Source organism: Deinococcus alpinitundrae (assembly GCF_009982895.1).
In the GTDB taxonomy this organism is placed as follows: Bacteria; Deinococcota; Deinococci; order Deinococcales; family Deinococcaceae; genus Deinococcus; species Deinococcus alpinitundrae.
Map to the genome: position 1 here is coordinate 1 of NZ_WXZL01000009.1, position 55,062 is coordinate 55,062.

Annotated in this window: 60 protein-coding genes and 1 tRNA gene (1 of these 61 only partly in view); 19 read left to right on the forward strand and 42 right to left on the reverse strand. The window is 65.5% G+C overall.

Features of this window, described 5'->3' with window-relative positions; all coding sequences use genetic code 11:
- The first annotated feature begins 219 nt into the window (after window positions 1–219).
- A complete protein-coding gene (locus tag GUI70_RS09920; protein ID WP_161882163.1) occupies window positions 220–777 on the forward strand; it encodes a hypothetical protein in 558 nt (185 codons plus the stop codon).
- A gap of 210 nt (window positions 778–987) precedes the next feature.
- Here the strand turns inward: GUI70_RS09920 and GUI70_RS09925 are convergent, their stop codons facing one another.
- From GUI70_RS09925 to GUI70_RS09935, 3 genes are all read right to left on the reverse strand, one after another.
- Entirely contained in the window at window positions 988–1,452 is a 465-nt protein-coding gene (locus GUI70_RS09925) for a hypothetical protein (RefSeq protein ID WP_161882164.1), read from the reverse strand.
- Window positions 1,453–1,811: 359 nt separating this feature from the next.
- Window positions 1,812–2,519, reverse strand: a complete 708-nt coding sequence (locus GUI70_RS09930; RefSeq protein WP_161882165.1) for a hypothetical protein — start codon at window positions 2,517–2,519, stop codon at window positions 1,812–1,814.
- A gap of 58 nt (window positions 2,520–2,577) precedes the next feature.
- The gene (locus GUI70_RS09935; protein WP_161882166.1) at window positions 2,578–2,790 is read right to left on the reverse strand and encodes a hypothetical protein; all 213 of its coding nucleotides are present in this window, start codon (window positions 2,788–2,790) and stop codon (window positions 2,578–2,580) included.
- Window positions 2,791–2,992: 202 nt separating this feature from the next.
- Here GUI70_RS09935 and GUI70_RS09940 point away from each other — a divergent pair, with 202 nt between their 5' ends.
- The 4 genes from GUI70_RS09940 to GUI70_RS09955 all read left to right on the forward strand — a co-directional run bounded on the left by GUI70_RS09940 (window position 2,993) and on the right by GUI70_RS09955 (window position 6,522).
- On the forward strand, window positions 2,993–3,208 hold the full coding sequence (locus tag GUI70_RS09940) for a hypothetical protein (RefSeq protein ID WP_161882167.1): 216 nt from the start codon (window positions 2,993–2,995) through the stop codon (window positions 3,206–3,208).
- A gap of 103 nt (window positions 3,209–3,311) precedes the next feature.
- Window positions 3,312–4,838, forward strand: a complete 1,527-nt coding sequence (locus tag GUI70_RS09945) for a sensor domain-containing diguanylate cyclase (protein ID WP_161882168.1) — start codon at window positions 3,312–3,314, stop codon at window positions 4,836–4,838.
- A 323-nt stretch (window positions 4,839–5,161) separates the two neighbouring features.
- On the forward strand, window positions 5,162–5,890 hold the full coding sequence (locus GUI70_RS09950) for a hypothetical protein (protein ID WP_161882169.1): 729 nt from the start codon (window positions 5,162–5,164) through the stop codon (window positions 5,888–5,890).
- The gene (locus GUI70_RS09955; protein WP_161882170.1) at window positions 5,887–6,522 is read left to right on the forward strand and encodes a hypothetical protein; all 636 of its coding nucleotides are present in this window, start codon (window positions 5,887–5,889) and stop codon (window positions 6,520–6,522) included. Before GUI70_RS09950 ends, GUI70_RS09955 begins: the two co-directional genes overlap by 4 nt.
- 99 nt (window positions 6,523–6,621) lie before the next feature.
- On the opposite strand, the gene GUI70_RS09960 is transcribed toward GUI70_RS09955, so the two are convergent.
- The 7 genes from GUI70_RS09960 to GUI70_RS09990 form a co-directional block, all read right to left on the reverse strand.
- A complete protein-coding gene (locus tag GUI70_RS09960; RefSeq protein ID WP_161882171.1) occupies window positions 6,622–7,044 on the reverse strand; it encodes a hypothetical protein in 423 nt (140 codons plus the stop codon).
- Window positions 7,041–7,859, reverse strand: a complete 819-nt coding sequence (locus GUI70_RS09965) for a hypothetical protein (protein ID WP_161882172.1) — start codon at window positions 7,857–7,859, stop codon at window positions 7,041–7,043. Before GUI70_RS09965 ends, GUI70_RS09960 begins: the two co-directional genes overlap by 4 nt.
- The gene (locus GUI70_RS09970) at window positions 7,859–8,704 is read right to left on the reverse strand and encodes a hypothetical protein (RefSeq protein ID WP_161882173.1); all 846 of its coding nucleotides are present in this window, start codon (window positions 8,702–8,704) and stop codon (window positions 7,859–7,861) included. Before GUI70_RS09970 ends, GUI70_RS09965 begins: the two co-directional genes overlap by 1 nt.
- Window positions 8,704–9,261, reverse strand: coding sequence for a hypothetical protein (locus tag GUI70_RS09975; protein ID WP_161882174.1), 558 nt, complete (start codon window positions 9,259–9,261; stop codon window positions 8,704–8,706). Before GUI70_RS09975 ends, GUI70_RS09970 begins: the two co-directional genes overlap by 1 nt.
- A 16-nt stretch (window positions 9,262–9,277) precedes the next feature.
- Window positions 9,278–9,415: a hypothetical protein gene (locus tag GUI70_RS09980; protein WP_161882175.1), complete on the reverse strand. Its 138-nt coding sequence runs from the start codon at window positions 9,413–9,415 to the stop codon at window positions 9,278–9,280.
- A 2-nt stretch (window positions 9,416–9,417) separates the two neighbouring features.
- A complete protein-coding gene (locus GUI70_RS09985; RefSeq protein WP_161882176.1) occupies window positions 9,418–9,777 on the reverse strand; it encodes a hypothetical protein in 360 nt (119 codons plus the stop codon).
- 488 nt (window positions 9,778–10,265) lie between these two features.
- Window positions 10,266–10,502 (reverse strand): helix-turn-helix transcriptional regulator, encoded by a 237-nt coding sequence (locus GUI70_RS09990; protein WP_161882177.1) that lies wholly within the window; start codon window positions 10,500–10,502, stop codon window positions 10,266–10,268.
- 525 nt (window positions 10,503–11,027) lie between these two features.
- Here GUI70_RS09990 and GUI70_RS09995 point away from each other — a divergent pair.
- Complete coding sequence (locus tag GUI70_RS09995) at window positions 11,028–12,509, forward strand: recombinase family protein (protein WP_161882178.1); 1,482 nt, start codon at window positions 11,028–11,030, stop codon at window positions 12,507–12,509.
- Here the strand turns inward: GUI70_RS09995 and GUI70_RS10000 are convergent.
- Together GUI70_RS10000 and GUI70_RS10005 are read right to left on the reverse strand one after the other, a co-directional pair.
- Window positions 12,506–14,113, reverse strand: a complete 1,608-nt coding sequence (locus GUI70_RS10000; protein WP_237724824.1) for a ComEC/Rec2 family competence protein — start codon at window positions 14,111–14,113, stop codon at window positions 12,506–12,508. The two genes, GUI70_RS09995 and GUI70_RS10000, sit on opposite strands and share 4 nt — an antisense overlap.
- Window positions 14,113–14,505: a ComEA family DNA-binding protein gene (locus GUI70_RS10005; RefSeq protein ID WP_237724825.1), complete on the reverse strand. Its 393-nt coding sequence runs from the start codon at window positions 14,503–14,505 to the stop codon at window positions 14,113–14,115. Before GUI70_RS10005 ends, GUI70_RS10000 begins: the two co-directional genes overlap by 1 nt.
- A gap of 184 nt (window positions 14,506–14,689) precedes the next feature.
- Here GUI70_RS10005 and GUI70_RS10010 point away from each other — a divergent pair, with 184 nt between their 5' ends.
- Together GUI70_RS10010 and GUI70_RS10015 are read left to right on the forward strand one after the other, a co-directional pair.
- On the forward strand, window positions 14,690–16,360 hold the full coding sequence (locus GUI70_RS10010) for a long-chain fatty acid--CoA ligase (RefSeq protein WP_161882179.1): 1,671 nt from the start codon (window positions 14,690–14,692) through the stop codon (window positions 16,358–16,360).
- Window positions 16,361–16,393: 33 nt separating this feature from the next.
- Window positions 16,394–16,834, forward strand: coding sequence for a GlcG/HbpS family heme-binding protein (locus tag GUI70_RS10015; protein WP_161882180.1), 441 nt, complete (start codon window positions 16,394–16,396; stop codon window positions 16,832–16,834).
- A gap of 13 nt (window positions 16,835–16,847) precedes the next feature.
- On the opposite strand, the gene GUI70_RS10020 is transcribed toward GUI70_RS10015, so the two are convergent.
- The 11 genes from GUI70_RS10020 to GUI70_RS10070 form a co-directional block, all read right to left on the reverse strand.
- On the reverse strand, window positions 16,848–19,067 hold the full coding sequence (locus tag GUI70_RS10020; protein WP_161882181.1) for an MMPL family transporter: 2,220 nt from the start codon (window positions 19,065–19,067) through the stop codon (window positions 16,848–16,850).
- Between the two features lie 103 nt (window positions 19,068–19,170).
- Window positions 19,171–19,995, reverse strand: coding sequence for an FAD binding domain-containing protein (locus GUI70_RS10025; RefSeq protein ID WP_161882182.1), 825 nt, complete (start codon window positions 19,993–19,995; stop codon window positions 19,171–19,173).
- A gap of 48 nt (window positions 19,996–20,043) precedes the next feature.
- Window positions 20,044–22,458: a xanthine dehydrogenase family protein molybdopterin-binding subunit gene (locus GUI70_RS10030; RefSeq protein ID WP_161882183.1), complete on the reverse strand. Its 2,415-nt coding sequence runs from the start codon at window positions 22,456–22,458 to the stop codon at window positions 20,044–20,046.
- A 57-nt stretch (window positions 22,459–22,515) separates the two neighbouring features.
- Window positions 22,516–23,022 carry a (2Fe-2S)-binding protein gene (locus tag GUI70_RS10035; protein ID WP_161882184.1) on the reverse strand — a complete coding sequence of 169 codons (507 nt, stop codon included), beginning with the start codon at window positions 23,020–23,022 and terminating at the stop codon, window positions 22,516–22,518.
- Window positions 23,023–23,063: 41 nt separating this feature from the next.
- Entirely contained in the window at window positions 23,064–23,516 is a 453-nt protein-coding gene (locus tag GUI70_RS10040; protein WP_161882185.1) for an SRPBCC family protein, read from the reverse strand.
- A 272-nt stretch (window positions 23,517–23,788) separates the two neighbouring features.
- A complete protein-coding gene (locus tag GUI70_RS10045) occupies window positions 23,789–24,247 on the reverse strand; it encodes an SRPBCC family protein (RefSeq protein ID WP_161882186.1) in 459 nt (152 codons plus the stop codon).
- A gap of 61 nt (window positions 24,248–24,308) precedes the next feature.
- Window positions 24,309–24,578: a hypothetical protein gene (locus GUI70_RS10050; RefSeq protein ID WP_161882187.1), complete on the reverse strand. Its 270-nt coding sequence runs from the start codon at window positions 24,576–24,578 to the stop codon at window positions 24,309–24,311.
- A 56-nt stretch (window positions 24,579–24,634) separates the two neighbouring features.
- Complete coding sequence (locus GUI70_RS10055; protein WP_161882188.1) at window positions 24,635–24,901, reverse strand: hypothetical protein; 267 nt, start codon at window positions 24,899–24,901, stop codon at window positions 24,635–24,637.
- A gap of 8 nt (window positions 24,902–24,909) precedes the next feature.
- The gene (mqnP, locus tag GUI70_RS10060) at window positions 24,910–25,806 is read right to left on the reverse strand and encodes a menaquinone biosynthesis prenyltransferase MqnP (protein ID WP_161882189.1); all 897 of its coding nucleotides are present in this window, start codon (window positions 25,804–25,806) and stop codon (window positions 24,910–24,912) included.
- Window positions 25,807–25,957: 151 nt separating this feature from the next.
- Window positions 25,958–26,668, reverse strand: a complete 711-nt coding sequence (locus GUI70_RS10065) for a c-type cytochrome (protein WP_161882190.1) — start codon at window positions 26,666–26,668, stop codon at window positions 25,958–25,960.
- 82 nt (window positions 26,669–26,750) lie between these two features.
- Window positions 26,751–27,206: a SufE family protein gene (locus GUI70_RS10070; RefSeq protein WP_161882318.1), complete on the reverse strand. Its 456-nt coding sequence runs from the start codon at window positions 27,204–27,206 to the stop codon at window positions 26,751–26,753.
- A gap of 131 nt (window positions 27,207–27,337) precedes the next feature.
- On the opposite strand from GUI70_RS10070, the gene GUI70_RS10075 reads away from it, so the two are divergent.
- Window positions 27,338–28,198, forward strand: a complete 861-nt coding sequence (locus GUI70_RS10075; protein WP_161882191.1) for a sulfurtransferase — start codon at window positions 27,338–27,340, stop codon at window positions 28,196–28,198.
- A gap of 90 nt (window positions 28,199–28,288) precedes the next feature.
- Window positions 28,289–28,519, forward strand: coding sequence for a hypothetical protein (locus GUI70_RS10080; RefSeq protein WP_161882192.1), 231 nt, complete (start codon window positions 28,289–28,291; stop codon window positions 28,517–28,519).
- 63 nt (window positions 28,520–28,582) lie between these two features.
- Here GUI70_RS10080 and GUI70_RS10085 read toward each other — a convergent pair.
- The 3 genes from GUI70_RS10085 to GUI70_RS10095 all read right to left on the reverse strand — a co-directional run bounded on the left by GUI70_RS10085 (window position 28,583) and on the right by GUI70_RS10095 (window position 29,698).
- Window positions 28,583–28,659 (reverse strand) — tRNA-Met (locus tag GUI70_RS10085).
- A 102-nt stretch (window positions 28,660–28,761) separates the two neighbouring features.
- Window positions 28,762–29,196: a hypothetical protein gene (locus GUI70_RS10090; RefSeq protein ID WP_161882193.1), complete on the reverse strand. Its 435-nt coding sequence runs from the start codon at window positions 29,194–29,196 to the stop codon at window positions 28,762–28,764.
- Window positions 29,197–29,233: 37 nt separating this feature from the next.
- The gene (locus GUI70_RS10095; RefSeq protein WP_161882194.1) at window positions 29,234–29,698 is read right to left on the reverse strand and encodes a CAP domain-containing protein; all 465 of its coding nucleotides are present in this window, start codon (window positions 29,696–29,698) and stop codon (window positions 29,234–29,236) included.
- Window positions 29,699–29,778: 80 nt separating this feature from the next.
- Between GUI70_RS10095 and GUI70_RS10100 the strand changes: the two genes are divergently transcribed.
- Both GUI70_RS10100 and GUI70_RS10105 read left to right on the forward strand, forming a co-directional pair.
- Entirely contained in the window at window positions 29,779–30,975 is a 1,197-nt protein-coding gene (locus GUI70_RS10100; RefSeq protein ID WP_161882195.1) for an MFS transporter, read from the forward strand.
- Between the two features lie 163 nt (window positions 30,976–31,138).
- On the forward strand, window positions 31,139–32,539 hold the full coding sequence (locus GUI70_RS10105) for an RtcB family protein (RefSeq protein WP_161882196.1): 1,401 nt from the start codon (window positions 31,139–31,141) through the stop codon (window positions 32,537–32,539).
- 83 nt (window positions 32,540–32,622) lie between these two features.
- Here GUI70_RS10105 and GUI70_RS10110 read toward each other — a convergent pair whose 3' ends face one another.
- The 3 genes from GUI70_RS10110 to mutY all read right to left on the reverse strand — a co-directional run bounded on the left by GUI70_RS10110 (window position 32,623) and on the right by mutY (window position 36,293).
- Window positions 32,623–34,200 carry an HRDC domain-containing protein gene (locus GUI70_RS10110; RefSeq protein WP_161882197.1) on the reverse strand — a complete coding sequence of 526 codons (1,578 nt, stop codon included), beginning with the start codon at window positions 34,198–34,200 and terminating at the stop codon, window positions 32,623–32,625.
- A gap of 109 nt (window positions 34,201–34,309) precedes the next feature.
- Complete coding sequence (locus GUI70_RS10115; protein WP_161882319.1) at window positions 34,310–35,125, reverse strand: isoprenyl transferase; 816 nt, start codon at window positions 35,123–35,125, stop codon at window positions 34,310–34,312.
- Window positions 35,126–35,240: 115 nt separating this feature from the next.
- Entirely contained in the window at window positions 35,241–36,293 is a 1,053-nt protein-coding gene (gene mutY / locus GUI70_RS10120) for an A/G-specific adenine glycosylase (protein ID WP_161882198.1), read from the reverse strand.
- A 62-nt stretch (window positions 36,294–36,355) separates the two neighbouring features.
- Between mutY and GUI70_RS10125 the strand changes: the two genes are divergently transcribed.
- Window positions 36,356–37,021 carry a DUF2270 domain-containing protein gene (locus GUI70_RS10125; protein ID WP_161882199.1) on the forward strand — a complete coding sequence of 222 codons (666 nt, stop codon included), beginning with the start codon at window positions 36,356–36,358 and terminating at the stop codon, window positions 37,019–37,021.
- Between the two features lie 35 nt (window positions 37,022–37,056).
- On the forward strand, window positions 37,057–37,542 hold the full coding sequence (locus GUI70_RS10130) for a flavin reductase family protein (protein WP_161882200.1): 486 nt from the start codon (window positions 37,057–37,059) through the stop codon (window positions 37,540–37,542).
- Between the two features lie 53 nt (window positions 37,543–37,595).
- Here GUI70_RS10130 and GUI70_RS10135 read toward each other — a convergent pair whose 3' ends face one another.
- A complete protein-coding gene (locus GUI70_RS10135; protein ID WP_161882201.1) occupies window positions 37,596–38,084 on the reverse strand; it encodes a DM13 domain-containing protein in 489 nt (162 codons plus the stop codon).
- A gap of 289 nt (window positions 38,085–38,373) precedes the next feature.
- Here GUI70_RS10135 and GUI70_RS10140 point away from each other — a divergent pair, with 289 nt between their 5' ends.
- Window positions 38,374–39,135, forward strand: coding sequence for an RNA polymerase sigma factor (locus tag GUI70_RS10140; RefSeq protein WP_161882202.1), 762 nt, complete (start codon window positions 38,374–38,376; stop codon window positions 39,133–39,135).
- The gene (locus GUI70_RS10145; protein WP_161882203.1) at window positions 39,132–40,418 is read left to right on the forward strand and encodes a zf-HC2 domain-containing protein; all 1,287 of its coding nucleotides are present in this window, start codon (window positions 39,132–39,134) and stop codon (window positions 40,416–40,418) included. Before GUI70_RS10140 ends, GUI70_RS10145 begins: the two co-directional genes overlap by 4 nt.
- 33 nt (window positions 40,419–40,451) lie before the next feature.
- On the opposite strand, the gene GUI70_RS10150 is transcribed toward GUI70_RS10145, so the two are convergent.
- The gene (locus GUI70_RS10150) at window positions 40,452–40,628 is read right to left on the reverse strand and encodes a hypothetical protein (protein ID WP_237724826.1); all 177 of its coding nucleotides are present in this window, start codon (window positions 40,626–40,628) and stop codon (window positions 40,452–40,454) included.
- 216 nt (window positions 40,629–40,844) lie between these two features.
- Between GUI70_RS10150 and GUI70_RS10155 the strand changes: the two genes are divergently transcribed.
- A complete protein-coding gene (locus GUI70_RS10155) occupies window positions 40,845–42,158 on the forward strand; it encodes a hemolysin family protein (protein WP_161882205.1) in 1,314 nt (437 codons plus the stop codon).
- A complete protein-coding gene (locus GUI70_RS10160; RefSeq protein WP_306468290.1) occupies window positions 42,155–43,477 on the forward strand; it encodes a hemolysin family protein in 1,323 nt (440 codons plus the stop codon). The genes GUI70_RS10155 and GUI70_RS10160 overlap by 4 nt, the downstream gene beginning before the upstream one ends.
- A 16-nt stretch (window positions 43,478–43,493) precedes the next feature.
- Here GUI70_RS10160 and GUI70_RS10165 read toward each other — a convergent pair whose 3' ends face one another.
- The 8 genes from GUI70_RS10165 to GUI70_RS10200 form a co-directional block, all read right to left on the reverse strand.
- Window positions 43,494–44,210: an ankyrin repeat domain-containing protein gene (locus GUI70_RS10165; RefSeq protein ID WP_237724827.1), complete on the reverse strand. Its 717-nt coding sequence runs from the start codon at window positions 44,208–44,210 to the stop codon at window positions 43,494–43,496.
- Between the two features lies 1 nt (window position 44,211).
- The gene (locus tag GUI70_RS10170) at window positions 44,212–44,730 is read right to left on the reverse strand and encodes a GlcG/HbpS family heme-binding protein (protein WP_161882206.1); all 519 of its coding nucleotides are present in this window, start codon (window positions 44,728–44,730) and stop codon (window positions 44,212–44,214) included.
- A 67-nt stretch (window positions 44,731–44,797) separates the two neighbouring features.
- Window positions 44,798–45,469: a response regulator transcription factor gene (locus tag GUI70_RS10175; protein ID WP_237724828.1), complete on the reverse strand. Its 672-nt coding sequence runs from the start codon at window positions 45,467–45,469 to the stop codon at window positions 44,798–44,800.
- Window positions 45,462–46,313, reverse strand: a complete 852-nt coding sequence (locus GUI70_RS10180) for a sensor histidine kinase (protein ID WP_161882207.1) — start codon at window positions 46,311–46,313, stop codon at window positions 45,462–45,464. Before GUI70_RS10180 ends, GUI70_RS10175 begins: the two co-directional genes overlap by 8 nt.
- A 29-nt stretch (window positions 46,314–46,342) precedes the next feature.
- Window positions 46,343–46,804, reverse strand: coding sequence for a PAS domain-containing protein (locus tag GUI70_RS10185; RefSeq protein WP_161882208.1), 462 nt, complete (start codon window positions 46,802–46,804; stop codon window positions 46,343–46,345).
- A gap of 90 nt (window positions 46,805–46,894) precedes the next feature.
- On the reverse strand, window positions 46,895–47,314 hold the full coding sequence (locus tag GUI70_RS10190) for a hypothetical protein (RefSeq protein ID WP_161882209.1): 420 nt from the start codon (window positions 47,312–47,314) through the stop codon (window positions 46,895–46,897).
- A gap of 71 nt (window positions 47,315–47,385) precedes the next feature.
- On the reverse strand, window positions 47,386–48,609 hold the full coding sequence (locus GUI70_RS10195) for an MFS transporter (protein ID WP_161882210.1): 1,224 nt from the start codon (window positions 48,607–48,609) through the stop codon (window positions 47,386–47,388).
- 41 nt (window positions 48,610–48,650) lie between these two features.
- The gene (locus GUI70_RS10200) at window positions 48,651–49,805 is read right to left on the reverse strand and encodes a hypothetical protein (protein WP_161882211.1); all 1,155 of its coding nucleotides are present in this window, start codon (window positions 49,803–49,805) and stop codon (window positions 48,651–48,653) included.
- Window positions 49,806–49,964: 159 nt separating this feature from the next.
- Between GUI70_RS10200 and GUI70_RS10205 the strand changes: the two genes are divergently transcribed.
- Complete coding sequence (locus tag GUI70_RS10205) at window positions 49,965–50,705, forward strand: metallophosphoesterase family protein (RefSeq protein WP_161882212.1); 741 nt, start codon at window positions 49,965–49,967, stop codon at window positions 50,703–50,705.
- 62 nt (window positions 50,706–50,767) lie between these two features.
- Here the strand turns inward: GUI70_RS10205 and GUI70_RS10210 are convergent, their stop codons facing one another.
- The 3 genes in view from GUI70_RS10210 to GUI70_RS10220 are tightly spaced (at most 49 nt apart) and all read right to left on the reverse strand, a layout consistent with a single transcriptional unit that may run on beyond the window.
- Window positions 50,768–51,997 (reverse strand): type IV pilus twitching motility protein PilT, encoded by a 1,230-nt coding sequence (locus tag GUI70_RS10210; RefSeq protein ID WP_161882213.1) that lies wholly within the window; start codon window positions 51,995–51,997, stop codon window positions 50,768–50,770.
- Window positions 51,998–52,046: 49 nt separating this feature from the next.
- Complete coding sequence (locus GUI70_RS10215) at window positions 52,047–54,710, reverse strand: ATPase, T2SS/T4P/T4SS family (RefSeq protein WP_161882214.1); 2,664 nt, start codon at window positions 54,708–54,710, stop codon at window positions 52,047–52,049.
- On the reverse strand, window positions 54,707–55,062 hold the 3' portion of the coding sequence (locus GUI70_RS10220) for a YqeG family HAD IIIA-type phosphatase (RefSeq protein WP_161882323.1). Its footprint extends 178 nt past the window's final position; only the last 356 of its 534 coding nucleotides appear in the window; its start codon lies beyond the right edge, outside the window; its stop codon occupies window positions 54,707–54,709. Before GUI70_RS10220 ends, GUI70_RS10215 begins: the two co-directional genes overlap by 4 nt.

The window sequence follows — 55,062 nt, forward strand, 5'->3', positions numbered from 1 at the left end:
ATGGCCGCAAAGCCATGAGTCTGGTGCGCTACGGTGCCGAGCGCCTCAGAAACGCGCTGAGATGGGATCCAGACGACTTGGCCGTGCTGTTTACAGTGCTGATAAGTTCTTTCTCAGCTCCAGGAGCGGCTTAAACGGAAGTTGTCGGGTACTGAGTTTGCTGCCAAACTCCCGAATACTCAGGCGCGCGCAGACTTACTGAACAGTGCCGGAGCCCTTGTGACACGGCCTATCACATTCGATGAGGCAGTAGAGATTGGCTGCTACCCAGCTCGAGAGGATATGTTTTTGCTGCTTCAAGGAGATATCATCCATACTGAAGCAGCTTTTTCGTTGGGGGAAAGAATCACAGGTGGAGCAAAATTTGTAGTAGTTAGCTCCACCTGTGATACCGTCCGAGGCCGCAAAAGGTCAAAAGCACTGCTCTATGAGGTTCACCCCATTTATAAGCCAACAAACAAAGAAGAGGTAGATCTAACAAAGTCTAGGTTGAACACCCTTTTGAGATTCAAAGAAGTCCAATATATGTACTTGCCACCCTTACCTGGAGACCCAGAGAATGTAATCGCAAACGTTATCAGCTTTGATGATCCTGCCATTGCACGAATCGATGATATTGTCCTAGCTCACAGAATTGCTTCACTCAGTTTGCCAGGGTGGCGAATATTAGCCTCGTTATTGAGATCAAATTTAACCCGAGAAGGAAGTTTTGAAGCCCAAATGCGATTTGCATTCGCCTCTCAATCGAACTTAACTTCTCCAAATATGAAAGCCTAATAAAACATTTAATCCCGGCAGACGGGATTTTCTCATTTTAAAAAGCCCCCTGCACGACCGCCGAAGCGGATGCAGGGTGCCTTTGACTTGCGGATTTGTGGGGTTTTACTTCGGCCAGATCTGCTTACTGTCCACCTTGACGCCCGCCGTTACCGGTGCCGGATGCCCTGGGGACAGATGACGGCGGGTGTTTGCTGAAGCCCCTGCCGTTCAGAGTTTGCTTTGTTGCAGTTTGAAGAAACTGCTAATTTTGAGTGAGGAAAACCTACAGTTCCACGTAGACAGCTGTCCAGTCGATTCAAATGCCCTGCATTCAATAAGGGCTCTTGTCTGATCGTCTGTAAGATTCAGCGAGATGTCAAAGAGAATTGGCGACGTTTGTGGATGAATAAACCTTTTACCAGAGAGGGCAGAAGCCACGCCTGCTACCGTTACTGGTACAGCATCGAAGTTACCGGTCCCTGCGACGGTGTACGCGTGTTCACTGTAATAGTTTGGAACGAGGTCGAGGGCCAGGTTCTTCGTCTGACCATCATTCAGAGTGATGGTCCCTGTCCAGTGACCCCGAAGGATTTGAGGGTCCGTGTTGAAATTGATGGGTGTCGTTTTGGTGGACTGGCAGGAGGAGAGGAGGGGAAGCAGGCACAGGAGCGGCAAAATCGTTCGGTGGTTCATCTTGAGAAGTGTAACAGCGGTCTTGGGCCTGGAATAAAAACAGTTTCCAGTCATTCACCGCAAAAAGCCCCCGCTCCCGGCATCGGCCAGGGCGGAGTATTCTCGTTTGTCTTATCCTTGGCCGATCGAGAGAAGGCGTGGTGACACCCTTCAACCGCTCGAACGCCCTTCTTCCAGCGAAGTTGTCGCCAGGGCCAGGAACACGTCGATCATCTGTGGATCAACCTGTTTCCCAGCCTGCTGCGCCATCCCCTCAGTTGAAGGGGAGCGAAGTGCCTTGCTGCTTGGTCCGGTGCTCAGGCGTCAGTCCACGGGCTGATTTTTGAAGGCACCGGACAACTATCACACAGGAAGGCCTCTCAAGTGCCGGACGCCCAGAACGGGGTTGGCCCGTGCAATGGCCACGAGAAGTGCTGCCCAGCACCGCCGCGAACGATCAGGACCGCGTGACCCGCAGGCACGATACCCAGCGGCACGCCGCTGACCGTCTGATAAGCGCTCAGGGCATTCGGGAGGATCAACGCGGAAGCGAACAGGGTGTCGAGCTTCAAGCGGTACGGGGCCATCCGGATGCTGAGCAACTGTTCGGGCGTGAAGGTGTAGACCGCGCAACTGCGCCACAGCCGCATCAGGGCCGTAAGGTCATGGGAGAGGGGCACCGGCACATGGGGGCCGTAGAGCAGCAGATTGGTCGGGATGGCGCTGGACGTGGCGCGGTGTTCCAGGAAGTGCCGCACAGGTTGGGCGAGTTGATCGGCGCTCAGGTCACGACTGGCCGTCAGCGCCAGGGTCGGCGGCGTGAAGGGTGGCTGTGGGTCTTCGGGCGTGCAGACGGACGTGACGGGCAACGTGCGCAGCTGCATCTGGGCGGCAAGATGCTGTTGCACGCGCAGCGTTTCGGCACGTGGCCCGATCAGCGCGAGGTGGTGCGTCAGATCCCGCAAGGTGATGTGCGGACTGTTCTCCCCCAGGACGTGCAGGGCCACGGGCCGCTTGTTGCTGGGCAGCGCGAACAGGCGTTTCAGCACTGCCGTGCTCGGGTGGTGCTGAACCCGTGATTCAACCACCGGATGCCTTTCCAGAGAGCGCGGCGCAGATGACCTTGAACCGGAGTGAGCATCGTCTTCAGGCCGTCATCGAGGTCCGCGTCGTCAGGTGTGCGGCGTCAAGGGGCGTCAGGAGCAGCAGTCGCCCGGCCGCGAAATCACCGTCGGCTTGCGCGGCCACGCGGCGCAGGCTGCCGATGTCGTTGTGCGGGGTGGAGGTCAGGGCGGGACAACTGAGTGACAGGGACATCGCCGCGTGCTTCTGGGGGGTCCGCGCGAGGAGAGCGTTCATCCCTTCAGCATGGACGCAGCGACGGTGTGATTCTGTTCAGCGCATTCATCCTTGCTTAAAAATGGTGACTTTTGGCGCTTCTTGCGACAAGTCATGAACGGGATTGAATCAGAAGACGATATGAGCAGGTGAGCAATAGAAGAAGTCCTGCTCCTGGCACTTGCCCAGGGCAGGGGCTTTTCGCTTGCCTCATCCTCTCCCCATGCCCCGCACGCAGCTCATCGATGCGAAGACCGGCGAGCTTCTGGAAGACCTCGGGTGGTACGAGACGGTTAGCCAGGCCCGCAGTGCCTGCAGCGAGCACGCTGGTCGACTGCTGTTCTGGGCGCGCAGTCCGGATGATCTATGGGTCGCGGAAGAGGAAGACGAGGTGTACCGAGTCGAGATGGACTTGCCCGAAGGCAGCCCAACCGCTTAAGTTCATTGCCGTCCCTGTGGTTGAGTCCGTTGAGGATAGCCTGGCAATGACCTTCAGCCAGTTGTTAGACTCCCGAAGGATTTGAACGTGTACGCTACAGTTCATGACCGGCGCGCCACTTCCACCCGATGAGTACGCTCGCCTGCTAGACCTGGCCCGGTACGAGATTCTCGACACGCCCCAGGAAGAGGCGTATGACCGTATCACCCGGCTGGCTGCTCGCCTGCTGAACGCCCCGGTGGCCTTTATCAACTTCGTGGACCAGCACCGCCAGTGGAGTAAGGCCGCCAGCGGTCCGGGCGATACCACCGCGCCGCGCTGCGACTCCGTGTGCGCCTGGACCATTCTGGGCTCAGAGCCGATGGTGATCGAGAACGCCCACACCGATCCGCGCTTCGCCCACAACCCGATGGTCACGGGCGCGCCGTACATTCACATGTACGCGGGCGCGCCCCTGACCACTCCGGCAGGCCACCGCATCGGCACGCTCTGCGTCACCGATCACCAGCCGCACCCGCTGACAGCGGACGACCTCGCTGTGTTGCAGGATCTGGCCGCGCTGGTGGTGGGCGAACTGGAGCTGCGGACGCGCACCCTGGAATTGAGCCGTGAGCTCGATGCCCAGACCCGCCGCAACGCCGATTTGAAGCGCGGCCTGGATCATGCCCAGGTGCTGGAGGGCATCGCTGAGCTGATCGACCTGGACCTGACGCCCGAAGAGATGGCCCTCAACGCTTCGGCCCTGCTGGGTGAAGCGCTGAGTGCTGACCACATCGCGCTGCTGATCTTTGAAGACCAGGCCTTGCGGGTGGAGGCCGCGCATCTCAACCCCCAGTTGCCACGGGAGATCCGTGATCTCCCGACTCAGTTGCCTCACTGGCCCGACTCCGTCACCTGGAGGCTCAGAGCGCTGGATCAGCCCCTCTACGTCGACGATTATCCAGCTTATCCAGGTGCCCTGAAGACTGTGGTAGATGGCGGGATCCAGCAAGTCGCGTGGCTCCCGCTGGGGAGGCGATCTGGGGTCACGTCCCTGCTGATGGCTTCTCGACACTCGAGTAACCCCGTCCAGCGCTGGCGGGGCAGTGACCGTGTGCTGCTGGAAGCAGCAGGGCGCAGCGTACGCGGCGCCCTGAACCGCAAGCTCGAAGTCAAGTTGAGCCATCAGGAAGCCCGGCAGGACAAGCTGACGGGGTTGCTCAACCGCCGGGCGCAGGAAGAAGACCTGCTCCGGCGGGAACAGGAGGGCATGCCCTTCCTGCTGGCTGGGCTGGACCTCGACGGCCTCAAGGCGCTCAACGATCAGGAGGGGCATGCCCAGGGCGACAAGCTCCTGCAGGTGTTCGCCAAAACCCTCAAGGTGAGCTTGGGCGACGCGGGCGAGGTGTACCGGCTGGGCGGCGACGAGTTCGTCGTGATGGGCCACGTCGACGAGGACCTTGTCCTGGAGGCGGTGGACACGGCGGTGCTGGCTGCACGTCAGGTCGGCGCGCTGCGCGGGGCCAGCGTCGGTGTGGCGTATAGCAGTGAGGGTGTGGGAGAGGCGTTGCTGGCCCTGGCCGACGAGCGGATGTACGCGGTCAAGCGGCGGCGGCATTCAAGACAGGCCTTGACCTCGACGTCGTCCTAAATGCTCATTGACAACGAAAAAGCCCCCGCTCCCGGCATCGGCCAGGGCGGGGGCGTTCAGCTTGCATTCAGGCAGGCAACATTTGCTCTGCAGCTCGCTCCAGATTTAGAGCGAGCAGCCGCGAGAGTACCTCGTCTTCGGGCAGCGGCCACGCCCAGCCGTAAGCAGCGGCGACGGCCTGGTCCAGCCGTTCATGGGCACTCGCCAGCGCCGAAGCTGGATGAGCGGCGTCAGGCTGCTGGGATAGGCTCGCGACGGCTCAGAGGCGGAAGAACAGATCAACCCTCACTATCTCGGCAAAATGTTGCTAATCTAAGAGCTATATGAATTCACCATTAAATAAACGACAGAAGAATACGCTGAAGCTGTCGGCGCTCGGCGCGGGGCTCATCGCCTCGCTTACGGCCTGCCCCAGACCAGTACCGCCGCCGTCCTACAGCAACGTCAACTTGACCTTCACGTTTCCGGCCATCAGCCGCGCCGACGCCCAGAACTTGATGCTGGCCGCCTACTATTACGACGGCTCCGAGACCCTCAAGCTGCTGCAACAAAACCCACTCAGCTACGGGGGTTACAGCGGCTCTAGCGAAACCATCACCTCGGCCCAACTCCCGCTCTACAACCTCGACTCAGCCCTGCAAAATTCCAAGTGCAGCAGTCCCTTCGTAGGCGGCGAGACCAAAGACCGCACGCAGGTCAGCGTGACGCCCAACACCGTCAATACCTGCAACGTCTATTTCTCGATTTACACTGACGGCGGCCAGCACTTCCCCACCTCCACCACCGAAAAGTACATGACCAACGACCTCGTGAGTTTTGCCAGCAGCAACTTTACCTACAGCTTCGTCAGTCCTGACGGCAACAGCACCGAGTCTGGCAGCCGCAAACAGGGCTGGACGCTGATTCGTCACCAAGTCTTGCAGCCAAGCAGCACCCCCGGCAAGTACCTGGTCAGCATGAACAGCGTGCCAGCAGCCGAACAGGCCCTGCCGATCCGGATGCACGAACCCACCAACGGCCTGATCAGCCAGTCCATTAGGGGCAAGAAATGAAGACGCTCCACGCCCTATCGTCCGTTGCGCTCCTCGCTTCACTACTGAGTGCCTGCTCGGCGGGCACCGCCTCGCCCAGTGGCACCCGCCCCGAACTCCCGACCGGCGCAGAAGTGCGCCATCCCGCCGCATCCAGTGGCAGCCCGGTCTACCTGAGCCTTCTCAGTGATTCGGGCGAGAGCTTCTATCAGACCAGTGTGGCAGCGGGACAGACAGTCACCACTGTCGATCCCAGCAAGTGGCAGGGCAAAGAGGCAGGCAAAACTGGGGAGGTCAGCGCCCTAGTGCCGACCGATGCGACGAACCTCAAGTTCAGCAACACCTCAGCCCAGGTCCTGCTGCTGCACTGGGCCATCTGGCAAGACAAAAACAGCAACGGCAAACTGGAAGACGGCGAAGACTTGGCGCTGATCACCCATGACCGGGTGGTGTACGCCGCTGAACCGGTCAGCGTCAGCTTTACAACTGCCTCGCCCAAGATGAATCAGACTTGGACGTTTACCAAAGGCTGGAGCCGCGCCGAGCATTTCGTGTACCTGCCGCAGGATACCGACACCTACGAGCGCAGTCTGGAAACCAAGTTGCCTCAGCGCTACGAACTGCACCAGCCCACCCCGATCACCAGCATGTAAAGGCTCAAACGCTGGCCCCACCTCCGGGTGGGGACTTTTTATTGTTCTCCTCAAGAAGCTGCGACTACGACACGGCGTTGACTTGCGGACTTGTGGCGTTTACTTCCGCCAGAGCTGCTCCGGCCCACCGAATGTCACGGGCGGCACCACGATCAGCGACAGGAAGTCAGCGCCGAGACTCGGGGCCACTTCCACCACCACGCCGGGCAAGAGCGGCGCTCTGACAGTGGGCAGGGTGCCGGAAATCAGGAACCCCGCCTCATCGTTCAGGACCACGCTGTAGCTGCCGTCCGCCAGGCGCAACCGCACCACCGCCAGAGCCATGCCGGGCTTGATGGTGATGAGTGCCGTTGCGCCGTCAAGCACCACCGACACGAGGTCAGAGTCGGCAATCTGTGGCCCGCTGGGAGGGGCAGGCACCGAGGCAGGCACCACAACCGGGGGGCTGGTGTGCGTGATCTGGGGAGCGCAGGCGGAGAGCAGCAAGCTCAAAACGATTGCGGCAAGACAATTGTTTTTCATGATTTCTCCTTGCGGCGCTTGAGGCTGAGCACCCGGCCTTTCGAGAGGTCGATAACGACGCTCACGCCAGCGGGCCAGGTCGCGGTCAGTTGATCGTTGGTCACGGTGCAGGTGGCGCGGCCCGAGGTCAGGCTCCGCACTTCTGCACAGGCAGCAGCGAAGGCCGTCAGGAGCGGCTTGGAGAGCGCCCCGCCCTGATCGAGCATGGTGTAGCCCAGAATGTCGTCACAGCCCGCCGCTGCTGCCACCCAGGTCTGGGCGCGGATCCACTCGGCTGATGGTGCGCCGCCGTAGGCGTCATGAAGCTGAGTGTTGGCGATGAGGCGCACCCCAGCAGCGTCCGCATTTCGGCGGGCCGTCTGCCAGATGCTCAGCGAGGTCGCCAGCGACTCGTCGGGGTAGGTGTAACTCTGCACGCCCATGCCATCAGGCAGCCCGTAGTAGCGCGCGCAGTCGTCCGCGAAGCCAGGGCCGATGGACGCGTAGCGGGGCATCACCGTCGAAGCCGTGCACGCTGCCTGAACCTGCTCGACCGTCTTGCGGTTGGCATCGTCCATCACGGCGTGGGCCAGGAAGGCCGGCTTGACGCTGAGCGACTTGGCCTCGGTAGGTGACAGATCCTCGATGATGAGCATCATGCCCCGCGAAGCGGCCAGATCGAGCAGCCGCCCGGTGGCCTTGAGATCGCCCAGGTGAGAGACGGCCATCAGGTTCAGGCCCAGGTTGGCGGCGGTGAGGAGATCCGCCCGCTGGTTGGCGATTTTCTGCGGCAGTGCAGCGTCGAGTGCCCAACTGACATGATAGAGACCGTCCATTAGCTTCCCCCTGCGCCGACCCAACGCAGGAAATCGAGTTGGGCCGCCGTCGTTGTGGCTCCGTTGCGGGCCTTGGCGATGATCGTCATGAAACTCGTGCTGGCTGGGAGATTGGTGCTGAGGGCGGCGGTGCTGAGCAGCGCCCCGGCGCTCTCGTCGTAGAGCCGTGCAGCTACGCTGGAGCCGTTGGCAGCGGCCACAAATCGTACCCGCAGCACGTTGGTCGTGGTTTTCGGAATGCCCGTATCCACCTTGTTGGCAGTCGTGCCGTCCCTGGTGAGCCACTGCAAGTTGACATCGGTGGCGTCGGCAGCGAGACAGATGGAGCTTCCGAGGGTGCTGGGGTCGGCACTGATGTCGAGCGTGGCCAATCCGATCTGCACCTGATGACCCGTGAGGACCGTCAGGGCGCAGCGGATCATCACATCGAAGCCACCGAGTCCTGACGCGTTTCCCCGCCAGTATTGAAGTGATGCGCCGCGTGGACCCGCTGGTGATCCGGCAGTGAGGGCCGAAACAGCCTGCTGACGAAGCAGGGACGTGCGGTAGTTGGTGGCCGCAATCGTGCCACTCGTCACCGTTCCAGCAGTGGTCGTGCCGGGGCCGAGACTGTTCTGGGTTGCGCCTGCCGCCGTGACGATGTTGAGCGAGGCGCTATTCGGCGGGTACGGGTAGCCGTCCGGGTCGAGTGGGGTCGGTGGGTTAAGTGGTGAGGCGACCACGGTGCCGCTGTGGTTGGTCACGTAGATGTCGAACCCCGTCCCGACCCGCACGTAATACACCGTGTCCGCCGTGAGTGGTGTCGGCAGTGCGGACACCACTTTGCTCTGCAGGACCGGGGCCATTACCAGTCCGTGGCGGCCCGGTCCCCACCGCCGACCACCGTGCCGTTGTAGCTGAGCTTGCCGCTGCTGTCGCCCAGCTTATCCAGCGTCACCTTGTTGGCGTGGGTGTGGGACGCCCCCACAGCTGCGTCAAGGGCGGCCGCCGTGCTGTTGGGCTTGCCCTGGAGATTCGACCACTGGAGCACCACGTCCATGCTCTCGTACTCGGCGATCTTGGTCTGGGTGTTCGCCGCCTTGTCGTAGAAGTACAGGGCCGCGCCGCTAGAAACACTGCTGTCGCTGGTGGCGTCGGTCACCAGGTAGAGGGTGTTGGCCGTCGCCGCGCTCGCCGCCGTGTTGCGGGCCGCGATGGTGGCAACGTGCTGGAGCGTCGAGGCGGCAGTGAGCTTGGCATCGATCAGCGCGTTGATCATGGCGCTGTTGCCAATCGCCTTGGCCACGCCGCTCGCATTGGTGAGGTAGGACTCGCTGTAGCTGCCGTTCAGAACGAAATAAAAGCTGTTTGCCTGGAGCGTGCCGGGCAGGCTGATGACCTGGAAGAACTGCAATGCGCTCATTTGGACTCCTGTTGGCTTACCACTGGCTCAGGGTCCAGTCGGTTGGTGCGGACGGGGGGGTGGCGGTCACGGCGATGCTCACGGGCGGCCTCGCCGAGGCGCTCACCCCAACCTGCACGGGCGGGCGTGGCTGCACCTGGACGGTGACTTGCACGCTCACAGCACGCCCCGTGTGTTGCTCAGGGTCAGGTTGATGCTGAGGGGCTGGGCGAAGCTGCTCACGCCGTCGTCCACCACCACCGTGGTGTTGAGCAAGATCGGCCCCGTTCCCTTGCCGCCCTGCTGGAAGGGAGACACGTCCAGCCGCCGTAGCCAGTTGTAGGTGAGGTGCAGCGTGACGGCAGTGGACGTGACCGTGATGCCGCTGTCCGCAGTCGTGAGCACGCCCGCCGCCGCTTTGGCCACACTCTCCCGGAACTCGGCACGGGCCTTGCAAGCCTCAGTGTTCAGGGTGGCACCGCTGACGTTGAGGACAATGTCGCGGGGCTCAGCCTGGTTGATCTCAATTGGGGTCACAGGGCCTCCCTCAGCGGCGGATCGTGGCGAGGCGCTTCACGGCAGCCTCAAGTAGATGGGCCGCACGCCGCCACTGGCGCGGTAGAAGGTGACGCTGCCGGCCTTGACGTTACCCTCGGTCGCCACCCGGTAGAGCTTGCCTGCCGTCACGTCCGGCAGGGTGCAGCCGGTGTACCCGCTGGCGCGCTTCCGGCGGATATGAATACACTTACGGTAATCTCGGCAACAACAACTCTAAGTTTGGTGATTCAAAATCTCCTCAACCTCAAGTTATTACTGTCAAGTAATTAGTTAAACCTTACTCTTGAAAAGATTTCCAGTAATTCAATTGACGTAAACGACATTTTTCTACTGGATTTAGTTCAACAAAAGAGACTCTTTTTCATAACAAATGATGTCGATTTCAGAAGGTCCGATTGCAATATCTTGACGGCAAATCAGAATCTCTTGACATTTAATGAATCGAATACAGTTTAAGATTTACTAAACTACGAGTGCAACTCGTCGAGTAATCTTTCCCCTTCAGGCGTCAGGGTATACAGCTGAACGTTCCCGTCCTGCGTCCCTTCATGCCGCTTCAGAAGGCCATGGTTGGCCAGCAGTTTGAGGGCCGTCGTGATCGTGGCCTTGTCACACAACGGTAGCCCCCGGCGATTGGCCAGCTCTTCGAGCTCAAACCAATGACGCGGCAGTGCTGAGGCCACGGCCAGGATCTGGTGTGTCACCGAGCCAGGCAGAACACGAGACGTTCCTCTCGCTGGCATCCCTCACTCCCCTCCTGTCTCCAGAGCCTCGTCTGAGCGCAACTTCTCCCTGAAGCTCTTCCCAGCTGGTGTGATGACATACGCCCGCACTCCCCCCGTCCTCCCAGCTCGTGCGACAAGCACTCGGGCGAGAAGAGCATCCACCGCATTAAGCGAAGTCCTCTCGTCACTGGAGAGCGGCCGTTGCCTTGACGCCAGAAATTCCAGGCGTCTGCGGGTGCAGGGCACATCAGACGCAACCGCAAGCAGTCTCAGGGCCAAGTCCCACACGCCAAGGAAACGCCAGGGGATTTCTTGACTGTCATCCTCCATGCATCACCAACCCCCGGCATACCAGCAACCGCTCATTGCTCTCTCCCATCTCGTAGCCGTCCGGGTGCTCGATGTCACTCCGGGCTGCACCCACCCGCACCACCCGGCACAGCGCTCCAAACAGCTCAATCTCATAACAAGACAATGTTGACAGGTGACTGTAAGAATATCTCCATGACCTCCCCTCTCCCACTGTCGATCCCTCACCCGCAGACCTCGCTGGTCGGGGGCGTGCGCGTCAGCACTGATGCTCAAGCGGACCGCTACGGCCCAGCCAGGCAGCGTGACGACATCACCCGCGAAGCCGAGCGCATCGGCCTCACCGTCTGTCACTGGGTCGAGGAGGCCATCAGCGGTACCGACCACGACCGCGCTGCCGAGAACGAGTACTACGCCCTGGCCCGCCGTCACCCCGGCCTGAACTTCATGTTCAGCCACCCCAACCGGGTCGGGCGGCATGTCGAGGTCACTGTCGGGATCGCGCGCACCATCCACGACCTGGGCGGCACCGTCCACATTGCCGGTCTCGGCAGTCTTCGAGACCGCAGGAACTGGCGCTACTTCCTGAGGGACGCTGCTGAGGCAGAAAATGACCATGCTGATACCGTCGAGCGTCTCAGCAAGGGCAAGTACGACAAGGCCGTGACCAACCGCTGGCCGCAGGGCAACGCGCCTTACGGCTACCGCATCCTGCGCGACGAGCGCGGCAAGAGCACCACGCTGGAAGTCAATCCAGAGCAGGCCGCCGTCGTCAGGCGGATCTATCAGGACGCACTGAGCGGCATCGGCACCGCGCCGCTCGCGTACGCCCTGACCCGCGAGGGTATTCCGAGCAGCAAGGGCAAGAGCAACTGGCAAGCGGGGATTATCCGCTACGTCTTGAAGAACGAAGCGTATACCGGACGCCGGGTGTTCACGGGACCGGATGGCCGCCTGGCAGTCGTGACCTTCCCAGCCCTGATCAGCGCTGAGGAGTGGGCACACATCCAGAAGGTCGTGCAGGGCCGCCGGAACCACCGCGTCTCCCGCACAACGCGCCCCGCTCTGTTTGCCGGTCACCTGCGCTGCGGCGTGTGCAAGCGCAGCATGCGGGTCTCCACCAACACCAACGCCCAGCGCCGCGAGTACACCTACTACCTCTGCGCCACCGCCACCACGAGCAGCCTCGTGCTTGAAGTGAACCGCCTTGAGCGCTGCACCCATCGAACCATGCACAAGACAGCGGTGATCGACGAACAGGCCTGGACCCTCTTCGTCACCGCCATGCAAGACCCCGCCTTCCTCGCCTCCGCCGTGACACGCGAGCCGGTCACCACCCCGGACCACACCCAGCGCATCGCTGAGATCCGCGTGCAACAGACCCAGATCGTGACCCGCGCTGTCACCCACAACCTGCCGGACGAAGTGGTGGCTGCCGCCCTGGCTCCGCTGACCCATGAAATCGAGCAGCTCCAGCGAGACAGTCAGCCCAGACCACCCCAGGCCCTACCGGACATGAGCGAGCTGGCCAACGCCATGCGCGACTATCTCCCCACCCTGGAAGCCTTCGAGGACCGCCGCGCCGCCCTCGCCACCTGGTCTGCCCGCATCCACGTCACGCCGGAAGGGGTGCAACGCCTGGAAGTTGACGTGCTGCACGGCAAGAAGGGCGTTTAAGGCAACGGGATGAGCATCAGCATGGTCAGCTGCGGGGTGCGAATCAGCGAGCTGTCGCCCTGGCCGACATCGAGGTAGACGATCTCGTTGGGCGGCCTCAGCACCGACGGCAGGGCGGTGGCCGACGCGCCCAGCAGCGCGGTGAGCGGCAGCACCCACAGCGGCAGCCGCCGGTAGAGTGTCAGGACCAGCGCGGCGGCAAAGACCCCATAGACGGCAAACCCCGCCGGACTGATGACGCCCCAGGTCAGCAGCGGACCCTGGCCGAACAGTTCGACCAGCCGCAGCAAGGCACTTGCCAACGGCCCGAGCAGCCAGTTGACGGCCCCGGCCAGCGGTCCCAGCACGCCGGCCAGGTAGCCCAGCGGCACCAGCACCGACATAAGGGCAGCGGCGGCCAGATTGGCGGGCAAGCTCAGCAGCGGCAATTGCCCGAAGGTACTCAGCACGACCGGCAGGGTCGCCAGTTCGGCGCAGGGCGTGACCACCAGCGCCAGCCGTAGCCACAGCGGCCATTTTTCCGGCAGCAGGGCCGCCACCTTAGAGGAGAGGGTCAGGCCCAGCACCGCCAGGAAGCTGAGCTGAAAGCCCCCGTCGAAGAGCCAGCCCGGCTGATACAGCAAGCTGGCGATGGCCGCCAGACCCAGCACCCCGTACACGTCGAGCTTGCCGCGTCCCAGCCACAGTGAGAGCAGGACCAGCGCGCCCATCAACACGGCGCGGGTGATGCTCGGGGACGGACCGACCAACCACAGAAAGCCCGCCAGCGCCGCCAGCATGATGGGGTAACGCAGGTGGGTGAGGCGTAGCGGCAACAGCCGCGAGAGCAGCCAGGTCAGGACACCCACCAGCAGCGCCACGTTCTGGCCGCTGAGGGCCATCAGGTGCGCCAGCCCAGAGCGCGTGAAAGCGTCACGGACATTCAGGCCGCTGGCGAACTGCTCCTGCGAGATGTCGTTGCGCTCGCCCAACTCCACGGCCCGCAGCAGGGCCGATTGACGCGCCGCAAGGTTGACGCTCAGCCCGCTCCGAAACCAGCCGCGCACCCCGGCTTCCGGGATCAGATGCTTCACGTCGGCGGCCACCAGCACCTCGCGCACCCCCTGCACCCGCAGCCAGAAGGCGTCATCGAAGCCGCCGGGGATGCGCCGCCCGTCGGGGCGCACCAGCCGCCCGCTGACGCTCATCTCTCCGGCTGAACCCTGCGGTTTGGGCGCGAGGGCCACCGCCGCCGCCGGGCTTTTCAGGTGCAGCACCTGACCATCCCAGTCGCCCTGCAAGGTGACCTGCGCGCCCACCCAACTGGCGAGCGGGTCGGGAGCACTCTGCCGCTGCCGCTCGCGCACGAAGCCCAGCGCTGCCAGCAGCAGACAGGCGGCCAGCAGCCAGCCCTTCCCGGCAGGCCAGCTCAGCACCAGCGCCAGCAGCAGCACGCCCGCTCCCCAAACAGTCCCCGAGCCAGCGGCTCCGAAGCCCAGCAGCACGCCGCCGATGACGGCCAGCGCGGCAGGTACCGGATAAGCGGGCGCGTGCCAGGTGGCGGGGACTAACGGGTCAGCCGGGGCCAGAACTTCTCCAGTGCCTGTGTGCCAGCCCAGCGCCACTAGAACCTGACCAGCGGCGTGAGTTTGGCCAGCAGCACCGGCCCCACCCCGCGCACCGCATCGAGGTCGGCCAGGGTGCGGTAGGGCCGGGCGGCGATCAGGCGGGCGGCCAGCGCCGGGCCGATGCTAGGAAGCGCTTCGAGCTGTTCTTCCGAGGCGGTGTTGAGGTCGAGCCGACCGGAAATCAACGGTTTGATGCTCGCGGTGGTGGCGTAAACCGGTGCAGGGTCAGCAACGGTGGTGGGCGCGGGTAGGGCCGTATGGCTGACGGTAGGCAGACGCGGCAACGGCTCCAGCGCGGGCCACAGCGCCCAGCCGCCGCAGACGAGCGCCAGCCCACTGAGCAGGACCGCCAGCGAGCGCTCGGAGACGAACATACTTGAGGGTGTCATGTGAGCGCTGACACAACTCCCACACCTCCTTGTGTGCACTCGGCACGGCTGCCAGCACGGCCCCGAATTCAGCGCTGGACTCCGCTAGACTGCGGGCACGCACAATTCCGAGCCGCTTCGACATGATCTGCTCCAGCCTTTCTTGATGTCCCCGGCGTTACCGCCGTTTTCCAGGAGACCCGACATGAAAAGCACCATGATGGATGTTCCGCTGCTGATTCCTGAGATCGTCGAGCGCGCCCGGAATTTCTTCGCCGAGCGCGAGATCGTCAGCCTGGTGGCGGGCAAGAATGAGCAGGGCCAGCCGGTGGCCCAGACACACCGCACCACCTACGGCGAGGTGGCCGGGCGCGCCCTGCGGCTGGCCCGTGCACTGACGGCGGCGGGCGTACAGCCGGGTGCGCGGGTCGCCACGCTGGCGGTCAATTCCTACCGCCACCTCGAAGCCTACCTGGGCGTGCCGAGCATGGGCGGCGTGCTGCACACCGTCAACATCCGCCTGCACCCCGATCAGGTCTGCTGGATCATCAACGACGCCGAGGATCAGGTGCTCCTGATCGAGAACCTGTTCGCGGGCATGATTCCCACCATCCAGGCGGGCTGCCCCAGCGTGAAGAAGATCGTGGTACTGGGACCGCTGCCTGTTCCCATTGAGGGCGTGGACGACTACGACACCTGGATCATGCAGCATGAGCCGCAGACCCGCTACCCCGAGATCCAGGAAACCGACGCGGCAGGCATGTGCTACACCTCCGGAACCACCGGCAACCCCAAGGCCGTGACCTACTCGCACCGCTCAACCATCCTGCACAGCCTGGCCTCCGCGCCCAAAGACGCGCTGAACGTGGGCCAGAGTGACGCCGTGCTGCCGATCGTGCCAATGTTTCACGTCAATGCCTGGGGACTACCCTACACCTGCTCACTCTACGGCGCGAAGCTGGTGTTTGCCGGGGCCTTCTCGGATGGGCCGACGTTGGCCAAGCTGATGCAAGACGAGCAGGTGACCATCACGGCGGGCGTGCCGACCATCTGGATGGGCCTGCTGGCCGAGTTGGACCGGGCCAGGGAAGCCGGAGCGCCGTACCGGTTGCCGCTGGAGCGCCTAGTGGTGGGTGGCTCGGCGGCCCCGGAAGCCCTGATTCGGGCCTTCTGGGAGCGCCACCAGCTCAAGCTGGCGCAGGCCTGGGGCATGACCGAGACGCACCCGCTGGGCACCGTCAGCGTGCTGCCGCCAGACGTGGGTTTTGGCAGCGACGAGGGCTTCACGCTGGCGGCCAAGCAGGGCGTCGCCGTGCCCACCGTGCAGCTCGAACTGCTTTCCGACGACGGCGAGTTGCTGCCGCACGACGGCAAGACCATGGGCCGCTTGATCGCGCGCGGCCCATGGATCGCCGGGAGCTATTTCAAGGGGACCGGCCAGAGCAATTTTCTGGATATCGGCGGCCAGCAGTGGTTCGACACCGGCGACATCGCCACGCTGGACGCCCGCGGCTTCATGCACATTCAGGACCGGGCCAAGGACCTGATCAAGTCGGGCGGCGAGTGGATCAGCAGCGTGGACCTGGAAAACGCTTTGATGGCCCACCCCACCGTGTTGCAAGCTGCCGTGATTGCCATGCCCGACCCCAAGTGGGACGAGCGCCCACTGGCGGTGCTGGTGCTGCGCCCCGGCGCACCGCAGCCCAGCCACGCCGAGCTGACCGAGTTTCTGGCTCCCAAATTCGCCAAGTGGTGGCTGCCCGACGCCTACGAAGTGGTCGAGGCCATTCCGATCGGGGCCACCGGCAAGTTCCTCAAGCGCGAGTTGCGCGATCAGTTCAGCGAGAAGGTGGCCGGGGGAACAGCGGTTCGCTGAAGCACGGCCCCTAACACCTTCAGGAGGTTTGACATGACCAATACTCCAGCACGTTCGGTCTCTACGCCCAACATCTCCTGCGAGGGAGCACTCGCGCTGATCACTGCGGCCCGTGCCGCTGCCGAGCGCCTGGGCGTGGGCATGGCGATTGCCGTCACCGACACCGGCGGGCACCTGCGGGCCTTCGAGCGGGCCGACGACGCGCCGTTTCTGGTGGCGGAGGTGGCCACCAACAAAGCCTGGACCGCCGCCTCGTTTGGCCGCGCCACCCACGTCTGGAACGAGATCGTGCGAAGTCCGGAGGTCACGCCCCTCAACAGCCACCCACGCATGACGGCGCTGGGTGGTGGGTATCCCATCTTCGAGGGGGGACAGGTCATCGGCGGCATCGGCATTTCGGGTGGCAGCTCGGCGCAGGATCAGCAGGTGGCCGAGGAAGCGCTGCGGGAACTGGGCTTCGAAGTGAGCCCGTAGCTGCCGAAAAAGCTCAATGCTCCAGTTCCACTCTCGGCAGCCACCTCTCCAGCCAGCCGGGCAGCCACCAGTTCCACTTTCCGGCGAGTTGCAGCAGCCCCGGCACCAGCACCAGCCTCACCAGGGTGGCATCTAAAGCCACCGCCACCGCCAGCCCCAGCCCGATGCTCTTGTTGGCGACTACCCGCCCGAAGGTGAAGGCCACGAAGACGATGAACATGATGACGGCAGCGCTGGTGATGATCCGGGCCGTGCGCCCGACCGCCAGCACCACCGCTTCCCGGTTGTCGTGGCCGCGCAGGTGCTCTTCCTGCACCCGCGAGAGCAGGAAAATCTCGTAATCCATGCTCAGCCCGAACAGCACCGCGAAGAGTAGCAGCGGTAAGCTGGCGTCGAGGACTCCCACGTCCTGGGGTACGCCCAGCAGTGCCGCGCCGTAGCCTTCCTGCACGACCAGCGTAACCACCCCGTAGGCGGCCAGCACCGTCAGGCTGTTCATGACGATGCTCTTGAGCGGAATGAACAGGCTGCGAAAGGCGACCATCAGCAGCAGGAAGGTACCCGCGAACACGGCAGCGACGGCAGTGGGAATCGAACTGGTAATCGCCTTGCTGAACTCGCGCTCACCGACCGGTGCGCCGCCGAGCTGATACGCATAGGGTGAGGCGTCGAGCGCAGCACGCAGCCGGGTCTCGAACGGGTCGATCTGGTCGGCACGCAGGTAGCCGCTCGGTACCACCGTGAATCTCAGCAGCGTCCTATCGGCGCTGAAGCTGCGGCGCGTCAGGGCGGCCAGATCGTTCAGTGAGCCGCCGCCGCGCAGCAATTCGGCATTCACAAATGGGCTGATGACCGCCTGCACGCCCGGCAGCGCCCGCATCCGCGCCACCGTTCGCTGGAAGGTGGCGCGGTCGGTTGGGCTGTACTTCTGGCCCTTCAAATCGAGAATCACCTCGAACTGCGAAAGCAGTCCACCCGCGCCGAGGTCGCGCACGGCGGCCAGCGCGTCACGCGATTCCACGCCTTCCACCAGTCCCCAGGCTCCCGCGTAGCCGATGTGCATGTTGCGGGCGGGCAACGCCAGCGTAACCAGCAGCAGCACGCTGACCACCACCGGCAACACCGGGCGGGCCGTGACCCGGCGGGCCAGCGCCGTCCACAGGGCACTCTCGCGGGCCGACTGCCCGAACTCCAGCGCTCGCAGTCCGCGGAAGGCCAGATGCGGCCAGTTGACTTTCTCGCCCAGCAAGGTCAGCAGGGCGGGCAGGGCTGTGAGACTGCTCAGCACCGTGAACAGCACCGCCAGCACCCCGCCAATGCCCAGGCTGCGCACGAAGGGAATCGGCGGCAGCAGCAGAGCCGCCATCGCCATCGCCACCGTGACGCCGCTGAAGGCCACGCTGCGCCCGGCAGTCAGCACCGTGCGGTAAGCGGCCCGCTCACTGCCGCCCTCACCTTTCAGCTCCTCGCGGAAGCGGTTGACCATCAGCAGGGCGTAGTCGATGCCCGCGCCGAGCGACAGCAGCGTGATGATGCTCTGCGCGAAGGTGCTGGTCGGAATCAGGAAGGTGAGCAGGTAGAGGCCCGCCATCGCTGCGGTGATGCTCAGCACGCTGATGAGCAGCGGCAACCCGGCGGCGATCAACGCTCCGAACACGAACAGCAGCACCAACCCGGTCAGCGGCAGGGCAGTCAGTTCGCTGCGCTTGGTGTCGCCCTCGGCAAATTCGGTGAAGTCGGCGGCGATGGCCTGTCCACCGGTCACGCGTATGTCGAAGCCGGGCGTCTTTTGGGTCTGGACATAGCCGCGCACCCGGTTCAGCGCAGGCGTCGCGCCCTCGAACAGCGGAATCTGGGCCAGGGTCAGGGCCAGGGTGTCGCCCTCGCTACTGGCTTTCACCGCCGTCTGGGAGTCGTAAGGCAGCACCCGCGTCACGCCCGTCACCGCCCTGAGGCCCGTAATGAAGGCGGCGTACTGCCGGGCCGCCCCCGGCTCAGTGAGTGGCCGGACGCTTTGCGTCACCAGCAGCACGGTGTTGGAATCGCGTTCGCCGAAGCGCTCAGCCAGCAACGCCGTGACCCGGCCGCTCTCAGAGTCGGTCAGTGCGCCGGGGTCGGCGGTCAGGCGGGCGGGCGCGAGGGTGGCAGGCACAGCACACAACAGCGCCAGCACCCCCCAGATCGCCAGCACCAGCCAGGGACGGCGGGTCACGAGTCGGGCCAGAGGTTGCATTCGTGGAAGTAGAGCATGGGGAGCGTGGCCAAGGGGCAGCAATCATGACAAAGCGGGCCTGCCGAAGAGTCAGGCAGGCCCAGCACGCAAACAAGGTTTTGTCTTACTTCACCCGCATCAGGGCACGCTTGGCCAGTACGCCCGCGAGGTGCGCCCGGTACTCGGCGCTGGCGAAGCGGTCACTCAGCAAGCTGCCCGCGTCCACCGCGTTCTCGGTGGCAGATTTGATGTTCTCATCGCTCAGGTCGCTCCCGATGGCCTGTTCGACCTGAGTTAGCCGCACCGCCTTCGGCCCGGCCCCGGTCATGGCGACCTTCACGCCCTCGGGGGAGGCGAGCGCCGCCACACCGACGATGGCGTAGTGGCTGGCCGGGTGCCGGAACTTTTCGTAGGCACCTTTGCCTGCCTGACGCGGAATGTGAATCTCGGTGACGATCTCGCCTTCCTGAAGGGCCGTCTCGAACATGCCCTTGAAGTAGTCGTCCACGCCCACGACGCGCTCGCCGCCCGCCGACTTGAGCTTGAAGCTCGCGCCCAGCGTCAGCAGCCCCGCCGGGTAGTCGGCCGCCGGGTCGGCGTGCGCCACTACTCCCCCCACCGTGCCCCGGTTGCGAACCATCGGGTCGCCGACCCAGCGGGCCATGTCGGGCATCAGCGGGGCGTATTCGGCCACCGTTTTGTCGTAGAGCAGTTCGGCGTGGGTCACGCCCGCGCCCAGAATCAGCATGTCGCCGTCGGTGCGGATGCCGCGCAGCTCGTCAAGCGCCGAGATGTCGATCAATGCGGAAGGCGAGGCCAGCCGCAATTTCATGGTGGGAATCAAAGAGTGGCCGCCCGCCAACAGCTTGGCGTCGGGGTTGTCGGCCAGCATCTTGAGGGCGTCGTCCAGGTTGACAGCGCGGTGGTAGTCAAAGGGAGTGGTGTACATGTGGCTCCTTTGGAAAGGGGGAAGGCGAGGCGAAGCTGTGTTGTCTGCTCAGTCGTCCGCTGCCTGTCCCAGATCCTGCACGCCGCCCTTCATGGCCCGCCAGACCTTCTCGGGCGTGAACGGCATGTCCACGTGGTGGTGGCCGAAAGCACGCAGCGCGTCGTTGACCGCATTGGCCACCGCTGCAGTGCTGGCAATCGTGCCCGACTCACCGATACCCTTCACGCCCAGCGGGTTGTGGGGGCTGGGGGTCACGGTGTGGTCGATCTCGAACATCGGCAGGTCTTCGGCACGGGGCATGCTGTACTCCATGAACGAGCCGGTCAGCATATTGCCTTCCTCGTCGTAGACGGTCTCTTCCAGAATGGCCTGCCCGAAGCCCTGGGCAATGCCGCCGTGAACCTGCCCTTCGACCACCAGCGGGTTGATCAGCGGACCGCAGTCGTCCACGCAGACATACTTGATCATCTTCACGTGGCCGGTATCGGCGTCGAGTTCCACCACGGCGATATGGGTGCCGAAGGGATAGACGAAGTTCTTGGGGTCGTACATGTACTGGGCTTCCAGGCCCGGTTCCATACCCTCGGGCAAGTTGTGGGCCAGGTGGGCCATCAGCGCCACGTCGAAGAACGACTTGCCGCCCTCCGGTACGCCCTTCACCTTGAACTGGCCGTCCGCGACCTCGATGTCTTCGGGGGCCGCTTCCAGCAGGTGCGCGGCGATCTTGGTGGCCTTGTCCTTGATGCGGCCCAGCGCCATTTTCAGGGCGCTGCCACCGACCGCTGCCGAGCGCGAGCCGTAGGTGCCCCAGCCGAACGGCATTTTGCCGGTGTCACCGTGAACGATGACCACATCTTCCATCGGAATGCCGAATTCCTCAGCGGCGATCTGAGCAAAGGTGGTTTCGTGGCCCTGGCCGTGCGAATGCGAGCCCGTCAGCACCTCGATCTTGCCGGTGGGCATGACCCTTACCACCGCGCTCTCCCATTGCCCGGCTTGAGCGCCGAGCTGCCCGACCAGCGCTGAGGGAGCCAGGCCGCAGGCTTCCACGTAGGTGGAAAAGCCGATGCCGATGTAGCGCCCGTTCTTGCGGCCCTCGGCCTGCTCTTTGAGCAAGTCCTGATAGCCCAGCATTCCCAGCGCCTTGTCGAGGGCGGGTTCGTAATTGCCGGAATCGTAGACCAACGCCACCGGGGTCTGGTAAGGGAAATCCTCCGGCTGGATGAAGTTCTTGCGGCGAATCTCGGCGGCGTCCATGCCGAGTTCGGACGCAGCCTTGCTGACGATCCGCTCGACCAGATACGTCGCTTCCGGGCGTCCGGCTCCCCGGTAAGCGTCCACCGGCACGGTGTTGGTAAACACACCCGTGACCTTGGCGTGAACCGCCCCGAACTTGTAGACCCCGTTGAGCAGCGTGCCGTAGAGGTAGGTCGGCACAGCGGGCGCGAAGGTGGTCAGGTACGCACCCATGTTGGCGATGGTATCGACCTTGAGGGCCAGCATCTTGCCGTCTTTGCTGAGCGCCAGTTGAGCTTCCGACTCGTGGTCGCGGCCCTGCATGTCGCTCACGAAGCTCTCGCTGCGGCGGGCGGCCCACTTGACCGGGCGATTGAGCTTCTTGGCGGCAAACAGCACGATGACTTCTTCGGGGTACTGGAAGATCTTGGAGCCAAATCCCCCGCCCACGTCCGGCGAGATGACACGCAGCTTGTGCTCGGGAATGCCCAGCACGAAGGCCGCCAGCATCAGGCGGTGAATGTGGGGATTTTGCGAGGTGGTGTGCAGCGTGAATTCCTCGCTGGAGCGCTGATACTGCGCCAGACTCGCGCGCGGCTCGATGGCGTTCGGCACCAGTCGGTGGTTGCGAATCTTGAGGCTCACCACATGGTCGGCTTGCTTGAACAGCTCGTCGGCAGCGGCGGCGTCACCGATTTCCCAGTTGAAGGCCACGTTGCCGGGCGCTTCGGGGTGAACCTCAGCTGCGCCCTGGGCCAGCGCCTGACTACCCAGCGACACGGCGTCCAGCGGTTCCAGATCCACCTCGATCAGGGCCACAGCGTCCTCGGCCAGCGCCCGCGACTCGGCGATGACCACGGCCACGATGTCGCCCACGTAGTGCACCTCGCCGTGCGCGATGGCCGGGTGCGGCGGAATCTTGAGGTCGGGCAGCAGCCAGCCGGTGGGAATGCTGCCGACTTTGGCGTCGGCCAGGTCTTGACCGGTCAGCACTGCGTGGACGCCCTTGAGCGCCAGGGCGGCTGAGGCGTCGATCTGGCCGATTTTGGCGTGCGCGTAGGGGCTGCGCAGCATCGCCGCGTGAAGCTGCCCATGCACGTTGATGTCGTCGGTGTAGTGGCCCTGGCCGGTGATAAAGCGCGGGTCTTCCACGCGCTTGACCGCCTTGCCGATGTACTTCTGCGGGCCGTCAGGGGCTTTGTAATTGGAATCGGGAAGCTGGGTCATGGTGCTCCTTTCAGATGCGGTGATGGGATCTGGGGGTGGTCAGCGCCGGGGAAACCCTCAGTCGTCCGCCGCCTGTCCCGCTTCCGCACCCTTCTCGCGCATCACTGCCGCCGCCGAACTGATCGCCTTGACAATGTTGTGGTAGCCGGTGCAGCGGCAAAAATTCCCGCCGAGCTGTTCCCTGATCTCCTCTTCGCTGGGATCGGGATTGCGGCGGATGATTTCAGCAGAGGCCATGATCATGCCCGGCGTGCAAAAGCCGCACTGCAACCCGTGCTGCTCCCAGAAGGCGGCCTGAATCGGATGCAGATCGTCCATGCTGCCGATGCCCTCAATGGTCTGCACGTCCATGCCGTCGGCCTGCACGGCAAACAGCGTGCAGCTCTTGACAGCCTCGCCGTTGAGCGACACGGTACACGCGCCGCACTGACTGGTGTCGCAGCCGACATGGGTGCCGGTGAGTTCGAGTTCGTCGCGCAGAAACTGAACGAGCAGCATTCTCGGCTCGACCTGCGCGGGGGTGGGCGTGCCGTTGATATTGATGGTGACGGGGACAAGACTCATGCGGCCTCCTTAACTGTGGAACTCGGGTAAGCAGAGAAAAATCAAGCGGGTTGCGGCGAACTGGCTTCCTTGTCCAGATTGGCGAAAAACACGTCGGCCTGCTGCTGGGTGATGCCGCCGATGAGGCGTCCAGCCAGGGTCGCCAGCATCCCGCGCAGCTTGGGTTCACCTTCCCAGTCGATCTGGGTGGTGCCGCCCTCCAGCTCGCTCAACTTCAGGGTGCCGGTGGCGGTGACGATGCCGCTGGGACTCTTGGCATCGATGCTCAGCGTCATCTGCTGCGGCGGCTGGCGGTCGGTGATGGTGACTTTGGCCTGAAACTTGCCCTTGACCGGGCCGACGGCCACGTTCAGCACCGCGTTGTACTGATTCTCAGCGGTGGCGATCATCTCGGTGACGCCCGGCACGCAGCGGGCCAGCACCTGCGGGTCTTGCAGTAGCGCCCAGACTTTTTCTCGCGGCGCGGAAATGGTATGTGATCCCTGAACTTGCAAAAAGCACCTCCGGGAGAAGTAGGAGCGCGGTTCAGCCGGGCTGAAGGCGAGCATCCTTGAACTGGGTTGAAGACCGTTTTACATTAACACTTCCGGCTCCGCTAAGGGAGAAGCGCAGCCCACAGAAAAGCTGCCCTCCTACAATCCCTGACAGTGTCTCGGGTCGGCGTGACAGTGCTGGACTGGCGACGCGAATCGGCCCGCCACAACGTCGCGCTTAGTGTCGTCAGACCGCCGTGACTAAGGAGCGATAGACAGCCGCTTCAGGGAAATCAGGCTTCCTGGCTGAGCCGTCCGAAAAATCGGTCGGCGTAGCGCTGCCCCGCGCTGCCGTCCCTGGCTTTCGATTCGATCAGTTTGCCACCCACCCCGGCCAGCAGGCCCGACAACCGGGGCGAGGCCACCCAGTCCACGCGGGTACTCTCGCCCAGGTCGGTGAAGGTCATCTGGGTATGGAGCAGGGCCGTGCCGGTGATGGTCTTGCCTTCCACTTCCAGGTCCATCTGTGCGGGTGGCTGCGCTTCCAGCACCCGCACGATGGTCTTGAAACGGCCCTTGACCGGCCCGACATTGACGTTCAGCACGGCACGCATCTGGTTCTCGCCGTCCTGGATGGCATCGGTCAGGCCCGGCACGATGCGGGCGAGTACTGCTGGGTCTTGCAGCATGGCCCAGACGCGGGCACGAGGAGCGGCGACGATGTTGCTGCCTTGAAAGGTATGCGGTGACATACCGGTATTGTGCCGCAGCACGCTGGGTTGCGGCAGGGCACGGCAAGCCAACGCAGTGTTTTCAGGATTCGGTATCCGGGTCGATGCCTTCCCGGCGCTCCAGTGTGCGGTTGGTTTCCACGCGCGGCGACCCGGCGGCCTCGTCGCCCATTAACTGCTCCACCTGCTCGGCACTGAGGCGTTCACCGGGATGGACCGTTTGCAGGTGGAAAGCCTCAGGCAACTGGCTCGGCGCATCTCCCGGCTCGGCAGTCACGTTTTCCTGCGGGCGGGTCGGCGTCAGGTCGGCGATGGTGTTGAGGTCCAGATTCAGGTCGTTGTCGTTCGGCATGGTCCCAGCATGCGCCCGCCGGATCATCGGACATGTCAGCTCGGCGTTGCGCGTCCTTAGCCGCTCAGTTCATCGAGCGCCGGGAGGAGCCAGCCTGCGGCTTCCAGCAGCGGGTCGGCGCGCTCCAGGGCGAAGGTGCCCTCCACCTCGCGCTGCAGGTGAATTAGCACCAGTCCGGTCAGGCGCTCCAGGTAGGCCCACCCGGCAGACCCGGCCATCTGGGCGTCGCGGGCGCGGCGCAGCAGGGTCAGCGCCCGCACCTCATCACCCGCCCGGAACGCCTGGGCCGCTTCCGGCGGCGTCAGCTTTGGCCCGCCGTTCAAGCCGCCTCTCAGCGCAGGGTCCGCCACGCCACGTCGGCCACCACGCCCGCCAGCATGGTCAGGGCCAGCCACATGTTGGCGTCGAAGAAGGCGATATTGGCCTTGGTGAGATCATTCGGGTTGACCAGTCGGTGCTCGTAGAGCAAAATCACGCCCATCCCGAGCACCGCCAGGAAGTACCAGAAGCTCGCGCCCAGCACCACGCCCAGCAAAATCAGCAGCGCGAAGGTCAGGGCGTGGCTCACGGCGGCGATCCTGAGGCTCAGCGGAATGCCAAAGCGGGCCGGGATGCTCTGCACGCCGCTGGCACGGTCGAAATCGTAGTCCATGGTGGCGTAGATCACGTCCAGGCCCACCATCCAGAAAATCACGATGGCCCACAGAATCCAGGCCCCCGCACTGAAGTGTCCGGTCACGGCGACCCAGCCGCCCGCCGCCGCCGCGCCGTCGGTGACGCCCAGCCAGACGTGGCACAGCCAGGAAAAGCGCTTGATGTATGGGTAGCCGATCAGGAACACCACTGCGACGGGCAGCAGCGCCAGGCACAGCGCATTGAGCTGCGCCGCCGCCAGCGTCATCACGGCCAGACTGACGATGACCAGCCCCCACGCCTGGGTTGGACTGATTTTGCCGCTGGGCACCTCGCGGCCCGCCGTGCGGGGGTTTCTGGCGTCAATGGCCCGGTCGATGACCCGGTTCGCGCCCATGGCGGCGGTTCTGGCCCCGGCCATCGCCAGCGTGACCCAGATCAGGGTGGCCAGGCCCGGCCAGCCGCTGCCGCGCAGTTGCTGCGAGGCCAGCAACATGCCCGCGTAGGCGAACGGCAGGGCGAACACGGTGTGCTCGAACTTGACCAGAGCCAGGTAGGTCTTGAGGGTGGGTCGAGCGGAGCTGGAAGCGTTCACAATGCGGTCATGCTACGCCCGCCTGCCGTCCCGTAAGGCGCGCGGAGGCACACACTCGCCCACCCTTCTGCCCACCGCCCGGCAGGGCAAGACAAACAGCGCCCGCAGCCGCAGCTGGGGCGCTTGGTCGTGCTCCGCAAAAGGCGGCGCGCTACTTACTGGCCGGGGCCATGTTCATGCTGTTCGTGCCCATGCTGCTCAGGTAGGCGGTCACGGCACTCAATTCGTCCTCGGTCATCTTGGCGGTGACGATGTGCATGGCGTTGGGGTAGGCGACGTGATAATCCGGCACGCTCTTAAACTCGTGCAGCACTTCCAGGGTGTATTTGGGCGACTGGTGGGTGATGCTGGCGATATGCAACGCGTTATTGCCGCGCCCGTCCACGCCGTGGCAGACCACGCAGGCGGTAACGCCACGCTCGACTGCGCCCGAGTTGTAGAACTGCTGGCCCTTGGCCCTGAGCGCAGCATTGGCTTCCCAGGCGTCGCGGGGGGTCTGCTGGCCGTAGTAGGCTGCCAGGTCCACGATGTTCTGATCGGTCAGTCGGGCGGCGATGGCCTGCATCACCGGGCTGGGCCGCAGCTTGGCGCGGAAAGCCGCCAGTTGCAGCGTGAGATAACTCGGAACCTGACCGCCCAGCGAGGGCTTGCCCTCATCTTTGCTGTGCCCCATCGGACCATGACAGCCCTGGCACGTCTGGGTCAGCGCCTCGCCGCGCTTGGCGTCGGGCGGCCCAGCCTGGATCGCCAGCGGATCGCCCGCCGGGGCCGCGCCCTGACTCTGGGCCGTGGTGAGGCCCACCGCGAGGGCAGAGAGGGTGAGAACCGGGAGCCACAGAGCAGCACGGGGTAGTCGGCGCATGAGAGATTCCTCCACTCATGAGTGTAGGACAATTGCCCCGACACCTCCACCAAATGTTCATTTAATGAGTAGCAACTGAAGGTCAGCTCAATGCCGCTTCCCTGACCTGGTTCTTGAGCCGCATCAGAATCGCGCCCATGCCGCGCAGGCGCATGGGCGTGATCAGCTCCGACAAGCCCATGTCCATATAAAACTGATCGGGGATATTCAGGATCTGTTCGCGGCTGGCTCCTGCGAGGCCCTCGGCCAGAATGCCCGCATAGCCGCGGACGGTGGGGGCTTCTTCCGGCACCTTGAAATACATCGCCACGCCCTCGCCCTGCGGTTCGGTCACCAGAAAAAACGGCGAGGCGCACTCCGGCACCGGCTGCATGAATTCGGGATGCTCGGCGTACTTCTCGGGCAAGGGCGGCAGCTTCTTGCTGTATTCGAGCAGTGCCTGAAGTCTCAACGCTTTGGGCGCGCTGCGAAACAGGGTCACGATCTCTTGCAGTTTGCCGGGCAGCACCTGGGCCGAAGTGATCTGGATCGGGGTCATCTCAGTCATGCTCCACTGTAGCGTCGGGGGGGGCACGGTCATGGTGAGCCTCGTCTAGTTGACTCTTTTTGTCAATTAAGCCAGAATCCGGATAAACTGCGCCTAGTGAATCTGGGCCGTAAAGGAGAATCATGGACTATGTCAAGGACGTGCTGGTCAGCACCGATTGGGTGGCTGAGCATAAGAACGACGCGGGTGTGCGGCTGATCGAGGTCAACGAGGACATCCTGCTGTATGAAACCGGCCATATCGAGGGCGCGGTCAAGGTGGACTGGCAGGGTGACTTCTGGACCCCGGTGATGCGCGAATTCATCGCTCCAGACGAACTCTCGGCCTTCCTGGGCCGCCTGGGGCTCAAAGAGAGCGACACGCTCATTCTCTACGGCGACAAGAGCAACTGGTGGGCCTCGTATGCCTACTGGTTTCTGAGTTACAGCGGCGTCAAGAACCTCAAACTGATGAACGGGGGCCGCCAGAAATGGGTCGCCGAGGGGCGCGAACTGGTGACCACCCCCACCAAGGTGACGCCCACGACCTACCCGGCCCTGAAGCGCGACGAATCGCTGCGGGCCTACCGCGATGAGGTCCGGGCGCACATCGGCAAGGTCGAGAGCGGCGAGGGCGCGATGGTGGACGTGCGCAGCCCCGACGAGTTCTCGGGCAAAGTAACGCACATGCCCGCCTACCCGCAGGAAGGCGTGCTGCGCGGCGGCCACATTCCCGGCGCGGCCAATATTCCCTGGGCGCGGGCCACCAACGAGGACGGCACCTTCAAGAGCGCCGACGAGCTGAGCGCCCTCTATGGCGGCGAGGGCGTGACGCCCGACAAAGACGTCATCGCCTACTGCCGCATCGCCGAGCGCAGCAGCCACTCTTGGTTCGTGCTGCGCGAACTGCTCGGCTACCCCAAGGTCCGCAACTACGACGGCTCGTGGACCGAGTGGGGCAACGGTGTGGGCCTGCCCATCGAGAAAACCTACCAGGATATCTGAATTCGGCTGTCAGGTCACAGCGGAGCGGCCCCATCGCGGGGTGCGGCTCCGCTTTTTGCTGGGCAAGGCGCCTTTGCTCAACTGGGCTGTATGACCACACCGAAGCTTCTACTCGTGGGCCTAGGCACTGCACTCCTGCTGCTCTGGGCACGACTGGGCTTCACGTTCAGCTTGCTGGAAGCGACGGTCATCATGGCACTGACCAATCCGCAGGCAATGGTGCAGCGCGACCTGCTGATGCACCCCGTTCTGCTGCGCAAGGCGGCGATTCTGAGCACGGCGATAGGCGCATATTTTCTGATTCGGTCTCTGCGAGAATAGGCAGTCGCCGGAAGTAAAAGAGGAGGGAACGACCCTAGCAGCCATTCCCTCCCCTTTTTTATGTGGTGGCGATATCCGGACTTGAACCGGAGACCTAACGATTATGAGTCGTTCGCTCTAACCAGCTGAGCTACATCGCCTTGCATGGAACGTGCCGAGCGCAGGGCAGGCCATGAGACTTTAGCGGAGCCGCGCTTAAAATTCAAGCCTCAAACCCAAGACCACCCGCAGGAGCCCGCGCCTCAGCCCACCAGAAAGCCGTGCAGCGGCGGCTGGGTCTCAAAACTCAGCCAGTCACCGACCTCCAGCGCGGGCAGCGGCGTGAAGCTCGACAGCACCAGCGGCAGCCGGGCTTCGACAACCACCGTGAAGCGCGAGGCCAAGCGGGTGACCCTCCCGCTGCCCTCCACGCCAGAAATGCCCACCACCGTCAGGCGGGCTTCCTCACCGCCGGGCCGCTGGCTAAGAAGCGAGAAACGGGCCAGGGTGCCGTGCACGATCACGCGGGCGTCACCGGGTTTGGCGGTGTAGGGTCCGGTGCGGTCAAACAGATACAGGGTGCGGCCCCCCGACACGAACTCCATCAACGGGCTGCCTTCCGGCTGCGGGTAGAGCTGCCCGAAAGCGGCGTCGGCCTCAAAACGCAGCGCGAAGTCCTCGATGGACGTTTCCAACATGCCAGGGATTGTAGAGCACCCGGCCTGAACCCGGCGCTCAGTTGCTCAGCACCATCACGTAGGCGGTGCCGCGCCCGGCCTGCACGATACTCATGCCCGCCTTGGTGTAGAGCGGGTTGGTCATGGCGTAGCAGTGAACTGGCGAGTTGCGCCACCAATTGACGGCCTGCTGGGCATTCAGACCCACGCTCAGGTAGATGATCTCGCTCATGTTGCCGCCACGCACGCCGGTCGAGGCGGCCCGCACACGCGGAGAGCTGCCGTTCGCCCCGGCATGGCTGATACGTCCGGTCTGGGCCATATAACTGGCCTGCAAACGGGCGGCGGTGTTGTTGGCAGCGGTCCAGGTGAGCGGAGCGCTGCGGGGCCGCGCCACACCCGCGCAGCGAATCCCCTGGGCGCGCAGCGCGTTGACGCCAGCGAGCAGCACCGACTCGGACCCCGCCGCCCAACCCTGGGCGAGGACCATCAGACCCAGCAGGGCCAGTAGATGTGATCTCATACCCGTCACCTTAAGGTCACGTTGATGAAGAACATGAAGCTGGTGTGCCCCGCAAACTTGCTGCCGCGCTAAGTTGAAGCGTGCTGTGGACCCGACCCGCCGTGACATTGCGCTTGATCGCCCTGCTGCTGATCAGCGAATTCGTGCGCGCTGGGCTGATCGTGGCCTTCCTGCCGCTCACCGCCGGGCGCTACGGGCTGAGCTTGGCGCAGGTGGGCAGCCTGGTGGGGGCGCACTACCTGATGGACGCGCTGGCCAAGGGGCCGGTGGGTCTGGTGACCCAGCGCTGGGGCATCGGCGGCGCACTGATCAGTAGCAGTCTGCTGGGTCTGGGCTTCATCCTGAGTGTGCTCGGCGGGGCTGCCTTCTGGCCGCTGCTGGTCCTGGCCGCCGCCTGGGGCGTGGGCTACGCGGCGCTGTGGCCCAGCGTAATGGCGGTGTCTCAGCAGTACGCTCTGCCGGGCCGGGAAGCCCGCGCCCTGTCGCTGACCAACCTCAGCGTCGCGCCGGGCATCGCGCTGGGTACGCTGGGCGTCGGGCAACTGATGCTGAGATTGCCCGCCTCCGTGCCTGCCCTGCTGCTGTGGGCGCAGGGTGCGGTGATGGTGCTGGCGCTCAGCTTGTGGCGGCAGCGGCTGGAGAGCAGATCCACCACGAGCCAGCAGACCCAGGACTGGCGGCTTCAGTGGCGGCGGGTCGCCTCGCTGCTGCCTGCCGCCTTCGCCCAGATGCTCGCGCCGGGGCTGCTGGTGACCCTGTTTTATCCGCTGCTGGCGCGACTGAACCTGAATCTGAGCGACCTGCTGGGACCGGGGCTGACGGGCGGCGTGTGTTTGCTGGGCGCGCTGCTGCTGTCGGGCCGTCTGGCCGACATCTACGGGCCGCGCCGGGTGCTGGGGCCGGGGCTGACGCTGCTGACCCTGGCCTTTGGGCTGGCGGGCCTCTCGGCCACTTTCCTGACCAGCTGGCTGTGGCCGCTGTGCGCCCTGATCGGCGCGGGCTACGGCACGTTCATGGCGGGCTGGAACGGCCTGGTGGGTCAGACCCTGCCGCCGCAGCAGCGTGCCGCTGCCTGGGGCGTGGTGATGGCGACAGAAGCGCTCGGATACTCGCTGGGGCCGGTGCTGGGCGGCGCAGTCTGGGCCAGCGGCGGCGTGCGGGTGTTCTGGCTGGGCGCGGGGGTGTTTTTGCTGGCGCGGCTCTACTACTGGCTGCCGGGCCGGGCGCTGGGTCAGGTGGGTGGCGCGGTGGTCACTGCGGAAGACCGAACGGCCTAGCCCGGTCAATGCGCCATCTGGCGCAGGCGCGTGCAACCCCGGTGCGTCAGACTGCCTTCACCGGCCAGCAACAAGGAGGGCTACCCATGCGACCACCTTCAGCGTCAGACGACCCCGCAGCCCGGCCCCCAGTGGCCCCCTCACCCCCCAGGTAGACACTTTCATGAACGGCAAACACATCACCAAACTCGGCTTCACCAACAAAAGTATCGGCCTGGCCCTGGCCGCCGCCCAGCTCAGGGAGGACGCGGGGCTGAGCCGTCAAGCGATTCTGGACGAACTCTCGGCCGTCAAAGCCCAGCCCGCCGCTTACCAGGCCAGCGAGTACGCAGCGCTGGTCAGCGAACTGCTGGCCCAGCAGGCCCACACCGATCTGCACGCGCAAGACGCCCTGCGGCCCGCCGCGCGGCCCTACGCCCAGTTCGGCGGACACCTGATCGAGCAGAGCGCACACGATCAGATGAACGTGGCGATGCGTCTGCCCATCGCCCGCGCCGGGGCGCTGATGCCCGACGCTCACGTGGGCTACGGCCTGCCGATCGGTGGGGTGCTGGCCACCGAGAACGCGATCATTCCCTACGGTGTGGGGGTCGATATCGGCTGCGCCATGCGGCTGTCGGTCTTTGCCGTACCCGCCGAGCGACTCAAGACCCCTGAGGCACTTGCTCTGCTGCAAAAGCATACCCGCTTCGGTGCGGGCGTCGGCTTCGAACGCCGCGAGCGATTGGGCCACGCCGTACTGGACGAGGCCGCCTGGGACGAGCAGCCGATTTTGCGCCGGCTGCACGACAAGGCCGCCGAGCAGATCGGCACCTCGGGAAGCGGCAACCACTTCGCGGAGTTCGGCAGCTTTACTCTGGATGCGCCGGAAGCGGGCCTGGCCACCGGAACTTACCTGGCCCTGCTCTCGCACAGCGGCTCACGCGGCTTCGGAGCGCAGGTAGCAGGCCACTTCACCAAGCTGGCCGAGAGCCTGCACCCCACCCTGGATGCCAGCGCCAGGAAACTCGCCTGGCTCGATCTGGGAAGTGAGGCGGGCGAGGCGTACTGGCAGGCCATGAACCTGGCGGGCCGCTACGCACTGGCCAACCACGAACAGCTTCACGCCCGCCTCAGCCGTGCCCTGGGCGAAGTCCCGGCCCTGAGCGCGTGGAACAGCCACAACCTGGCCTGGAAGGAAATGGTGAACGGCGAGGAGCGGATCGTTCACCGCAAGGGAGCCACACCTGCCGCACGGGGGCAACTCGGCCTGATTCCCGGCAGCATGGCCGACCCCGGCTACCTAGTGCGCGGCAAGGGACATGCTCCCGCGCTGGGCAGCGCCTCGCACGGTGCGGGGCGGCAGCTCGGACGCAAGGCAGCCCAGGCGGCCCTGAGCAAATCGGCAGTTAGCGCTTATCTCAGGGAACGGGGTGTGACATTGATCGGCGGCGGCATCGATGAGGCTCCGCAGGCGTACAAGCGCATTGAGGCGGTCATCGCAGCTCAGACTGAGTTGGTGGAGGTGCTGGGCGAGTTCCGGCCCCGTGTGGTGCGGATGGATTCGGGCAGCGAGGACATCTAAGCGGGAACAGGGAGAAGGGTGCAGGGTCTGGGAGAAACCTCCATAGACCCTGCACCCCTTCGACTGTCAGACCTTTTCGCGGCTCAGTCGGCCTGCACCGTACCCAGCAGCGCCTCGCCGTACTTGCGCACCCGCTCCGGCCCCATGCCGCGCACCTTGCGAAGTTCGGTCTCGTCGCGCGGCGCGGTGCGGGCGATCTCGGCCAGCGTAGCGTTGCTGGCGATAATGAAGCGGCTGATGTCCTGGCGCTTGGCCTCGGCGTTGCGCCAGTCGCGCAGACGGGCGTAAGCGGCGCGCTGCTCGTCGTCGAGGCCCTCGGTGGGGTCCTTGCTCTCGGCGGGCGGCAGATCGGGCGTCAGGACGATCTCAGGCTGGGCAGGTTCGGCCTGAAGCTCGTCCGGTTGCCCTGCCCCGGCCTGAGAGAGGTGCGGCTCGGCTGATCTGGGCTGAAAGTCGCGGCGGCCCCGACGCTCGCGCTGCGGGGTGTCGCGCCGCGTCTGCTGCGGCTCCGGCTCCGACGGAGGGGCGGGGTCCGGTGAGGCGGCCTGGGATGGCCCGGTCTCCACCGGCTCGCTGGCGGGGTCATGGCCCGCCTCAGCGGGGAGCGTCGCTTCGCTGTCTTCCGGTTGACCCAGCTCCTGGCGGGCAAATTCGTCGCGTCTGACTTCCGGCTCCGGGTGCGGGGCGCTGTCCGAGAAGACGATTTCCGGCACGTAGTTGAGCGCCTCGGGCACAGGCGTTGCCGGTGCAGCCTGTTCGGCGGGCGGCTGGAGAGACTGGCTCTGGGCATCCTGGTCCTGGGTGGACTGAGCCGGAGCGTTCTGACTCGCGGCAAACAGCTCGGCAGAAGCGGGTTGTTCAGCACTGGCCGGTTCGGTACGGGCAGGCTCGTCGCCGCGCAGCAGGGCCAGCACCGCGTCCAACCCCTGGACGCCCGGCGTGATCAGGGTACCGATGCCCACGTTGCGGGCGGCGGCCAGCACCCCGCCGATCGGCTGGTGGGTGTCGGCGGCGCTGTCGGGCGCGAGCAGCAGAGCAGTGGGCCCGGTCGCCTGGGCCGCGCCGCCGAAGCGCTCCAGCAACGTCGCGGTGGTGCGGGCAGCGCGGGCCAGCCGCAGCGGCAAACTGGCCAGATCGCGCAGAATCATCGCCAGGCTCAGATCGCTGGGCGCGGGTGCCATGCGCGGTGGAGGCGAACCCGCCCCGAAGAGGGCCGCCGCACTCACGTCGCCGAAGCCGCTGAGGGTCGCGGCGTCGCGGTAGACGATCAGCGTCGCCTCGCGCTCCAGCCAGCCACCGCCGGGAGCCAGCGTGGCGTCCACGATCACCGGCACGTCCGCGCGCTTGGCCCGCTTGAGGGCGCGCTCGTCGGGTTCCAGCAGCCACACGGCCTTCGCGCCCCGCCAGTCGGCGTCGATGGTGGCCACCGCCAGTCCCGCCGAGGCGAACACCTCACGGCTGACTCCCAGCCGGGCGTCCACCCGCAAAGTACCGGGGCCGAAACTCGCGGCCAGTTGGCGGGCAAGAGCCATCTGATCGGCCACCAGTAAGCCCCAGGCGGCTCCTTCGAGATCGGCCAGGGCGCGGCTCAGGCGGGTGTGCGGGTCGCCCACTTCGGCGTGCAGGCCAGGCAAGCGGGCATCGGGAGGAACGGCAGTCATGTGGTCTATTGTGACGGATCGGAGGGGGGCGCGGGAAGCGGGCGGCAGGGAAAGCAGGGCCGGGAACCTCGATTTCTCTTAGCTGGCCCCGCACCCCGCACAGCACGCCCTACTTCCCGAACCGCCGCTTGCGGTCTTGAAAGTCGCGCAGCGCCCGCAAGAAGTCCACCCGCCGGAAGCCCGGCCAGTACACGTCGCAGAAATAGAACTCGCTGTAGACACTTTGCCACAGCATGAAGCCCGACAGCCGGATCTCGCCGGAGGTGCGGATAATAAAATCCGGGTCAGGCACGCCTGCGGTGTACATCTGCGCGCTGAGGTGGTCGGGGTGCAGCTCGGCGGCGACCTCGGCCACGCTGCGGCCCGCCTCGCTCTGGCTGGCGAGGTGCGCTTTCACCGCGTCAACGATCTCCTCACGCCCGCCGTAGCCCACCGCGATATTGAGCAGCATGCCGTCGTAGTGGCGGGTCTTTTCTTGGAGTTCCGAAAGTGCCTGCGTCACCTCAACCGGGAAATCATGGTGCTGCCCGATGGCGCGGACCCGCACCTTGTTGGCGTGAATGCGCTTGTCGATCGACAGGTTGCGCGCCTCGCGCTCGAAGAGGGTCATCAGGTGGGCCACCTCGGTGGGGTCGCGCTTGACGTTGTCGGTACTCAGCACCCAGATGGTCGCCACCGGAATGCCGAGTTCCAGACACCACTGCAACACCTCGTGGGCCTTGTCGATGCCGAATTCGTACCCGAGTTCGCGCTGCATGCCCGCCACCTTGGCAAAGCGCCGGTTGCCGTCGAGAATCAGCCCGAGGTGCTGCGGCAATCTGGCGTGCAGCTTGACCTCTCGCTCCAGGCGCTGGGCATACCACCAGTAGAGCGGGGCCGCCGCCGCGTCACGCCACTTCAGCGCGGCTTTGGCTCCGACGCGAATGAGGCGGTTGCTGCTGTTGCTGCGGGTACTCACGCCCACATTCTACGCCCTGGGCTGAAACGTGCGGCGGTGTTCAAAGCTTTATTCACCGCAGCTGAATTCACCGCAGCTCCATCTACAGCAGCCGATCTTGCCCGCCGAGCAGCGCCAGCGCTTTGTGGTCGAGGCGCGAGAGGGGCCGCTTTCCGACCGCCTCACCCGGCAACGCCGACTCGGCGGCGTAAACCTCCAGGGTGATCTGGCGGTGGGTCATGCTGTGGCTGACGCTGCCGAGCAGCCTGGGCGAGTGGGCTTCAAGGCGCGTCAGCAACCTGTCGAGCGCGCCCTCCCCTGCTTGGCCCTCCTTGATCTCGGTGGGAAGTCCATACAATCCGCCCAGCAGCGCTCCGACCCGCTGCTCCAGATACGCCGTCTGGGCGTCTCCGATCAGCAGGGCTACGGCCTGCACCACCTTGACCGGCGAGCGCTTCTTGGCGGCAGGATAAGCGGCCGGGTCGCCGCTTTTCAAGGCAGCGCAGGAGCTTGCCAGCGGGCAGGCCGGGCAGTGCGGGGTTCTGGGGGTGCAGATCATCGCGCCCAGGTCCATCAACGCCTCGTTCCAGTCACCGGGGCGCTGCGAATCGAGCAGGGCGTCGGCCCGCGCCTGCACCCATCTCTCATCCGGCTGGACCTCGGCAAAGAGGCGCGAGAGCACCCGGCGCACGTTGCCGTCGTTGACCGCCCGCGCCTCCCCGTAAGCCAGGCTGCTGATGGCCGCCGCCGTGTACGGCCCCACGCCCGGCAGGGCCAGCCAGCCCGCATAGGTGTCAGGCATTCCCGTTGCGGCCATGATTTTGGCGGCTTTGTGGAGGTTGCGGGCGCGGGCGTAGTAACCGCAGCCTTCCCAGGCTTTCAGCACCGCTTCCAGCGGAGCCGCCGCCAGCGCCCGAACGTCCGGAAACTGCTCTGTAAGATGCTCGAAATACACCCGGCCCCGCGCCACCTGGGTCTGCTGCAAGAGAATCTCGCTGACCCACACCCGGTAAGGGTCGCGCTGGCCGCCCCCGTCCACCAATCGCCAGGGCAGCTCGCGGGCGTGGGCGTCGAACCAGTTCAGCAGCGCCGGACGCAGCCTGCCGGAGAAGTCTGCTGAACCGGGCCAGTCGGGTGAGGGGTTCAGGTCGGGCATGCTCGGCGAGTGTAGACCGACTTCATTCGCGCCGCCGCGCCCTGGGTTACGCTACAGGCTCTATGCCCCGCCTCGCTTCTCCCACCGGGCCGCTGCCGCTAACGGCGGCGAGCTACAGCACCAACGAGGCCAACGCGCTGATTCACCTCTACCGCGCCGAGGTCGGCAAGATGACAGCCTACCGTCAGCGGCTCGACATGACCACCAACTGGTCGGTGGTGACGACGGCGGGCCTGGCCAGCTTCGCGCTGGGCGACAACAACAACAGCCACGTGGTTTTTCTGTTCGCCATGCTGATGAACTATTTCTTCTTGCATCTGGAAGCGCGGCGATTTCGCACCTTCGAGATCAGCCACCACCGCACCCGCATCATGGAGCGCTTTTTTTATCCAGCCATGCTGGGCGACAAGGTCGACCCCGACTGGCACCAGCTTCTGCTCGGCGAACTGGCCAAGCCGCGCAGCCCCATGAACCGCTGGGATTCTCTGGGCTGGCGGCTGCGGCGCAATTACCTGTGGATCTACGTGGGCATTCTGATCGCCTGGATCGCCAAGCTCGACACGGTCCGCAACAAGGAAGTGGCCTTCACGTCCACCACCCTGGTCGACGCCGCCCACATCGGCAGCTTTCCCGGCTGGGGCGTGTGGGCGCTGGTGGGCATGTTTTATCTGTATCTGCTGCGCCTGACCGTGATTGCCAGCAAGGCCTACCCGCTCGAAGAAGGCTGAGCCAGCCAACCGGCCCGAGCGTTTACCATACCAGCATGACCTCCTCCGCCCTGCCGCCGCACGAGTTCCGTCAGACCCTGGGCCGCTTTGCCAGCGGCGTGACCATCATCACTGCTGCCCACGCAGGCGAGAAGCGCGGCATGACCGCCAACGCCTTTGTCAGCGTGAGCCTGACGCCGCCGCTGATTCTGGTCGGCGTGGACAAGCGCGCCAGCATGCACAGCGTTCTGGAGGAAGTCCAGCGCTTCGGCGTCAGTGTGCTGAGCGTGGCCCAACGCCCGCTCAGCGACCACTTCGCCGGTAGACACAGTGCCGGGAAGCCGCAGGCAGCGGACGTGCCCTGGTTCGACCACGAGGGTCTGCCACTGATCGCGGGCGCGGTGGCGCAATTGGTGTGCCGCAAGCACAGCGCCGTCGACGCGGGCGATCACACCCTGTTCGTCGGTGAGGTCGAGTACAGCCGCTACACCGACGACGACCCGCTGATCTATTTCCGGGGCGATTACCACGAACTGGGCTGAAGCGGCAACCCTCTCCGACCATCATGTGGCGAGGGAGGGGGCAGGCGCGGACTTTACTTCAGCGCAGCGATTCCGAAAGCGGCACTCACCTGATCGCACCACAGCACCACGCTGTTGAACTTGCCCATGTCCTTGGGCAGGTCTTTGGCCGCCACCGTGAAGCTGAAATCACCGCCAAACTTCTTCAAGCTGCCCACCGTGAAGTATTTGCCCGCTACCTTCAGATTGGTCGCCCCCTTCTTCACGCCGCCTTGGTCCTGATACAGCCACACCTTGAGGTCTGGCGCGGCCTCGGTTTTCAGGCCGGTGATTTTCAGCAGGTAGTTCTCGCCGCTCTTGCTCCAGCTCACCTTGCCGCTGGTGGGCGCTTCTACCGACTTGAAGCTGCCCTGGCTGGCCTTGCCCATGCTGTCGTTCATGGTGCTGTCTTTCATGGTGTCGCTCATGGTTCCGGCGGGCTTGGTCATGTCGGTGGTCTGGGCCAGGGCGGCGGTGCCGAGCAGGGCACTCAGGGTCAGGATCGTCAGGCTGGGAATGGTCATGGTGGGTTCTCCTTGAAAAATCGAAACGAAAGTGAGCGGACAGAGAGCGGCGGACGGTGAAGCAAAGCGGCAGGTATCAGCGCCGAAAAAGTGGTACTGGGAGGGAATATTTGGCGGTGTGCCTGCTGCCTTCTGACCACAGATACGCCGGGGTCGGGCACCAGGGTTCATTCGCCCGGCAAGAATTTATCTAGACAGATTCTCGACGCCTCCAACCCGAACGCACCCCGGACTTCCCGATTGAACTTTCCGGGCGGCGGCGGCGTATCTAGGGGAAGTGAGGCGAAAGATGATGCTCAGCGTTGCAGCAATTCAGTGGACTGGAACGCGGTTTCCGGTGAAGGAAGCGGCGCAGCGCAAAGTCGGCTTTTCCCAGCCACACAGTGCGGAGCCAGCGGCGGCCTTGCCGGGTGATAGCTTGAACACCATGTGGACGAGCGACGCTGCCCGGGCCGAAGTCGGGCCGGTGCCCAGCGACGCCGAATTGATCGCCCGCTTCGCCGCGCGCGACGAGGCCGCGCTGGGTGAACTGTTCGACCGCTACAGCGCCGCCGCACACGGGGTGGCCCTCTATATCGTCAAGGAGAGCACTGCCGCGCAGGACATCGTTCACGACTCGTTTCTGAAAATCTGGAACAAACCGCAGCTCTTTGATCCGCAGCGGGCCGCCTTTTCCACCTTCATCCTAACGGTGGTGCGCCACGCGGCCATTTCAAAGCTGCGCGGGGTGCGCTTTCACCTGCCTCTGGAAGACGATGAAGGTCTGCCGCTGCCGCTGGCCGACGTGAAGGTGGACTTGCTGGGCCTCAGCGAGCAGCGCCAGGTCTCCGAGCGGGTGCAGGCAGCGCTGCTGGCCCTCAAGCCCCCGCAGCGCGAGACGGTGGAGCGGGCCTACTACCAGGGGCAGACCCGCGAGGCGATTGCCGAGGCGATGGGCGTGCCGGTGGGCACCGTCAAGAGTCGGCTCAAGTACGCGCTGGAGAAATTGCGCGGCGTGCTGGGTGAGCAGGGGTTAGACGACGGCCAAAACGAAGGTGGTAAGACCCAATGACCGATTGCCAGAACTGCCGCGAGGAGCTGGACGCCGTGCTGCTCGGTATTGCCGACCCCGACACCGAGCAGGGGATCAAGGCGCACCTCGCCGTTTGCCCCGACTGTACCCACCGAGCGATTCAGACGCAGCGGGCACTGGACGGCCTGCTCCACACGCCGCCCGCCGTACCGATGCCCGCCGGAGCGCGTGAGCGACTGCTCGCCAGTGCCCGAGCCCAAGCTCCCGATCCGCCAGCGCCCGATCGGACAATGCCGGACGAATCAGTGCCCCTCACAGCTTCAGCAGCTCCCCTCCCCGTTTCATCCCAGCGCTTGCCGATCACGTCCGCCGCGCCGCGTACGGCCGCCCGGCACTCTAGGAGGCCGGGCGACTGGCTCACGGCGGGGCTGGGTGCGACGGCGCTGGCGGCCTTTGTGCTATGGCCTGCGCCGCACCCCAACCTGGCACACGCCGACGTGGTCGTCGCGGCAGGCGACGTGCTGGTGGCAGCCCGCAGCGAGACCTCGAAGTACCCGCTGGTTATCCGCACGGCGGGCGGTGGGCTGCGCGGGGTGGCGCTCAGGCAGCCGCTGCCTGCCTGGTATACCGAGGGCGTCTACGCGGGCGGGCGGGCTTACCTGCTCGACGCCGCCAACGCGCGACTGGTGGTCCTCAACGTGGCCAGGGGCGAGATCGAGCGCAGCTACCCGGTGCCGGGCGGCGCAGCGGGTCTGGCAGTCAAGGACGGCAGCGTGTTCGTCAAGTCGGCGGCCAGCGGCGAACTCAGAATCTTCAACGGCGAGCACTCCTTTGTCAACAAACTGGCCAAGGCCACCGACCTGCCGCAGGCCGATTACATGGACGCTGTACTACCACTGCCCGAACGCATCCTGACCACCCAGCACACCACCGGGCAGGTTTTCTCGCTCTCCCCCGACGGCGAGAAGCTGCTCGCCACCTACCCGGTCGGCGGCGCGCCGGTGGGTCTGGCCGAGTGGCAGGATCAGGTGCTGGTGCTGGACGTGCAGGGCCGGCTGCTACAACTCGGCCCGGACGGGCAGATCACACGTACACTCAAGGTGGCCGGGCACCCTGACAAGCTCAGCGTGATGGAGAACCGGGCCTATCTGACCGACCGGGGCGGTATGGTCAGCGTGGTGAACCTGGAAGCGTTCCGGCTAACCGGCGAGCGCAGGTTTGGCAAGCCGATGGACATCGTGGCCCTGCCGGACGGCCATCTGGCCCTGGCCGACGCCGAACGCGGCGTGGTGATGCTGCGCGCCGACCTGTCAGAACTCTGAGACGCCTGACCTAAGGCTTGACTTGTTGATTTTTTACTTGTTGGTCGTATTGGTGGTCGTCGTTGAGGTGGTGCCCTGCGGCTCACCACTCGAATCGAAGCTCTTGGTGGTGGTCGTTGAGGAGTCGGTGGTGGTGTCGCTGCTCTTGGGCGCGCAGCTGGCCAGCGCCAGGGACAGAACCAGCAGGGCGATGCACTTGAGCTTGGTCATGGCTTCATTGTCCATCTCCAGCGGCCGCCCGGATGAAGAGGGGCAGAAGAAGTCTTATAGGAACCGCCCTCAATTTGTGACGTCCAACTGAAACGCTGCGCCCTGCGTCCACGGTTCAAACCCGCTAAACTGACCGGATATGCCTTTGTCTCAGATGGCCCGCACCACCCCCGAAGCCGAGGAGCCGCCGAGTTCACGGCTGGCCCCGGCGACCACGTGAGCACAGCGCTCAACCTTGCCCTGCCGGTGGTGATCGTGCTGGTGCTGACCGCCCTCAACGCTCTGTACGTGGCCGCCGAGTTCTCGACAGTGGGCGCGCGCAAGAGCCGGGTGCAGGAGCAGGCCGACGGCGGCAGCGCCAGTGCGGCGGCCCTCAGCGAGATTCTGCGTGACCCGCGCCGCCTCGACGATTACGTGGCCGTGTCGCAGATCGGCATTACCCTCACCAGCTTGATTCTGGGTGCGTACGGGCAGGCGCAGATCGCGCCGCTGCTGACCCCCGCGCTGGGCAACTTCGGTGGGCTGGCCACCGCCACCCTCATCGTGCTTTTGATCATCACGGTACTTCAGGTGGTGCTGGGCGAGTTGCTGCCCAAGACGGTGGCGCTGCGCTACCCAGAGCGGCTGGCCCTCTCGCTGCTGCGCTTCATGCAGCTGAGTCTGCTGCTGTTTAAGCCCCTCATTGCGCTGCTCAACGGCACGGCCTACGCGGTGCTGCGCCGCTTTGGGCTGGTCAGCGGCGAGTCTCACCTGCACGTACACTCGCCTGACGAACTCCAGGACCTCTTCAGCGCCAGCGCCAAGGGCGGGCTGATCGACGCCGCCGAGCGCCAGATGCTGGCGGGCGTGCTGAATATCGAGGAACGGGTGGTACGCGAGATTATGACGCCGCGCACCCGCCTGATCACGGTAGGCCACACCGAGCGCCTGGCCGACGCGCTGGGTCGGCTTTCCGGCAGCGCTTACACCCGTTTTCCGGTCATTGGTGAGGGCGGCACCGACGATGTGCTGGGCGTGGTCAATCTGCGCACCCTCTACCTGCGCTCGCGCTCGCGCCCCGACGCGCGGGTGGCCGACATCATGTACCAGCCACTGCTGGTGGCCGACGTGACTGCCGTGCCGCTCTTGTGGCGCAAGCTGCGCGAGGCGGGCCGCCACAGCGCCATCGTCGTGGACGAGTACGGCGGGGTCGCCGGCATGGTTACGCTGGAAGACGCTATCGAGGAGATCTTCGGTGATTTGCAAGACGAGTTCGATCAGGAAGACGAGGCCTTCAGCCGGGTCGGTAACCGCCTGAGCGTGCGCGGCGATCTGCTGATCGATGACGTGAACGACGAGTTCGAACTCGATTTGCCCACCCAGGAAGCCGACACCATTAGCGGCCTGATCTGGGCCGAGATGGGACGGCTGCCGATGGTCGGTGACGAGGTGCGGGTGGGCGAGGTGGTGCTGAAGGTCGACAGCATGGACCGCCGCGCCGTGCGCCGGATCAGTCTGGACGCCCCCGACGCCGAGGGAGCGCAGGCGTGAACGTGCTGAGCGAGTATGTGGTACCGCTGTTGATCGTGCTGGCCCTGGTCATTATCAACGGGGTGTTCGTCTCGGCGGAGTTCTCGCTGCTCTCAGCGCGCACCTCCAAACTCGAAACCCTGGCCGGGGGCGGCAGTGGCGCGGCCCGCTGGCTGCTGAAGGTGTCGAGCACAGCGCGAGGCAAGGACCGCTACCTGTCGGTGGCGCAGCTGGGCATCACGCTTGCCAGCTTGGGCCTGGGCATGTACGGCGAACACGAGATCGCCGGCTGGCTCTACGGTCCCTTCGAGCGCCTGGGGCTGGGCGCGGTGGTGGCGCACTCGGCGGGCGCGCTGATCAGCTTGCTCGCCATCACCTTCATGCATATCGTTTTCGGCGAAATGATTCCCAAGGTGCTGGCCCTGCAACTGCCGGAAACCACCAGCCTGAAGATCAATCCGCTGATGCGCCTGTGCGGGCTGGTGTTCGCGCCGCTGGTGTGGGCGCTGAGCGGCATGGCGACGGGCCTGATGCGGCTGATTGGCATCCGTGATCCGGGGGCGGACAGCTTGCTGTATTCCAGCCGCGAACTGGCCATCGTGGCCCGCGAGAGCGCCGAGGGTGGCCAGATCGACAAGGGCCAGCAGAGCCTGATCGAGAACATCTTCGCGCTCGAAACCCACACCGCCGCCGAGCTGATGACGCCGCGCACCCGCCTCAAGGCGCTGCCAGTGCAGGCCAGCGCCGAGCATATTCACGCCCTCATCGCCGAAGCGCCGCGCAGCCGGTTTCCGGTGTTCGAGGGCGACCTCGACACGGTGGTCGGCGTGCTGCACATCAAGGACTTCATCCGGGCGCAGAGCAGCCAGCTGAGGGCCGAGGCGGGCCGCAGCAGCTTCAATCTACGCCGACTGCTGCGCCCGCTGCCGAGCGTGGCCGCCTCGGAAACTGCCGAGGCTTTGCTGGCCCTGTTCAAGCGCGAGCGGGTTCACGCCGCGCTGGTGGCAGACGAGTACGGCGGCACGCTGGGATTCGTCACTATGGACGACCTGATCGAGGACGTGATCGAGCAAGACGACGACGCCTGGATCATCACCAACCCCGACGGCTCGTACAGTCTCGACGGCGAAGTCACCCTGACCGAGCTGCGCGAACTGGGTCTACCGCTGGTGTCCGACGACGCCAACACGGTGGCGGGCCTGGTACTGGCCGCTTACGGCACCCTGCCGCCACCCGGCATCACGGTGCATGTGCAGCACATGGACCTGACCGCCGAAGTGGTGGAGGGACTCAAGATCAAGCGGGTACGGCTGCGCCGGGTGGAACCGGAAACCACCTGAGCACGCCCAGTCCCGATCAGGCACCGCCCGCCAGCAGCGCGACCATTTTGGTGTAGCCGCGCTGCCGGGCATGCGCCAGGGGCGTCATTCCGTCTCGGTCCGCGATCCGGCGGTCTGCTCCGTGGGTCAGCAGCTCGCGTACGATCTCGGTGTGGATCGGGCCGCCGTCGCCCAGAATCACCGCTTCCAGCAGGGCAGTCCAGCCCAGGTTGTTGACATGGTTCACGTTGACCTTGGTGGTGCGCAGCAGTTCGCGCAGGTAGGCGAGGTGGCCCCGGTCGGCGGCGGGAATCAGGGCGGTGCCGCCGTAGCGGTTGGTAAGGGTCAGGTCGGGTTTGGCCTTGAGCACCTCACGCAGCATGGCGACGCTGCCGGTTTCGCCAGTTACCAGCAGGGCATTGTTGCGCTGCTCGTCTTGCAGATCGGGGTCGGCTCCTGCTGCGATCAGGGCGCGGGCCACAGCCACGTGATCGCCCTTGGCGGCCCAGGTCAGCGCCGTGCGCCCGCTGGCGTCGGCGGCACGGGCAGACGCGCCCGCCTTCAGCAACGTCTCAAGTCCCTCCAGATCGCCCTGCTGGGCGGCCCGAAGCAGCGGAGCGTTCAGGTCTCTGTGCTTGTCGGTGGTCACGGCGACTCCTCTGGCACTGCTCGCCGAACCGGCTGGCAACAGCGCCCAGTTGCCGAGCAGGGCCAAGGCGAGCATCACCTGTCTGGACAGCTTCGCGGCGTGCATCTTACTGGCTCAGGACTGTCGCCGTGGCGTCGGTGCCGCACTTCTCGTCGATCAGGCCGCTGGGCGCGCCGCCCACACCCACGGCACCCACCACGACGTCGCCCACGCGAATCGGTGCGCCACCGGCCAGCACCAGATAGCCGGGAATGTCGGCCAGGCCGGGGTTGTCGGCCAGGCCCTTGGCGATGTTGCTGGTCAGGTTGCGGGCGCTGGCACTGGTAAAGGCCTTGCCCAGACTGGCCCCCAGGGTATGCGGCCCGGCGTTCTCGGCGCGGGCCACCGCCAGGGTTACGCCGCTGCGGTCCACCACGGTGGCGCTGACGTTGTAGCCCCGCTGGGCGCAGTTGCTCACGGCCAGCGTGGCAATCCGGCTGGCGGCACTCAGGCTCAGGCTGGCATTGGAAACGGTAGCGGTGGTCGCCAGTTTGATCGGCGCGGGGGTGGTCGGCGTGGCGGTGGTCTGGGCAGTGGCCAGAGAAATGGTCAGCAGGGACAGCAGGGCGGTCAACGTCTTCTTCATGGCTGGTATTTTGCGCCCCACACGGCAAAATCGGTATCCGGGCAATGCCCAGGCGGGGTGCGTAGTTTTACGGAGGAGTGGTCAACGCCCTGTCCTCCTCTTCTCCTTCCAGCGCCATACGAATCACCTCGGCCAGCGACTCGGCCTCCAGCTTGGCAAACAGGCTGGCGCGGTGGCTCTCCACGGTGCGGGCGGAAATCTCCAGGGCGCGGGCAATCTGTTTGCTGGTCTGGCCGTCCAGGATGCCGCGCAGCACGTCGTGTTCGCGGGCCGACAAGCGCGCGAGGCGCGTCCGGGCCTGCCCGCTGGCCGCCCGGCGCTGACGCCCCCGCAGGTGCTGGCGCACGGCCCGCTGCACCGTTTCCAGCAGTTCGGTCTCGTCGACCGGCTTGCTCAGAAAGTCCGCCGCACCCTGACGAAAGGCCCGGCGGCACAGTTCCACGTCGGCATGCCCGGTCAGCAGAATCACCGGCAAGTCGACCCCGCGCGCCTGCAAGCGCAGTTGCAGTTGCAGGCCGCTGACGTGCGGCATTCGGATGTCGAGTAGCAGACAGCCGGTGTCGGGCGGCTCCTCGGCGTCCAGGGCACGTTCCAGGGCCAGCCCGTCGGCAAAGGCGCGCACATTCAGGCCCACCGTGCCCAGCAAGAAGCCCAGTGCGCCCCGCACCGCGTCGTCGTCGTCCACCAGATAGACGGTGGGTTCCAGCGGCAGGCCACCCTTGGGAGCTGGCTCAATCACTGGCCGCCTCCAGCACCAGACGCGGCAAGCTGAGCGTGAAGACCGCGCCGCCCGCCGCACCGTCCATACCGCTCAAATCGCCGCCCATGCCCTGCGCCAGCGTCTGCGAGAGGCTCAGGCCCAGCCCCAGGCCGCCCGCCTTGCTGGTCGTGAACGGCGTGAACAGGCGTGCGGCCACCCCGGCGGCGATGCCGGGGCCGTTGTCGCGCACGCTGAGGGTCCAGCCACCTGCTTCCGGCGCGATGCTCAGCTTGATGATGGGGTCGGGCGTGTCGTGCACGGCCTCCAGCGCGTTCCGGAGCAGATTCAGGATGATCTGTTCGAGCTGCACCGAATCGGCCAGCACCAGCGGCGCATCGGCGTAGGCCGTGATGACCGAGACGCCCTGCCGCTCCAGATCGGCGCGGCACAGCGTCAGCACGCTCAGCGCAGCCTGCACCAGATCGGTGGGCCGGGCCTGACTGGGGGTACGGCGTACCCATTGACGCAGCCGGACGATAATCTGCGCGGCCCGCTGCGCCTGCGTGACCGAGGCCCCCACCGCGTGGCGTACCTGCCCCAGATCGGGGTCCTCCTCGCCCAGCAGCCGCGCTGCCGCCTGACCGTAACTGACGATGGCCGTCAGCGGCTGGTTGAGTTCATGCGCCAGCCCCGCACCCATCTCGCCCAGGGTCGACAGGCGGGACACGTGGGCCAGCATCTCCTCGTGTTCGCGCACGCGCCGCTCGCCGTCTTCGAGGTGTTCGAGCAAGCGGCGCTGGAGCGGCCCCACCTCGCGCAAGATCAGCACCCGGCCGCGCCCTTCGCCGTCCGCGCCGGGCAGCGGGGCCAGCGAGCCTTCCACCCCCACTGCCTCGCCGCCGCGCAGCAGGGTCAGGCCCTCGGGAACTCGGTGGGCCGCCAGCTTTCCCAGAAGGGGGCAGCGTCGAAAAAAGCCTGCGACAGCGTGGAGCGGAAGGTGACCACCGCCCGCAGATCGGTGCCGGGCGGCAGCGGGTGGGCCAGCATCGTGCGGGCCGCCGGATTGGCCAGCGTTACCCGGTACGCCTCGTCGAGCGCCACGATGGCCTCGGACACCGCCTGCACTACGCCGCCCGCCCGCGCCCGCTCGTCGAGCAGGGCGCGCTGCGCGGCGCGGCGGCCCTCCAGCAGACGGAACACCAGCCCACTCAGGCCCGCCGTGAGCAACGTCCACAGCGCGGCCCCCAGCCACGGCCAGGCGCTCCACGGCACCGGGCGCGAGATGAGGATGGGAAAGGGTTGCAGGGCGGTGCCCAGCACCTTGCTGACATGCAGTGTCATCGAAGCGCTGGCAGCGTCCGGCGCATGGGCCACGATGGTCTTTTGCGAAGCAGGCTGAAACAGGGTGTAGGTCAGGGGCGCAGCCGCGCCGTCCAGCGCGCCGGTCAGCCGCCGGGCATCTACTCACACCCGCACGCCATTATGCGACAGGGCGTACAGCGGGCCGCCCCCCTGGGGCCAGCGCACGGCAGGTTCGGCAGCGACCAGGGGCGACAGGAAGGGAGGCTGTTCGGTGGGCGTGCCCAGCACCTGACAGCCCTGCGCGGTGCAGCGCTCCACGGCCACGATCTGCGGATAGGGACGCAGCAAGCTACCGAGGTAGCTGCCCAGCACCGCCGCGTCCAGAGCCTGATGCTCCAGCGCGTCCACGGCATTGAGCACCGCTTCCTGCTGCTCCATACGCTGCGACAGCACCCGGTGCAGAATGCGGGCGTCGGTGTTGAAGGTCTCGGTCAGTTGCCGCTGGGCCGCCGTGAACAGCGCTGCCGCGCCCGCTCCGGCCACCAGCAGCCAGACGAGCACGGCGAGCAGAGGGCGCTTCATGCTGACATTGTGGCCCCATTGAAGCCACCGTGGCCACCCCAGCCCACGTTCCGGTCAGCAGCTCAGCAAGCTCATACAGAGTTCGCGGGCGCACTCAGGCGTCCAGCCAGCCGCCGGTAGACGCCCGGCGTCAGCAGGCCCACCAGCAGCAGGCTCAGGGCAATGACGGCCATCCCGAGGCGCAGCGACGTAAGCTGCGAGACAAAGCCGATCAGCGGCGGCCCAGTCAGAAAGCCCGCGTAACCGATGGTGGCGACCCGCGCGATGCCGCGCCCGGCCAGAGCGTGCCCCGCCGTACCGTAGAGCACCGGCACCACGTTGGCGATCCCCAGCCCGAACACCAGAAACCCCAGCGCCGCTACAACAGGATCCAGGGTCAGCAGGCCCAGGCCCAGGCCCACACCGCTGGTCAGTGCCCCGATCTCGACCACCCGGCGGTCGCCGTAGCGGCTGCGCCAGCCGTCGCCGAGCGCGCGCCCCAGGGTCATGGCCAGCGTGAAAGCGGTGTAGGCCGCGCCCAGCGCCGCGCCGGACACGCCCAGCACGTCGCGCGAGTACAGCCCGCTCCAGTCACCCAGCGACCCCTCACCCAGCATCCCCAGAAAACACAGCAAGCCCAGCAGCCACACCAGCACGCTGGGACTTGAAGATGCGGCGGGCGGGTTCTGCGGCGAGGTATTGGCAGCTGGTTCGTCGGCCTGCTTAGGCAGCAGGCGCGCTCCGGCCAGCACCACCAGTAAGCCCATACTCAGCGTGATGATCAAGGCGTGCGGCCACTGGCCTAGGCTCGCGCCGAGCAGCAGACTGCCCAGGGCCGCGCCTGCCAGATTGCCCAGGCTGTAGGCCGCGTGAAAGCTCGACAGCACCGGGCGGGCCAGCGCGCGCTCGACGGCCACGCCCTGGGCATTCATGGCCACGTCCATCACGCCGTTGCTGGCTCCCAGCACCATCAACGCGGCGAACAGCACCCACAGGTTCGGCGCGAGGAACGGCAGCAGCAGCGTCAGCATCATGCACACCCCAGCCCAGACCGTCACCCGGCGGGTACCGAAGCGGGCGGCCAGACGCCCGGTTTGCGGCATGGCGATCAAGCTGCCTACCGACATACCCAGCAGGGCCACACCGACGCTGGCTGGCGTGAGATGCAGCGCGCTCTGCACACTCGGCACCCGCACCACCCAGGTGGCGATCACCATGCCGTTGGCAAAGAAGACAGCGCTGGTGGCCCAGCGGGCGCTCAGAGCCCGGGCTGGAGAAACGGCGGGCTGAGACGGATGGGCAAGGGGCGCGCTCACCCCGGCATCCTGACACGCTGGGCCGGGGGCGGGTCAAGCCTTCAGCGAGCGGCGCTGCTGGCCGTCAGGCTGAATTCCAGGTGGGCTTGCAACTGAGCGGGCACCCCCGGCACGTCGAGCACCAGATCGAACGCTGCCGACTGGACGCTGTCACTGGTCTGCGGCAATCCGTCGGGCCGGAAACTCAGGCCGCCCTGCCCGCTCCAGTCGCTCACGCTCAGGCGCAGCACGCCGGGTTGAGCGCCCGCGCCGGTGCCCTGGGCGCTGAGGGTCCAGGGCCGGGCGGCGAAGCGCTGCTGGTAACTCAGCACGCCGGCCTCGCTGCGCCCCAGAAACGTGCTGCCTACATCGAGCCTGAGCGGCTGAAGCTGAATCTGGGCGGCCACACCTGCGCCGCCCAGCGCGGCGGCCAGCTCGCCCAGCAGCCCGCTCAGGTCGAGGGCCTGCACCAAACTGCCGGTCACGCCGGTCACGCCGGTCACGCCAGGCATCAGGTTGAGGCTGTACAGACTGGCCTGGGCGTTCTGGCCAAAACTGCTCAGGCGCTCACCGGCAGGGAGGGCGTCATAGAAGCGCTGGGTGGCCGGGTCGTCCGCCACGATCCGGGCGTCCAGGGTGGTGCCGTTCGGGGCGACGGTCTGGGTCAGCCGGACCGTCTGAGGCGCGGGCATAGCGCTGCCCAGGCTCAGCGGCGCGCCGACCCAGGTGCTCAGCAACACCGTGTTGCCCTGAACGTCGGTCGGCAGCACCTTCACGAACTGCTTGCCTGCCGCCGCGGGCTGGGCACGGCGGAGCAGTTCCTGCAAGGTGGCCGTCTGGGCGCTGAGCGCCGTATTGAGGTCAGCCACCCGCGAGCGGTCAGCGGCGCTCAGCACCGCGCCGGACCGGGCCACCGCCTTGAGACTGAAGGCCGTGACCTGTATCTGCCGGGTGGTGGCGTACTCCAGCGCCGTTCCGGGGGCGGCGTACAGCCGCAGCGGCGCGGCGCCGGGCATTAGCGCGGGGTCGGTCGTGGGGGCCGCGCCGGACTGAACGGCAGGCACGGGCGTGGCCGGAATGCTCGGCAGCTGGGGTTGCGCCTGGGCGGGCTGGACCTGGACTGTTGGAGCCTGGACTGGCTGGGATTGGGCCACACCGAGCAGCACGCTCAGGCCCAGGCCCAGCCACGCGGCCCTCCTCCTCTGAAGCGGGTTCATGGCGCTCAGAGTATCCGGCCACAGGTGAGAGAACTGCGAGCGAACGCCAGGACCGGTTCACAGAGTGGTCTCCCGCATTTGATCCGGCAGCACACCCGGCGGGGGGCCAGTGGGCTGGGCCGCGCCATCCACCGGAGCGCTCGGGCTAGACTGAAGACCATGAGACTCGCCGTCATCGCAGATTTGCACGCGAATCTGGAGGCGACCCTGGCCGTTCACGAGGATTTGCGCCGCCGCCACCTCTCCGAGATCTGGGTGCTGGGCGACGTGGTGGGCAAGGGACCACGCCCGCGCGAGGTGCTCGAATGGGTGCGCCAGTATGCCACCCGCACCGTGCAGGGCAACTGGGACGCGCGGGTGGCGGGCGTCACCAACCGCCCGCAGGATCTGTGGCCGCGCACCCGGCTGAGTGCCGCCGAGCTGACCTACCTCGCCGAATTGCCGTTCGGCATTGAGGAGCAGTTCGGCGGCGCGTGGTGGCGCTTCGTGCATGCCAGCTCCAAGGGAGTCTTTCACCGCCTGTATCCGCACAGCAGCCTTCAGGAACAGCTCGAAGCTTTCGCGCCGCAGCCGCACCTGGGCCTGCGCGAGTACGCCGACGCCCTGGTCTACGCCGACATCCACGAAGCACTGATGATCGACGTAGAAGGCCGCCCACTGATCAACTGCGGCTCGGTGGGCAACCCACTCGACAGCACCCTGCCGAGCTACCTGATTCTGGAATTTGCCGAGAGCGGGCCAGGCTACAGTGCCCAGTTCGTGCGCCTTACCTACAACCGCGACGCCGAGATCCGGGCCGCTGAGGAAAGCGGTATGCCCTTTACCCGCGAATACATCGCCGAACTGCTGACCGGGGCCTACCAGAAGCGCCGGGCCAGGGGCGGCGAGGGACCGGGTTAGGCGGCGACCGCCCGGCCTTCGGTGCGCCTGAGCACCTACGCTCAGGGCTTCAAGTCAGGCGCTCAGCGCCGCCCAAACGGTTTGTCGGCGCTGCGGGAATCGGGAGCACTGTAGGCGCTGGGCCCTGCGTTGGGGTTGCCGCCGCGCCCCGCCGCCGGGTTGACCGAGCCGTTGTAGGCATTGCTCAGGCCCGCACTCGGCACCGCGTTGGGGTTGCCGCCGCCCGGATCGCTGGCCAGCCGGGCAAATTCCTTGGGGTCCACCGAACGCTCCAGGCCCGCGTCGTGGCTGATGATCCGGCGGCGGTACAGCCCCGCCAGAAAGGCGTCCATGGTGACCATGCCCTCACGCGAACCGGTCTGCATCACCGAGACAATCTGGTAGGTCTTGCCCTCGCGGATCAGTGACCGCACCGCCGGGTTGGCGACCAGCAGTTCGTAGGCCAGCACCCGGCCTCCGTCGAGGCGCGGAATGAGCTGCTGGGTCATGACGGCCACCAGGTTGTTGGCGAGCTGCACCCGGATCTGGGCCTGCTGCTCCTCGGGGAACACGTCCACGATGCGGTCGATCGATTCGGGAGCCGAGTTGGTGTGCAAGGTGCCCATCACCAGGTGCCCGGTTTCGGCGGCGGTTACGGCGGCCTTAATCGTCTCGTAGTCGCGCATTTCGCCGACCAGAATCACGTCGGGGGCCTGCCTGAGCACCGCGCGCAGGGCCTGATCAAAACCGTAGGTGTCGGTTCCCACCTCGCGCTGGTTGACGATGCTCTGCTTGTGCTGGTGCATGAACTCGATCGGGTCTTCGATGGTCACGATGTGCAGCTTCTTGTTGACGTTGATGTGATCAAGCATGGCCGCCAGCGTCGTGGACTTGCCGGAGCCGGTGGGGCCGGTCACCAGCACCAGGCCGCGCGGGGCGTTGGCGATGTCCACCACGCTCTGCGGCAGGCCGAGGTCCTGCACACTCTTGATCTTGGTGGGAATCAGGCGCATCACGCCGCCGACGTAGCCGCGCTGCATGAAGGCATTGACGCGGAAGCGGGCCTGCTCTCCCAGTGCGAAGGAAAAGTCGAGTTCACGCTTGTCCTCGAACTGGCGCTGCTGCTTGTCGTTCATCATGCTGTACATCAGCTTGCGGGTGTCGGTGGCGTTCAACTCGGCCATGTCCTGGCTGCCGTAGACGCCCGAGAGCTTGAACTGCGGCGGCATGCCGACGGTCAGAATCACGTCGGAGGCATCTTTTTCGGCGGCGATGCGCAGAATGTCGGTGATATCGGGGCCAAACGTCGTCATGGCGTCTCCTTGGGTGCGGGTCGAGCGGAAAAAGAGAAGGAAAAGAAAATCAGTTGCTGGTGACGGCCAGCACTTCTTCGAGGGTGGTCAGGCCGATCAAGGCCTTCTCGATGCCGTCCTGGCGCAGCGTCTTCATGTCGCTCTGGGCAATGGCGATCTCACGGATCTCGGCGGCGGTCTGGCGGGTACCGATGGCGCGGCGAATCGGGTCATCGACCACCATCAGTTCGTGAATGCCCATACGGCCCTTGTAGCCGGTGCCGCCGCAGCGCGGGCAGCCTGCGCCGCGCTGCAGGTTCGCGCCCCGGAGTTCTTTCTCGCCGATGCCGAGTCGCCGCAGCACCTCGGGATCGGCGTTGGTGGGGCGCTTGCACTCGCTGCACACCCGCCGCACCAGCCGCTGGGCCAGCACCCCGATCACCGAGGCCGAGATGTTGAACGGCTCCACGCCCATCTCGTCGAGGCGGGTAATCGCGCCGGGCGCGTCGTTGGTGTGCAGGGTCGCCAGCACCAGGTGGCCGGTCAGCGCCGCCTCGGTGGCGATCTTGGCCGTCTCGGTGTCGCGAATCTCGCCGACGAAGATGATGTCGGGGTCCTGGCGCAAAAAAGCCCTCAGGGCGCGGGCGAAGGTGAGGCCCGCCACCGTGTTGACCTGCGACTGAATGATGCCGGGAATTTCGTACTCGATGGGGTCTTCGATGGTGGTGGTGTTCTTGTCGGGCCGGGCGATGCGCTTCAAAGTCGAGAAACTGGTGAACGATTTGCCGGAGCCGGTGGGGCCGGTCACCAGAAAGATGCCGTTGGGCTTTTCGATCACGTCGAGAAAGCGCTGGAAGTTGTGCTCGGAGAAGCCCAGTTGCTCGACTTCGGGAATGTTGCTGGACTTTTGCAACAGGCGCATCACGGCCTTCTCGCCGTAGACGGTGGGCAGGGTCGAGAGGCGCAGATCAAGGTCGATGCTGCCCTTCTTGAAGCGTACCCGTCCGTCTTGCGGCACACGCCGCTCGGCGATGTCAAGGTTGCCCATGATCTTGATGCGCGCCAGCATGCTCTGGGCCGCGCCCCGGGGCAGTTCCATGTGTTCGCGCAGTGAGCCGTCGATACGGTAGCGCACCCGTACGCTGTGCTCGGTGGGTTCGATGTGGATGTCCGAGGCGTCTTGCAAGGCGGCCTCGCGGATCAGGCCGTCCACCACCCGCACCACCGCATTGTCGTCGAGCGACGAGAGATCGATGCTCTCCTTTTCTTTGTCTTTCTGACGGCTGTTCTTGGCCAGCTCCTCGTTGAGCTTGGCCATGTCCTTGTCGCCGAAATAGCGCTCGATGAGGCGGATGATGTCTTTCTCGGCCATCACAGCAGGCAGAATCTCGCGCCCGGTGATCAGCTTGAGATCGTCGAGCGCAAACACGTTGCGCGGGTCTTTCATGGCGATGACCAGGGACTCGCCTTGCAGCCGCATCGGCACCACGGTATAGCGCCGGGCAGTGGCCTCGGGAATCATCAGGGCGACCTTGGTGTCGGGCGGCGAGGTCACCGGATCGACGAACTCATAGCCGAGTTGCGCAGCCAACGAGCGCGCCAGCATCTCGGGGCTGAGCTTGCCCGACTGCACCAGGGTGTCTTCGAGCCTGCCGCCCCCGGCATTTTGCTTGACCAGCGCGGCGTCGATCTCCTCGCTGCCCGCAAAGCCCAAGTCCATGATGACCTCGCCCAGCGGCTTGACCTTGCCCTGGCGGGCTTGAACTTGCAAGGCCTCGCGCAGCTGCGCGCGAGAGAGGGTGCCCTGCTGTACCATCGCCTCACCGAGCCTGCCCTTTTGCGGGTAGGTCCGGTCGATCAGGTTGTCCACATCGCTGGGCCGGGCCTGCATCAGCTTGACTTTGTGGCCGATCAGGGCCTCGATATCCTCACGCCGCCGCAGATCGCTGGTAATAACGCTGATCACGCCACCCTCCTGGCTGATCGGCACCGAGGCCAGCCGCAGGGCGTCGGCGCGCAGCAGCAGCCCCAGCACCTCCTCGCTGGGGTGGTACTCACGGCTATCGCGCACGTACTGGCTGCCCGACTGCTCGGCCAGCGTCTCGTAGAGCTGCTCCTCGGTGACCAGCTTCATGCCGAGCAGCACCGTGCCCAGCGACACGCCGCTGCTGCGCTGCTGCTCCAGGGCCGACAGCACCTGCTCTTCACTGACGTAGCCTCGCGCCACCAGGCGCTGGCCCAGCAACGACACCCCCGCTCCTTTGCTCTCGCTCAGGGCCGGAATGGGCAGGCCGAGTTCGGGGTAGAAGCTGGCAATGGCCCAGGCCACCTGCTCGCGCAGCGCCTGATAGGTTTCGATGGTGTAGCCGCTCTCGTCCTCCATCGTCTCGATGGCGACGTTGTTGAGGGCGTCCACGAAGGCCACCCGCAGGGTGTCGTTTTCCAGCGCGAACGGCACGCCCTGGACCTGCACCGCGATCAGGGCCGGGATACTGGCGATGGCGACCGGATCGGGGGTCAGGGCGGTGAGGTCCACCAACGGCAGGCCGAAAGCTTCTTCCAGAGCGCGCGCAATGCGTTTCTCGCCCACCAGACCGACGTCAATGAGGATGTCGGCCAGGCGACCTCCCACCTCGATGTGGCGGTCGAGCGCTTTCTGCAGGTCGACGTCGTTGACATAGCCCTGCTCGAGCAAGATGGCCCCGAGGCGGCGGTCTCCAATCGAGAGGGTCACAGTTTTGTCTCCGGTTTCATCTGGGTTCTCCTGTCTTTGCCGTACCAGTCGTGGCCGTAGCGTTTGAGGACCAGCCGCTCCAGGCGGCGGGCCAGGTGGGTATGGGGCAGCGCATTGTTGACAATCGGGTGCACCATGATGGTGTACATCCCGGCGATATTGCCGCCCAGAATGTCGGTAAACAGCTGGTCGCCGACCATGCCGATCTGGGAAGCCGGAAGCTGCATGGCCATGAGTGCCCGGCGATATGAGCGTTGCAGCGGCTTGCCCGCCAGCCCCACGCCCACGAAATCGAGCTTGCCGAGCCAGAACGCCGCGCGCTTGGCAGTGGCGTTGCTGAGCAGATACAGCT

Coding starts and splice junctions, on each gene's coding strand:
- GUI70_RS09925 (WP_161882164.1), bottom strand. CDS start 1,452: ATGAACCACCGAACGATTTTGCCGCTCCTGTGCCTGCTTCCCCTCCTC.
- GUI70_RS09935 (WP_161882166.1), bottom strand. CDS start 2,790: ATGAACGCTCTCCTCGCGCGGACCCCCCAGAAGCACGCGGCGATGTCC.
- GUI70_RS09940 (WP_161882167.1), top strand. CDS start 2,993: ATGCCCCGCACGCAGCTCATCGATGCGAAGACCGGCGAGCTTCTGGAA.
- GUI70_RS09945 (WP_161882168.1), top strand. CDS start 3,312: ATGACCGGCGCGCCACTTCCACCCGATGAGTACGCTCGCCTGCTAGAC.
- GUI70_RS09950 (WP_161882169.1), top strand. CDS start 5,162: ATGAATTCACCATTAAATAAACGACAGAAGAATACGCTGAAGCTGTCG.
- GUI70_RS09955 (WP_161882170.1), top strand. CDS start 5,887: ATGAAGACGCTCCACGCCCTATCGTCCGTTGCGCTCCTCGCTTCACTA.
- GUI70_RS09960 (WP_161882171.1), bottom strand. CDS start 7,044: ATGAAAAACAATTGTCTTGCCGCAATCGTTTTGAGCTTGCTGCTCTCC.
- GUI70_RS09965 (WP_161882172.1), bottom strand. CDS start 7,859: ATGGACGGTCTCTATCATGTCAGTTGGGCACTCGACGCTGCACTGCCG.
- GUI70_RS09970 (WP_161882173.1), bottom strand. CDS start 8,704: ATGGCCCCGGTCCTGCAGAGCAAAGTGGTGTCCGCACTGCCGACACCA.
- GUI70_RS09975 (WP_161882174.1), bottom strand. CDS start 9,261: ATGAGCGCATTGCAGTTCTTCCAGGTCATCAGCCTGCCCGGCACGCTC.
- GUI70_RS09995 (WP_161882178.1), top strand. CDS start 11,028: ATGACCTCCCCTCTCCCACTGTCGATCCCTCACCCGCAGACCTCGCTG.
- GUI70_RS10005 (WP_237724825.1), bottom strand. CDS start 14,505: ATGACACCCTCAAGTATGTTCGTCTCCGAGCGCTCGCTGGCGGTCCTG.
- GUI70_RS10010 (WP_161882179.1), top strand. CDS start 14,690: ATGAAAAGCACCATGATGGATGTTCCGCTGCTGATTCCTGAGATCGTC.
- GUI70_RS10015 (WP_161882180.1), top strand. CDS start 16,394: ATGACCAATACTCCAGCACGTTCGGTCTCTACGCCCAACATCTCCTGC.
- GUI70_RS10020 (WP_161882181.1), bottom strand. CDS start 19,067: ATGCAACCTCTGGCCCGACTCGTGACCCGCCGTCCCTGGCTGGTGCTG.
- GUI70_RS10025 (WP_161882182.1), bottom strand. CDS start 19,995: ATGTACACCACTCCCTTTGACTACCACCGCGCTGTCAACCTGGACGAC.
- GUI70_RS10030 (WP_161882183.1), bottom strand. CDS start 22,458: ATGACCCAGCTTCCCGATTCCAATTACAAAGCCCCTGACGGCCCGCAG.
- GUI70_RS10035 (WP_161882184.1), bottom strand. CDS start 23,022: ATGAGTCTTGTCCCCGTCACCATCAATATCAACGGCACGCCCACCCCC.
- GUI70_RS10045 (WP_161882186.1), bottom strand. CDS start 24,247: ATGTCACCGCATACCTTTCAAGGCAGCAACATCGTCGCCGCTCCTCGT.
- GUI70_RS10050 (WP_161882187.1), bottom strand. CDS start 24,578: ATGCCGAACGACAACGACCTGAATCTGGACCTCAACACCATCGCCGAC.
- GUI70_RS10065 (WP_161882190.1), bottom strand. CDS start 26,668: ATGCGCCGACTACCCCGTGCTGCTCTGTGGCTCCCGGTTCTCACCCTC.
- GUI70_RS10070 (WP_161882318.1), bottom strand. CDS start 27,206: ATGACCCCGATCCAGATCACTTCGGCCCAGGTGCTGCCCGGCAAACTG.
- GUI70_RS10075 (WP_161882191.1), top strand. CDS start 27,338: ATGGACTATGTCAAGGACGTGCTGGTCAGCACCGATTGGGTGGCTGAG.
- GUI70_RS10080 (WP_161882192.1), top strand. CDS start 28,289: ATGACCACACCGAAGCTTCTACTCGTGGGCCTAGGCACTGCACTCCTG.
- GUI70_RS10090 (WP_161882193.1), bottom strand. CDS start 29,196: ATGTTGGAAACGTCCATCGAGGACTTCGCGCTGCGTTTTGAGGCCGAC.
- GUI70_RS10095 (WP_161882194.1), bottom strand. CDS start 29,698: ATGAGATCACATCTACTGGCCCTGCTGGGTCTGATGGTCCTCGCCCAG.
- GUI70_RS10105 (WP_161882196.1), top strand. CDS start 31,139: ATGAACGGCAAACACATCACCAAACTCGGCTTCACCAACAAAAGTATC.
- GUI70_RS10110 (WP_161882197.1), bottom strand. CDS start 34,200: ATGACTGCCGTTCCTCCCGATGCCCGCTTGCCTGGCCTGCACGCCGAA.
- mutY (WP_161882198.1), bottom strand. CDS start 36,293: ATGCCCGACCTGAACCCCTCACCCGACTGGCCCGGTTCAGCAGACTTC.
- GUI70_RS10125 (WP_161882199.1), top strand. CDS start 36,356: ATGCCCCGCCTCGCTTCTCCCACCGGGCCGCTGCCGCTAACGGCGGCG.
- GUI70_RS10130 (WP_161882200.1), top strand. CDS start 37,057: ATGACCTCCTCCGCCCTGCCGCCGCACGAGTTCCGTCAGACCCTGGGC.
- GUI70_RS10135 (WP_161882201.1), bottom strand. CDS start 38,084: ATGACCATTCCCAGCCTGACGATCCTGACCCTGAGTGCCCTGCTCGGC.
- GUI70_RS10140 (WP_161882202.1), top strand. CDS start 38,374: ATGATGCTCAGCGTTGCAGCAATTCAGTGGACTGGAACGCGGTTTCCG.
- GUI70_RS10145 (WP_161882203.1), top strand. CDS start 39,132: ATGACCGATTGCCAGAACTGCCGCGAGGAGCTGGACGCCGTGCTGCTC.
- GUI70_RS10150 (WP_237724826.1), bottom strand. CDS start 40,628: ATGACCAAGCTCAAGTGCATCGCCCTGCTGGTTCTGTCCCTGGCGCTG.
- GUI70_RS10165 (WP_237724827.1), bottom strand. CDS start 44,210: ATGCACGCCGCGAAGCTGTCCAGACAGGTGATGCTCGCCTTGGCCCTG.
- GUI70_RS10170 (WP_161882206.1), bottom strand. CDS start 44,730: ATGAAGAAGACGTTGACCGCCCTGCTGTCCCTGCTGACCATTTCTCTG.
- GUI70_RS10190 (WP_161882209.1), bottom strand. CDS start 47,314: ATGAAGCGCCCTCTGCTCGCCGTGCTCGTCTGGCTGCTGGTGGCCGGA.
- GUI70_RS10200 (WP_161882211.1), bottom strand. CDS start 49,805: ATGAACCCGCTTCAGAGGAGGAGGGCCGCGTGGCTGGGCCTGGGCCTG.
- GUI70_RS10205 (WP_161882212.1), top strand. CDS start 49,965: ATGAGACTCGCCGTCATCGCAGATTTGCACGCGAATCTGGAGGCGACC.
- GUI70_RS10210 (WP_161882213.1), bottom strand. CDS start 51,997: ATGACGACGTTTGGCCCCGATATCACCGACATTCTGCGCATCGCCGCC.